General features: G+C 59.6%; 48 protein-coding genes and 2 pseudogenes (2 of these 50 running past the window's edge). 17 read left to right on the forward strand and 33 right to left on the reverse strand.

Going from position 1 to position 57,671, the window contains the following annotated elements; all coding sequences use genetic code 11:
- Both AO240_RS16955 and AO240_RS16960 read left to right on the forward strand, forming a co-directional pair.
- Positions 1-835, forward strand: the 3' portion of a protein-coding gene (locus AO240_RS16955) for a D-isomer specific 2-hydroxyacid dehydrogenase family protein (RefSeq protein ID WP_099237622.1). Its footprint begins 113 nt before the window's first position; the window shows 835 of its 948 coding nt (coding positions 114-948); the start codon falls outside the window, past its left edge; its stop codon occupies positions 833-835.
- Positions 836-1,163: 328 nt separating this feature from the next.
- Positions 1,164-2,108, forward strand: a complete 945-nt coding sequence (locus AO240_RS16960; protein WP_099237961.1) for an aliphatic sulfonate ABC transporter substrate-binding protein — start codon at positions 1,164-1,166, stop codon at positions 2,106-2,108.
- A gap of 953 nt (positions 2,109-3,061) precedes the next feature.
- Here the strand turns inward: AO240_RS16960 and AO240_RS16965 are convergent.
- The 3 genes from AO240_RS16965 to AO240_RS16975 all read right to left on the reverse strand — a co-directional run bounded on the left by AO240_RS16965 (position 3,062) and on the right by AO240_RS16975 (position 5,808).
- Positions 3,062-4,249 (reverse strand): sugar transporter, encoded by a 1,188-nt coding sequence (locus AO240_RS16965; RefSeq protein ID WP_099237624.1) that lies wholly within the window; start codon positions 4,247-4,249, stop codon positions 3,062-3,064.
- Between the two features lie 111 nt (positions 4,250-4,360).
- Positions 4,361-4,723 (reverse strand): type 1 fimbrial protein, encoded by a 363-nt coding sequence (locus AO240_RS16970; RefSeq protein WP_099237626.1) that lies wholly within the window; start codon positions 4,721-4,723, stop codon positions 4,361-4,363.
- An 86-nt stretch (positions 4,724-4,809) separates the two neighbouring features.
- Positions 4,810-5,808 carry a bile acid:sodium symporter family protein gene (locus tag AO240_RS16975; RefSeq protein WP_099237628.1) on the reverse strand — a complete coding sequence of 333 codons (999 nt, stop codon included), beginning with the start codon at positions 5,806-5,808 and terminating at the stop codon, positions 4,810-4,812.
- A gap of 85 nt (positions 5,809-5,893) precedes the next feature.
- On the opposite strand from AO240_RS16975, the gene AO240_RS16980 reads away from it, so the two are divergent.
- The gene (locus AO240_RS16980) at positions 5,894-6,682 is read left to right on the forward strand and encodes a helix-turn-helix domain-containing protein (RefSeq protein WP_099237630.1); all 789 of its coding nucleotides are present in this window, start codon (positions 5,894-5,896) and stop codon (positions 6,680-6,682) included.
- A 226-nt stretch (positions 6,683-6,908) separates the two neighbouring features.
- On the opposite strand, the gene AO240_RS16985 is transcribed toward AO240_RS16980, so the two are convergent.
- Positions 6,909-7,922 (reverse strand): ABC transporter substrate-binding protein, encoded by a 1,014-nt coding sequence (locus AO240_RS16985; protein ID WP_099237632.1) that lies wholly within the window; start codon positions 7,920-7,922, stop codon positions 6,909-6,911.
- A 166-nt stretch (positions 7,923-8,088) separates the two neighbouring features.
- On the opposite strand from AO240_RS16985, the gene AO240_RS16990 reads away from it, so the two are divergent.
- Entirely contained in the window at positions 8,089-8,517 is a 429-nt protein-coding gene (locus AO240_RS16990; protein ID WP_099237963.1) for a hypothetical protein, read from the forward strand.
- A gap of 55 nt (positions 8,518-8,572) precedes the next feature.
- On the opposite strand, the gene AO240_RS16995 is transcribed toward AO240_RS16990, so the two are convergent.
- The 3 genes from AO240_RS16995 to AO240_RS17005 are packed head-to-tail and all read right to left on the reverse strand — an operon-like array spanning position 8,573 to position 10,699.
- Complete coding sequence (locus tag AO240_RS16995; RefSeq protein WP_099237634.1) at positions 8,573-9,541, reverse strand: trans-acting enoyl reductase family protein; 969 nt, start codon at positions 9,539-9,541, stop codon at positions 8,573-8,575.
- Positions 9,538-9,939, reverse strand: coding sequence for a VOC family protein (locus AO240_RS17000; protein WP_099237636.1), 402 nt, complete (start codon positions 9,937-9,939; stop codon positions 9,538-9,540). Before AO240_RS17000 ends, AO240_RS16995 begins: the two co-directional genes overlap by 4 nt.
- Before the next feature lie 16 nt (positions 9,940-9,955).
- A complete protein-coding gene (locus AO240_RS17005; RefSeq protein ID WP_099237638.1) occupies positions 9,956-10,699 on the reverse strand; it encodes an SDR family NAD(P)-dependent oxidoreductase in 744 nt (247 codons plus the stop codon).
- 138 nt (positions 10,700-10,837) lie between these two features.
- Between AO240_RS17005 and AO240_RS17010 the strand changes: the two genes are divergently transcribed.
- Complete coding sequence (locus tag AO240_RS17010; protein ID WP_177445836.1) at positions 10,838-11,728, forward strand: AraC family transcriptional regulator; 891 nt, start codon at positions 10,838-10,840, stop codon at positions 11,726-11,728.
- 95 nt (positions 11,729-11,823) lie between these two features.
- On the opposite strand, the gene AO240_RS17015 is transcribed toward AO240_RS17010, so the two are convergent.
- From AO240_RS17015 to AO240_RS17040, 6 genes are read right to left on the reverse strand one after another with little or no spacing between them, the layout of a single operon-like run.
- Positions 11,824-13,566, reverse strand: a complete 1,743-nt coding sequence (locus AO240_RS17015; protein WP_099237640.1) for an ABC transporter substrate-binding protein — start codon at positions 13,564-13,566, stop codon at positions 11,824-11,826.
- A 33-nt stretch (positions 13,567-13,599) separates the two neighbouring features.
- A complete protein-coding gene (locus AO240_RS17020; RefSeq protein ID WP_099237642.1) occupies positions 13,600-13,872 on the reverse strand; it encodes a DUF2160 domain-containing protein in 273 nt (90 codons plus the stop codon).
- Between the two features lie 10 nt (positions 13,873-13,882).
- Positions 13,883-14,683 carry a carbohydrate ABC transporter permease gene (locus tag AO240_RS17025; RefSeq protein ID WP_099237644.1) on the reverse strand — a complete coding sequence of 267 codons (801 nt, stop codon included), beginning with the start codon at positions 14,681-14,683 and terminating at the stop codon, positions 13,883-13,885.
- Between the two features lie 10 nt (positions 14,684-14,693).
- Positions 14,694-15,560, reverse strand: a complete 867-nt coding sequence (locus AO240_RS17030; RefSeq protein WP_099237646.1) for a carbohydrate ABC transporter permease — start codon at positions 15,558-15,560, stop codon at positions 14,694-14,696.
- Complete coding sequence (locus tag AO240_RS17035) at positions 15,557-16,654, reverse strand: ABC transporter ATP-binding protein (RefSeq protein WP_099237648.1); 1,098 nt, start codon at positions 16,652-16,654, stop codon at positions 15,557-15,559. The genes AO240_RS17030 and AO240_RS17035 overlap by 4 nt, the downstream gene beginning before the upstream one ends.
- Positions 16,654-17,748, reverse strand: a complete 1,095-nt coding sequence (locus AO240_RS17040; RefSeq protein ID WP_099237650.1) for an ABC transporter ATP-binding protein — start codon at positions 17,746-17,748, stop codon at positions 16,654-16,656. The genes AO240_RS17035 and AO240_RS17040 overlap by 1 nt, the downstream gene beginning before the upstream one ends.
- Positions 17,749-18,095: 347 nt before the next feature.
- Between AO240_RS17040 and AO240_RS17045 the strand changes: the two genes are divergently transcribed.
- The gene (locus AO240_RS17045; RefSeq protein ID WP_099237652.1) at positions 18,096-19,931 is read left to right on the forward strand and encodes a sigma-54-dependent Fis family transcriptional regulator; all 1,836 of its coding nucleotides are present in this window, start codon (positions 18,096-18,098) and stop codon (positions 19,929-19,931) included.
- 1 nt (position 19,932) lies between these two features.
- Here the strand turns inward: AO240_RS17045 and AO240_RS17050 are convergent, their stop codons facing one another.
- The 4 genes from AO240_RS17050 to AO240_RS17065 form a co-directional block, all read right to left on the reverse strand.
- Positions 19,933-20,877 carry a FecR family protein gene (locus AO240_RS17050; protein ID WP_099237654.1) on the reverse strand — a complete coding sequence of 315 codons (945 nt, stop codon included), beginning with the start codon at positions 20,875-20,877 and terminating at the stop codon, positions 19,933-19,935.
- Positions 20,877-21,416: a sigma-70 family RNA polymerase sigma factor gene (locus tag AO240_RS17055; protein ID WP_099237656.1), complete on the reverse strand. Its 540-nt coding sequence runs from the start codon at positions 21,414-21,416 to the stop codon at positions 20,877-20,879. Before AO240_RS17055 ends, AO240_RS17050 begins: the two co-directional genes overlap by 1 nt.
- 173 nt (positions 21,417-21,589) lie before the next feature.
- Positions 21,590-21,856, reverse strand: coding sequence for a hypothetical protein (locus AO240_RS17060; protein WP_099237657.1), 267 nt, complete (start codon positions 21,854-21,856; stop codon positions 21,590-21,592).
- 129 nt (positions 21,857-21,985) lie between these two features.
- Positions 21,986-22,726 (reverse strand): hypothetical protein, encoded by a 741-nt coding sequence (locus tag AO240_RS17065; RefSeq protein WP_099237659.1) that lies wholly within the window; start codon positions 22,724-22,726, stop codon positions 21,986-21,988.
- A gap of 325 nt (positions 22,727-23,051) precedes the next feature.
- Here AO240_RS17065 and AO240_RS17070 point away from each other — a divergent pair, with 325 nt between their 5' ends.
- The 5 genes from AO240_RS17070 to AO240_RS17090 all read left to right on the forward strand — a co-directional run bounded on the left by AO240_RS17070 (position 23,052) and on the right by AO240_RS17090 (position 30,706).
- Positions 23,052-23,504 (forward strand): (2Fe-2S)-binding protein, encoded by a 453-nt coding sequence (locus AO240_RS17070; protein ID WP_058413457.1) that lies wholly within the window; start codon positions 23,052-23,054, stop codon positions 23,502-23,504.
- Positions 23,504-25,744, forward strand: coding sequence for a molybdopterin cofactor-binding domain-containing protein (locus AO240_RS17075; protein WP_099237661.1), 2,241 nt, complete (start codon positions 23,504-23,506; stop codon positions 25,742-25,744). The genes AO240_RS17070 and AO240_RS17075 overlap by 1 nt, the downstream gene beginning before the upstream one ends.
- A 16-nt stretch (positions 25,745-25,760) precedes the next feature.
- Positions 25,761-27,107 (forward strand): cytochrome c, encoded by a 1,347-nt coding sequence (locus AO240_RS17080; RefSeq protein ID WP_099237663.1) that lies wholly within the window; start codon positions 25,761-25,763, stop codon positions 27,105-27,107.
- Positions 27,108-27,764: 657 nt separating this feature from the next.
- Positions 27,765-28,010: a hypothetical protein gene (locus AO240_RS17085; protein WP_099237665.1), complete on the forward strand. Its 246-nt coding sequence runs from the start codon at positions 27,765-27,767 to the stop codon at positions 28,008-28,010.
- Complete coding sequence (locus tag AO240_RS17090) at positions 28,007-30,706, forward strand: glycoside hydrolase family 3 C-terminal domain-containing protein (RefSeq protein WP_177445831.1); 2,700 nt, start codon at positions 28,007-28,009, stop codon at positions 30,704-30,706. The genes AO240_RS17085 and AO240_RS17090 overlap by 4 nt, the downstream gene beginning before the upstream one ends.
- Before the next feature lie 16 nt (positions 30,707-30,722).
- Here AO240_RS17090 and AO240_RS17095 read toward each other — a convergent pair whose 3' ends face one another.
- Together AO240_RS17095 and AO240_RS17100 are read right to left on the reverse strand one after the other, a co-directional pair.
- Positions 30,723-31,373 carry a TetR/AcrR family transcriptional regulator gene (locus AO240_RS17095; RefSeq protein WP_099237667.1) on the reverse strand — a complete coding sequence of 217 codons (651 nt, stop codon included), beginning with the start codon at positions 31,371-31,373 and terminating at the stop codon, positions 30,723-30,725.
- A 22-nt stretch (positions 31,374-31,395) separates the two neighbouring features.
- Positions 31,396-32,757 (reverse strand): MATE family efflux transporter, encoded by a 1,362-nt coding sequence (locus AO240_RS17100; protein WP_099237669.1) that lies wholly within the window; start codon positions 32,755-32,757, stop codon positions 31,396-31,398.
- Between the two features lie 189 nt (positions 32,758-32,946).
- On the opposite strand from AO240_RS17100, the gene AO240_RS17105 reads away from it, so the two are divergent.
- The 3 genes from AO240_RS17105 to AO240_RS17115 all read left to right on the forward strand — a co-directional run bounded on the left by AO240_RS17105 (position 32,947) and on the right by AO240_RS17115 (position 34,834).
- Complete coding sequence (locus AO240_RS17105) at positions 32,947-33,411, forward strand: thiol-disulfide oxidoreductase DCC family protein (RefSeq protein WP_099237671.1); 465 nt, start codon at positions 32,947-32,949, stop codon at positions 33,409-33,411.
- A gap of 103 nt (positions 33,412-33,514) precedes the next feature.
- Positions 33,515-34,075 carry a GTP cyclohydrolase I FolE gene (gene folE / locus AO240_RS17110; protein WP_058413464.1) on the forward strand — a complete coding sequence of 187 codons (561 nt, stop codon included), beginning with the start codon at positions 33,515-33,517 and terminating at the stop codon, positions 34,073-34,075.
- 48 nt (positions 34,076-34,123) lie between these two features.
- Positions 34,124-34,834, forward strand: coding sequence for an SDR family NAD(P)-dependent oxidoreductase (locus AO240_RS17115; protein ID WP_099237673.1), 711 nt, complete (start codon positions 34,124-34,126; stop codon positions 34,832-34,834).
- Positions 34,835-34,871: 37 nt separating this feature from the next.
- On the opposite strand, the gene AO240_RS29345 is transcribed toward AO240_RS17115, so the two are convergent.
- The 4 genes and pseudogenes from AO240_RS29345 to AO240_RS17130 form a co-directional block, all read right to left on the reverse strand.
- Entirely contained in the window at positions 34,872-35,930 is a 1,059-nt protein-coding gene (locus AO240_RS29345; protein WP_371918641.1) for a methyl-accepting chemotaxis protein, read from the reverse strand.
- A gap of 72 nt (positions 35,931-36,002) precedes the next feature.
- Positions 36,003-36,512: pseudogene (locus AO240_RS29350) on the reverse strand (MCP four helix bundle domain-containing protein); the annotation flags it as partial.
- A gap of 253 nt (positions 36,513-36,765) precedes the next feature.
- A complete protein-coding gene (locus tag AO240_RS17125) occupies positions 36,766-38,250 on the reverse strand; it encodes a chemotaxis protein CheW (protein WP_099237676.1) in 1,485 nt (494 codons plus the stop codon).
- Positions 38,247-40,013 (reverse strand): PAS domain-containing protein, encoded by a 1,767-nt coding sequence (locus tag AO240_RS17130; RefSeq protein ID WP_099237678.1) that lies wholly within the window; start codon positions 40,011-40,013, stop codon positions 38,247-38,249. The genes AO240_RS17125 and AO240_RS17130 overlap by 4 nt, the downstream gene beginning before the upstream one ends.
- 397 nt (positions 40,014-40,410) lie before the next feature.
- Between AO240_RS17130 and AO240_RS17135 the strand changes: the two genes are divergently transcribed.
- Complete coding sequence (locus AO240_RS17135) at positions 40,411-42,195, forward strand: GGDEF domain-containing phosphodiesterase (protein WP_099237680.1); 1,785 nt, start codon at positions 40,411-40,413, stop codon at positions 42,193-42,195.
- A gap of 65 nt (positions 42,196-42,260) precedes the next feature.
- Here the strand turns inward: AO240_RS17135 and AO240_RS17140 are convergent, their stop codons facing one another.
- The 9 genes and pseudogenes from AO240_RS17140 to AO240_RS17180 form a co-directional block, all read right to left on the reverse strand.
- Entirely contained in the window at positions 42,261-44,567 is a 2,307-nt protein-coding gene (locus AO240_RS17140) for a lipase family protein (protein WP_099237682.1), read from the reverse strand.
- Positions 44,564-45,358, reverse strand: a complete 795-nt coding sequence (locus tag AO240_RS17145) for a hypothetical protein (RefSeq protein WP_099237684.1) — start codon at positions 45,356-45,358, stop codon at positions 44,564-44,566. The genes AO240_RS17140 and AO240_RS17145 overlap by 4 nt, the downstream gene beginning before the upstream one ends.
- Positions 45,355-46,203, reverse strand: coding sequence for a DUF4123 domain-containing protein (locus AO240_RS17150; protein WP_099237686.1), 849 nt, complete (start codon positions 46,201-46,203; stop codon positions 45,355-45,357). Before AO240_RS17150 ends, AO240_RS17145 begins: the two co-directional genes overlap by 4 nt.
- Positions 46,200-48,227, reverse strand: a complete 2,028-nt coding sequence (locus tag AO240_RS17155; RefSeq protein ID WP_099237688.1) for a type VI secretion system tip protein VgrG — start codon at positions 48,225-48,227, stop codon at positions 46,200-46,202. Before AO240_RS17155 ends, AO240_RS17150 begins: the two co-directional genes overlap by 4 nt.
- 239 nt (positions 48,228-48,466) lie before the next feature.
- Positions 48,467-50,737 (reverse strand): catalase/peroxidase HPI, encoded by a 2,271-nt coding sequence (katG, locus tag AO240_RS17160; protein WP_099237690.1) that lies wholly within the window; start codon positions 50,735-50,737, stop codon positions 48,467-48,469.
- A gap of 564 nt (positions 50,738-51,301) precedes the next feature.
- Entirely contained in the window at positions 51,302-52,441 is a 1,140-nt protein-coding gene (locus tag AO240_RS17165; RefSeq protein ID WP_058414935.1) for a glutathione-independent formaldehyde dehydrogenase, read from the reverse strand.
- A 192-nt stretch (positions 52,442-52,633) separates the two neighbouring features.
- On the reverse strand, positions 52,634-53,335 hold the full coding sequence (locus tag AO240_RS17170) for a glycosyltransferase family 2 protein (protein WP_099237692.1): 702 nt from the start codon (positions 53,333-53,335) through the stop codon (positions 52,634-52,636).
- Between the two features lie 157 nt (positions 53,336-53,492).
- Positions 53,493-54,338 (reverse strand): DNA/RNA non-specific endonuclease, encoded by an 846-nt coding sequence (locus AO240_RS17175; RefSeq protein WP_099237694.1) that lies wholly within the window; start codon positions 54,336-54,338, stop codon positions 53,493-53,495.
- A 146-nt stretch (positions 54,339-54,484) separates the two neighbouring features.
- A pseudogene (locus AO240_RS17180) lies at positions 54,485-54,718 on the reverse strand (M20 family peptidase); the annotation flags it as partial.
- A 500-nt stretch (positions 54,719-55,218) separates the two neighbouring features.
- Here AO240_RS17180 and AO240_RS17185 point away from each other — a divergent pair.
- Together AO240_RS17185 and AO240_RS28400 are read left to right on the forward strand one after the other, a co-directional pair.
- Positions 55,219-56,847 carry a methyl-accepting chemotaxis protein gene (locus tag AO240_RS17185; protein WP_099237696.1) on the forward strand — a complete coding sequence of 543 codons (1,629 nt, stop codon included), beginning with the start codon at positions 55,219-55,221 and terminating at the stop codon, positions 56,845-56,847.
- A gap of 97 nt (positions 56,848-56,944) precedes the next feature.
- Entirely contained in the window at positions 56,945-57,220 is a 276-nt protein-coding gene (locus AO240_RS28400) for a hypothetical protein (protein WP_143505391.1), read from the forward strand.
- A 7-nt stretch (positions 57,221-57,227) separates the two neighbouring features.
- On the opposite strand, the gene AO240_RS29000 is transcribed toward AO240_RS28400, so the two are convergent.
- A protein-coding gene (locus AO240_RS29000) for a hypothetical protein (protein WP_256585975.1) crosses the window boundary here: on the reverse strand, positions 57,228-57,671 show its 3' portion. The gene runs 57 nt beyond the window's last position; 444 of the gene's 501 nt are visible here — the last part of the coding sequence; the start codon falls outside the window, past its right edge; it ends in the stop codon at positions 57,228-57,230.

A 57,671-nucleotide genomic window follows, 5' to 3' on the forward strand; every position in this document is an offset into this window, starting at 1 on the left:
ACCGAGCGACCTGCCGCCGCAGGCGAATATTCTGCTGCTGCGCCCGATCAATGTGCGTGGCTACAACGCACCGCACACGCCACCGCCCGGCTGGCCGTATGGCGCGCAGTGGGTGCACCTGGTGTCGTCGGGCATCGACTTTTACCCGCAATGGCTGTTCAACGGCCCGCCGGTCACCACCTCGCGGGGCAGCGCCGCCGACAACTTGGCCGAGTTCGCGCTGGCGGCGATCTTCGCCGCAGCCAAGCACCTGCCGGACATCTGGGTGAATAACACCGAGTGGAATTTCACTGCGCTCAGGCCGCTCAAGGGCACCACGCTGGGGATTCTCGGCTTTGGCGCAATTGGCCAACGCCTGGCGCAAAAGGCCCAGGCGCTGGGCATCAATGTGGTCGCGCTGCGCCACAGCCAAACGCCGTTTGAGGTGGCCGGCGTGGAGGCCGCGCGGGACATCCACGACCTGTTCGCCCGCGCCGACCACCTGGTACTTGCGGCGCCGCTGACCGAGGCCACGCGGCATATCGTCAACCGTGACGTGCTCGGCAGCGCCAAGCCGGGGCTGCACCTGATTAACATCGCGCGCGGTGGTTTGCTTGATCAGGCGGCGCTGCTGGAAGCGCTGGACAGCGGCCAGCTCGGCCTGGCGTCGCTCGACGTGACCGAGCCGGAACCGTTGCCGGACGGGCACCCGTTGTACAACCATCCACGCGTGCGGTTGTCACCGCACACCTCGGCGATTTCCACCAACAGCCGGCAAGAGATTGCCGATACGTTTGTGGCGAATCTGCAGCGCTATGTAAGCGGCTCGGAACTGCAAAACATTGCCAACCGATAACTGTGGAGAGCGGGCTATTGTGGCAAGCCCGCTTGTGTGGTGAACCCGCTTGTGTGGCGAGCGGATTTGTGTGGCGAGCGGGCTTGCTCGCGTTGGGCTGCGAAGCGGCCCCTGTAATGAAGAATGCACTCCTTCAGGGACTCCTCAGGGCCTGGTTTTGGGGCCGCTTCGCAGCCCAACGCGAGCAAGCCCGCTCGCCACAATAGCGCGCTCGCCAGCGTAATCCCCGATGCCAAAAAAGCGCCTTAAGCTCAGATCGAAAGAGTATTTATTGAATGGTTTTTAGAACCTTAAGATTGGACTTATTTCGTTGAAGATCGAGCGCGCCATGTCTATTCGTCGTCCCCTCGCCATGCTCATCGGGCTACTGGCCTTTTCCGTTGCCGTGAGTGCCGAGGCCCAGCAAACCGTGCGTATCGGTTACCAGAAATCCTCAACCCTGATCACTCTGTTAAAAACCCAAGGCACCCTGGAAAAAGCCCTCAAGGCCGACAACATCGACGTGAGCTGGCACGAGTTCCCCAGTGGCCTGCCGCTGCTCGAAGCGCTGAACGTGGGCAATGTGGATATCAGCGCCGACGTGGCCGACACCGTGCCGATCTTCGCGCAGGCGGCGCAAGCCAAACTGACTTATTTCGCCCAAGAGGCGCCCTCGCCTTCAGCCCAAGCCATTGTGGTGCGCAAGGACTCGCCGATTCAGCAATTGGCGGATTTGAAAGGCAAGAAAATCGCCGTGACCAAGGCCGCCGGCACCCACTACTTGCTGATTGCTGCGCTGGCCAAAGCCGGCCTGGCGTTCTCGGACATCGAGCCCGCCTACTTGTCGCCGGCTGACGGTCGCGCGGCGTTCGAGAACAACAAGGTCGACGCCTGGGTCACCTGGGAACCCTTCCTCACCAGCGTGCAGCGGCAACTGCCGACACGCACACTCGCCGATGGCCTTGGGCTGGCCAGTTACAAACGCTATTACCTGACCGGCACGCCTTACGCCAAGGCGCATCCCGACGTGTTGAAGCGCGTGTATGAGCAACTGGAAAAGGCGGGCCAGTGGGTCAAAACCCACCCGCAGGACGCGGCAAAAGTGCTCGGCCCGCTGTGGGGCAACCTGGACGTGGCCACGGTTGAGGCCGCCAACGCGCACCGCAGCTACCAAGTGCAGCCGGTGACAATTGATCAGTTGGGCGAACAGCAGAAGATTGCCGATGCGTTCTTCAAGGCAGGGCTATTGCCCAAGGCGGTGGACGCCAAGGATGTAGACACCTGGAAGCCTTGATGCCTGCCAGCTTCAAACTGTGGGAGGGGGCTTGCTCCCGATGGCGGTGTGTCAGATAAGTATTTTTCAACTGATACACCGCAATCGGGAGCAAGCCCCCTCCCACAGTTTTGATGTGCAGGCGTTGCCGATGCGTTCTTCAAGGCCGGGCTGTTGCCCAAGGCGGTGGACGCCAAGGATGTAGACACCTGGAAGCCCTGAAGGCTGCGAACATCAAACTGTGGGAGGGGGCTTGCTCCCGATTGCGGTGTGTCAGTCAGCTTATGCATCGACTGAAACTCAGCCATCGGGAGCAAGCCCCCTCCCACAGTTTTGATGTGAAGGCATTGCCGATGCGTTCTTCAGGCTGGGCTATTTTGCCCAAGGCGGTGAACGCCAAGGATGTAGACATATGGAAGCCTTGATGCCTGCCAGCTTCAAACTGTGGGAGGGGGCTTGCTCCCGATGGCGGTGTGTCAGTCAGCTTATGTATCGACTGAAACTCAGCCATCGGGAGCAAGCGCCCTCCCACAGTTTTGATGTGAAGGCATTGCCGATGCGCTCTTTGAGGCAGGGTTATTGCCCAAGGCGGTGGACGCCAAGGATGTAGACACCTGGAAGCCCTGAAGGCTGCCAGGCTCAAACTGTGGGAGGGCGCTTGCTCCCTATGGCGGTGTGTCAGTCAGCTTATGCATCGACTGAAACTCAGCCATCGGGAGCAAGCCCCCTCCCACAGTTTTGATGTGCAGGCGTCGCCGATGCGTTCTTCCAAGCAGGGCTATTGCCCAAGGCGGTGGACGCCAAGGATGTACACACCTGGAAGCCCTGAAGGCTGCCAGCCTCAAACTGTGGGAGGGGGCTTGCTCCCGATGGCGGTGTGTCAGTCAGCTTATGTATCGACTGAAACTCAGCTATCGGGAGCAAGCCCCCTCCCACAATTGACCGCGTTCGGCGTGTGATTTTGATCTGAGCCTCTACGGGTGCGCCGCCACGCCTGTCCCATATTTGCGAATCGCCAGGCAGTAGCCAATCAACGCGACCGCCGCCAGCAACCCGCCCGCTGCGCCGATCCAGGCGAAGCCGAAGTGGCTGCCGACCCAACTGCCCATCAGGGCGCCGCCGCCGATGCCGATGTTGTAGATGCCGGAGAACATGGCCATGGCCACGTCGGTGGCGTCGGGGGCCAGCACCAGCACTTTGGACTGCATGGCCAGGCCGAAGCCCATGATCGCCATGCCCCAGAACACGCTAAGGCCGACCAGGTACGACTCGGCGCCGCTCAAGGGCAGCATCAGTGCCAGGCAGGCGGCGAGCAGGGCCACTGCGCTGATCACGAAGATGTGCGGGTTGAAGCGGTGCACCAGGCTGAACAGCAGCGAGCCGATAATGCCTGCGCCGCCGAACACCAGCAGAAACAGGGTGACCGTGCCGCCGCTCATGCCGGCGACGCCTTCGACGAAGGGTTCGATGTAGCTGTAGGCGGTGAATTGTGCGGTGACCACCAACGCGGTGAGCACGTAAAGCGCCACCAGCGCCGGGCGTTTGAACAGCAGCGGCAGGCTGCGCAGCGAGCCGGAGTTCTGGCTTGGCAGCGGCGGCAAGGTGCGCGCCAGCCAGAACACCAGCGCTGCGGCGAAGGCGCCAATCACCAGGAAGGTGGTGCGCCAGCCCATGGCTTCACCGAGCAGGCGGCCAAGCGGAATGCCCAAGACCATCGCCAGCGAGGTGCCGGTGGCCAACAAACCCAGCGCCTGCACCTGTTTGCCCTCCGGCGCCAAGCGCACGGCGAGCGAGGCGGTGATCGACCAGAACAATGCATGGGACAGCGCAATGCCAATGCGGCTGAGCATCAAAATGCCAAAGCTGGTGGCCACGCTGGAGAGAATATGGCTGGCGATAAACATGCAAAACAGCACGATCAGCAGCTTGCGCCGCTCCACGTTACGCGTCAGCAGCATCACCGGCAGCGAGGTCAACGAGACGATCCACGCATAGATGGTGAGCATCAGCCCGACGCTGGCGATGGGCATGTCAAAGCTGGCGCCGATGGCGCTGAGCAGGCCGACGGGCACAAATTCGGTGGTATTGAACACAAACGCGGCCAGCGCGAGGGCGATGACCGGTTGCCAGTTGGCTTGGGGCGTTGCAGCTGAAATGCTCATTGGCGGGCGAGGTACTCTGACGATGATCCGATGGCCACGCAGAACAACGCCGCCGCCGAGCATTCTATAGGTTTCTCGGCCCGCTGTTGACCCGCATCGTCGCCGCGCCGCTTAGGGCGAGGTCAGGGTGATGACGTAGTTTCCCGACTGAATCGGCTTGCCGGCGCCGTCCACCAACAGATACCGCTGATCGTAATAACGCCCGCCGCCGCTGTCTGCCACCAGCAACGCGTGGGCCGCATTGACGCTGGCCAGCGGCGCCAGGTTGCGCACATCAAGGCGGCTGCCACGGCTGAATTCGGCACACCCGGTCAGTTCCATCACCGCGCCACTGCGCGCATTTGTCGCACACCCGGGCTCGATGATAGCGCCGCGAAACTCAAGCGTGCCGCCACCCACTGTCTGCGCCGCAGCGCAGGCGCCCGCCCAAAGGCAAAACAGGCCTGCCAATACCGAAATACCTTTAACGTTCATGCCGCCACTCCTTATTGGGCTCTCAATAAGTAAGTCGTCTGGCGGCAGATTAACTTGAGGCGATTCGTGCAAAGGGTTGAGCTAGATCAAGGATCAACCTGCCCCATCAGCTCGGGAATGCTTTCGGGCCGCTTGGCATAACGCTGCGCCAACGCCGCGCAGACCATCAACTGAATCTGGTGAAACAGCATCAACGGCAGGATCAGCACGCCCATGCTCGCCCCGGCAAACAACACCTGAGCCATGGGTACGCCGGTGGCCAGGCTTTTTTTCGAGCCGCAGAACAAAATGGTGATGCGGTCGTCCTGACTGAAACCGAAAGCCTTGCCCAACAGCGCAGACGCCACCAGCACCAACGCCAGCAATACACAGCACGCTACGACCAGCCCGCCCAGCTCCCACAGCGGAATCTGGTGCCAGATGCCCTCGTTGACCGCTTCGCTGAACGCGCCGTAAACCACCAGCAAAATCGAGCCCTGGTCGACGAACTTGAGCCAGGATTTATTGCGCCCCACCCACTCGCCGATCCAGCGCCGGGCGATTTGCCCGGCCACAAAAGGCAGCAGCAACTGCACGCTGATTTTCAGGATCGCGTCGACAGTCGACCCGCCGTCACCGTGCACATTGAGCAGCAAGGTCACCAGCAATGGCGTGAGGAAAATCCCGAACAAGCTCGAAGCCGCTGCGCTGCAGATCGCCGCCGGAATATTGCCACGCGCCAGCGAGGTGAAGGCAATCGCCGACTGCACCGTGGCGGGCAACGCACACAGGTAGAGCATGCCCATGTACAGGTCGTTGCCGATCAGCGGCGACAGCAGCGGTTTGAGCGCCAGCCCAAGCAACGGGAACAGCACAAAGGTCAGGCTGAACACCAACAGGTGCAGGCGCCAGTGGCCGGCACCGGCGACGATGGCCTGGCGCGACAGTCTGGCGCCGTGCAAAAAAAACAGCAGCGCGATGGCCAGGTTAGTCACCCAACCGAAGGCCACGGCGGTTTGGCCGCTGGCGGGCAGCAACGAAGCGAGAATCACCGTGGCGATCAGGGTCAGGGTGAAGTTGTCAGGCAGAAAACGCGGGCGGGTCATAAACAAATCTTCCAGGGGTTGCCAAGAGCATCGTCGCGACTCTAACGTAACCGCAAGTTACCGACTAACGCCAATGAGCCAGTAAATGCCGCCTAAAGGACATGAAAAAGCCGTGCGCCGCAGCGTGCCCGGGCTTTCCAGCCTGCCACGGCCGGTGTATGGGCGCACCGAATCGCTGCCCAACCGCGCGCTGACGCGCAAGCACAGCCACCCGTGGGTGCAATTGTCTTACGCGATTTCCGGGGTGTTGGAGATCCAGACCCGCGCCGGCCGCTTCGTCGCCCCGCCGCAGCGTGCGGTGTGGATTCCGGCGGGCATGCCGCACCGCGTGTTTAGCTCGCCGCACACGGAAATGCGCAGCCTTTACCTGGATTGCAGCGTCACCGCCTGGGCGGCCGAGCGCTGCCAGGTGCTGGAGGTGAGCAGTTTGTTGCGCGAGTTGATCCGCCGTTTCAGCGAACTGCCGGTGGAATATGCCGAGGACGGCCCGGATGGGCGCTTGGCTCAGGTGGTACTGGACCAACTCGCCGCCGCGCCGCAGGTGGATTTGATGCTGCCGTTGCCGCATGACCCGCGGCTGCGGCAGGTCTATCGCAGTCTGAGCCTGCGCCCGGAGCAGCAGACCACGTTGGCGGAGTGGAGCGCCAGGCTGGCAGTCAGCGAGAAAACCCTCAGCCGGTTGTTTTTGAGTGACACCGGGCTGACCTTTCGCGCCTGGCGCCAACGCCTGCGACTGCTCAGCGCCCTGCCCGCCCTGGAGCAAGGCGAGCGTGTCACGGATGTGGCGTTGGCCTGCGGTTACGAGTCGACATCAGCGTTTATCAACGCATTTCGCCAGCAGTTCGACGCCACCCCCGGCGAGTTTTTCCGCTGACCTGATAGCCACATTGAGCCGAGTTCCATCATGAGAATGCCATCAACTGTGGGAGCGGGCTTGCTCGCGATAGCGGTTATTTAGCCAGCGCATTCAGTGACTGATACTCAGCCATCGGCAGCAAGCCACCTCCCACATTAAACCGAGTTCCAAACTGAGAATGCGCTCACTGTGGGAACAAGCCCCTCCCACATTTCTGAGTGTGTTTTCAGAGCAGCATCGGGGTTCAGCTACCATTGCCGCCGTGGGCTTCTTCGAAGAAGTAGTCCTTCCAGCTCGCGGCCTTGTTTTTCAGCACGCCCAATTCGTGGAGTTTCTCGGCATAGATATAGGTGCGCTGCGGCACGATGGTGAAGTCGATTTCCGGGTCCGCGACGATTTTCTCCACCAGGTCCAACGGCAATTTGGACGCTTCTACACGGATATACGCCTTGGCGGCCGCAGGTTTGTCGGCCTTGATGATCGTCTCGGCCTCGGCCAGCGCGGCATAAAACGCCTTGTAGGTCTTGGGGTTTTCGTCGTGGAATTTTTGCGTGGTGTAGAGCACGTTGAACGTGGCCTGCCCGCCGAGGATGTCGTAGGAACTGAGCACCTTGTGCACCTTGGGGTTCAACAGTTCCTGATACTGGAATGGCGGGCTGGAGAAGTGCGAATTGATCTCCGAGCCACCGGCAATCAGCGCCGCCGTCGCGTCGGGGTGGGCCAGGCTGATGGAGATGTCGTCGAACTTTTTATAGTTGGCGTCGCCGAACTGCTTGGCGGTTTCGATCTGCAAGGTGCGCGACTGAAAGCCCACGCCGGCGGCAGGCACGGCAATGCGGTCTTTCTCGGTGAAGTCCTTGAGGGTCTTCACGTCCGGGTTATTGGTCAGCAAGTAGTTGGGCATCGAGCCCAGCGACGCGATAGCCTTGACGTTCTGTTTGCCCTTGGTGCGGTCCCACACGGTCAACATCGGCGGCACACCGGCCGAAACCACGTCGAGGGCGCCGGCCAGCAGCGATTCATTCATCGCAGTGGCGCCCGAAATGCTGTTCCATTCCACTTCGATGTCCAGGCCTTGCGCTTTGCCGTGTTTCTCGATCAGGTGTTGGTCGCGCACAATGTCGAGAATCAGGTAGCCGATCCCGAATTGCTGGGCGATGCTGATCTTGCCTTCGGCGTGCGCGCCGGCGCTGAACACCGCGCTAGCAGCGGCCAGCGACGCGGCCAGTAGGGTCAAAGAAGAACGCTTGAAGGTCATGAGGGTCTGCCGCGTGTTCGAGAAGGTGCTGGAGCCTAGCGGCGATTTTTAAGACTGGAAAAGAATATATAGATCTATTGTTATGCAAATCATCACCCCAAACGGGCGCTCGGCTGGTATTGTGCCGCGCGTTGAAATATTGCCGCCGACTGCGAGGAAATGGACGTTGAACACTGACGAAAAAATGACTGGGGACCTGTTCGAGGTCGATAAGCGCCTGTCACTCAAACCCGTGGTGGACTTCAATACCTACCTGCGCAGCGCGTTCGGTGATGGCGCGTGCACCTGCGTACGCTGCGCCGCCAGTAATGCCGATGAAACCGCCTACGCGTTCCAGCACACCTTCCACTTCGACGCCAAACCGGTGCACCGCCGTTTCGCCACCACGGCGGGCAGCGATGTGTTGATGGCCTTGAAAAAAGCCTGGTTGTCGTACACCAAGGCTGAACTGCCGCTCAGCGGCGCGCTGGCGCTCGACACCGTCAAAGAGTTTGTCGAGCCGCCACTGCACCGGCGTTTGGCGCCGTTGTTGCTGGCCAGTGAGGTGGTCAAGGACGTTGACGGCGAGTTGCAGCTTCAGCCACTGGCCGCCTGAGCCGAATAAAATGCTCGGCCCGCGCCAGGAAGCTCTTGCAGCTTTTGCTGTTGGGCTAGTAATCGATGATCCGCGTGCCGGCAATGGTCTGCGCAAACCCCACACCGAACAGTTTGGCCGGGGTTTCAAAACCCGCCCGGCGTTCGCCGCCTAGCACCCGCCGCGCCGCTGCCACGGCAGCCAGCGGGGTGTAGCTGTAGCCGTTGACGGTTTCGATCACCGAGCGCGCAACCGTGCCGTCGCTGCCGGTGACTTCGGCCACGGCGCGGGCGCGATGGGCGTCACGCTGGGCCTGGCTGGGGCCGTCGGGCAGCAGTGACAAGTCGCCCTCGGGGAAGGCTTCGCCGGTGATGTGCACGTACATGGCGATATTCGGCACGCCGCTGGAGTGCCAGGCCGTCACCAGATCACCGAAGGACAGCGGCGCACACAGCACCGGGCCGTCGCCGAAATCCAGCGAGTGCAAAGGCGCGTCCGGGGTGGCGACCAGTTCGCCGTCGATGCGCGCCATGACGCCCGCGCCGATGATCTCGCCGACACTCATCGCCGAACCGCGCGACATCGCGCCAGGCACCTGCAAGGCAATTTTCAGCGCGTGCGGCTGTTGCACGCGGCGGGCGACGTGCATCGCCAGGCAGTCGGTGGGCACCACGTCCCAGCCGACGCCCGGCAGCAGCATCACGCCCTTCTCGCTGGCCGTGGCGCCGAGCTGTTCGGCCAGGCGGTACACGTTGATTTCAGCAGTGATGTCCAGGTAGTCGGTGCCGCTGGCAATGCAGGCGCGCATCAACGGTTCGGCGGTGTGAGCGAATGGGCCGGCGAAGTTGAGTAACACATCGATACCTTGCAACTGGCTGGCGTCGGCGGCAAACACGCGGTAAGGCACGTTCAACCTGGCGGCAAGAGCGGCCAGGCGCGCTGCGTTGCGCCCGGCAATCACCACCTCCAGGCCGAGCTGTTTGGCATGTTCAGCCGCCATGCGCCCGGTGTAGCCGGTAGCGCCGTAGATCATCAGTGTTTTCATGCGCTGTGCTGCCAGTTCTTGTACACAAATTCAAGGCTGTAGCCGTCGGGGTCGAGGACGTTGGCCGCGTAGTAGTTGGGGTCGTAATGCATACGCGCGCCCGGTGCACCGTTGTCGGTGGCGCCGTTTTCCAGCGCGGCGGCGTAGGCGGCGTCGACTTCGTCGCGGTTGTGGGCGACAAAGCCTACGTGCAGCGCCCGCCCCTCGACCACGCCTTCGCGCAGCCAGAAGAACATGCGCCCATTGGCGCCAAAGCCTTTCAGGTCGGGATGGCCGGGTGGGCCGTCCTTGCCGTCGTAGTCGAACCGCGCGGTGATGCCCAATGGCGCCAGTGCGGCTGCGTAGAAGCGAATGGAACGCTCGATGTTGCTGACCGAGATAAACAGATGATCCAGCATGCTGTGGCCTCGCGATTCAGATGTTGTAGCCGCCGGCGACTTCAATGGTTTGGGCGTTGATCCAGCGACCTTGTTCCGACAGCAGCAGCGCGATTACCCGCGCTACGTCTTGCGGTTCGCCTACACGGCCGAGGGCGGTTTGCCCGGCCAGCAGCGCTTCAAACTCGTCGTTCAAGCCGCCGCCCAGTTCAGTGCGAATGGCACCCGGCGACACCGCATTGGCGCGGATACGCCGTTCACCGAATTCCTTGGCCATGTAGCGCGTGAGTACATCCAGGCCACCCTTGAACGCGGCGTAAGGCGCGACGCCCGCGGTTGCCACACGCGTTGTGGCGCTGGTGAGGTTGACGATGCCGGCGTGTTCTTCCAGCAGCGGCAGCAGGATTTGAGTGAGGAAAAACGGGCCTTTGAGGTGCACGTTGAACAGGCCGTCGAACTGCGCTTCGGTCACTGTTTCAAGTGGGTTGAACAGCCCGTAGCCGGCGTTGTTGACCAGCCCGCTCAGGGTGTTCACACCCCAAGTCGCCTGCAGCGTGAGCAGCACCGTCTCACGAAACGCCGCGAAGGTGCTGACATTCGCCACGTCCAACGCCACGGCGACGGCTTTGCCGCCGGCTGACTCGATGCGCTGCACCACGGCCTGCGCGGCCTCAGGGTGGTGATTGTAGGTGAGGATCACGCCATGGCCCTGGCGAGCACACAACTGCGCGGTACTGGCGCCGATGCCTCGACTGCCTCCGGTAATCACGATAACGCTCATGGCCTGCTCCACTGTCGAAAAGTTGAGTGACCAGAGTAACCAGCGCCCTCCCCGCCGACGCAGCCGTTCCTGGCGCAATCCTGCCTGTTTGTGCTTTTTGCTTGCGCGCCGTTGTCGTGAAGGAACAGCATGGCCGCCATGAATAATCAATTGATCGAACTGCGTACCTTGGCCGCCAAGGCCGAAAACCGCCGCACCGAGACCGGCATCCCTCGCGTGGCGATGGTTCAGGGCGCGATCCCGGAACACAGGCTGGCAGCCGTGTATGAGCCGATGATCAACCTGATCCTGCAAGGCAGCAAGTGCATGACCGTGGGTGACCGCAGCCTGCATTACGACCCGGCGACGTATTTTGTGATGTCTATCGAGCTGCCTGCCGTGGGCGTGGTGAACCCGGCGAGTACGGGTGAGCCGTACCTGGCCGTGAGCCTGACGCTGGACCCGACGGTGCTGACCAGCTTGCTCAGTGACCTGCCGGCGCCGGGCGGGCATTGCGCGCAGGAGGCCGGGTTTTCAGTCGCTGCCGTCACGCCCGCGCTGATGGATGCGTGGGTGCGCATGCTGCGCCTGATCGGCGACCCAATGGCGATTGCCGCCCTGGCGCCTGCCTATGAACGCGAAATTCTTTACCACGTGCTGCAAGGCCCACACGGCTGGATGCTGCGCGACATCGCTGCGCCGGACACCGCCATGGCGCGGGTCAGCCGAGCCATCCAGTGGATTCGTCGGGATTTTGCCGAGTCGATTCGGGTGGACGCACTGGCGCAGGAAGCGGCGATGAGTGTGTCGGCGTTTCATCGGCATTTTAAGGCCGTGACCAATTTGAGCCCGCTGCAGTACCAGAAACGCGTGCGGTTGCTCAAGGCGCGCACGTTGATGCTGGCCAGTGCAAGCAGCGTGACCAGTGCGGCGTTTGAGGTGGGGTATGAAAGCGCGACCCAGTTCAGCCGCGATTATGCGCGGGTGTTCGGGCTGCCGCCCGCGCGGGACACGGCGCGGATTTTGAAGGCAAACAAAGGCCCGCTCTGAAGTGGCAAGCGGGCCTCCTGTCCTGTGAAAAGCGGACTGGCTATGGCGAGCGGACTTCTGTGGCTAGCCCGCTCGCCACAGAGGCGCTCCAAGCGTTATTTGCGCGCCGCCTCCCACGACTTGAGCAGGTCGTTGTAGCTCACGGTTTCGCCTTTGGGTTTCTCGTTCGCCAGTTTCGGCTTCGGCGCACCCGGTTGGTCGAACCAGTATTGCGCGTCACGCTCGGGGTTCATTTTCGGGCCGCACACCGGCTGCACTTTGGAGCGTTCCAGGCGCGTCATGATCGCGTCCTGTTCCTTGGCCAGGTTATCCAGCGCCTGTTGCGGGGTTTTCTCGCCGCTGGCGGCCGCCGCGATGTTGCTCCACCACAGTTGCGCCAAACGCGGGTAATCCGGCACGTTGGTGCCGGTCGGGGTCCACTCCACACGCGCCGGGCTGCGGTAGAACTCCACCAGGCCACCGAGTTTCGGCGCCAGGTCGGTCATCGCCTGGGAGTTGATGTCGGACTCACGAATCGGCGTCAGGCCGACGATGGTTTTCTTCAGCGAAACGGTTTTCGAGGTCACGAACTGCGCGTAAAGCCAGGCCGCGAGTTTTTGTTTCTCGGGCGTCGACTTGAGGAACGTCCAGGAACCCACGTCCTGGTAGCCCTTCTTCATGCCCTTTTCCCAATACGGCCCGACCGGCGACGGCGCCATGCGCCATTTCGGCGTGCCGTCGGCATTCACCACCGGCAGGCCCGGTTTGGTCATGTCGGCGGTAAACGCGGTGTACCAGAATATCTGCTGGGCAATCGCGCCTTGCGACGGCACCGGGCCGGATTCGGAGAAGGTCATGCCCGCCGCTTCCGGTGGCGCGTAGGCTTTCATCCAGTCCACGTATTTTTGCGTCGCGAACACCGCCGCCGGGCCGTTGGTGTCGCCACCACGGGTGACGCTGGAGCCCACCGGGTGGCAGTCCTCCACGCGAATACCCCATTCGTCCACCGGCAAACCGTTGGGCAAACCTTTGTCGCCGCCACCGGCCATCGAGAACCAGGCATCGGTGAAGCGCCAGCCCAGCGACGGGTCTTTTTTGCCGTAGTCCATGTGCCCGTAAATACGCTTGCCGTCGATTTCCTTGACGTCTTCGCTGAAGAATTTGGCGATGTCTTCATAGGCCGACCAGTTCACCGGCACGCCGAGTTCATAACCGTATTTTTCCTTGAACTTGGCTTTCAGCTCCGGGCGCTCAAACCAGTCGGCGCGGAACCAGTAGAGGTTGGCGAACTGCTGGTCGGGCAATTGGTAAATCTTGCCGTCGGGTGCGGTGGTGAAGGAAATACCGATAAAGTCTTTGATGTCCAACGTCGGCGAGGTGAAGTCCTTGCCTTCATTGGCCATCAGGTCGGTGATGGATTCGGTTTTGCCGTAGCGAAAGTGCGTGCCGATCAAGTCGGAATCGTTAACCCAGCCGTCATAGATGTTCTTGTCGGACTGCATCTGAGTCTGCAACTTCTCTACCACGTCGCCTTCCTGCAACAGGTCGTGGGTCAGTTGGATACCGGTGATTTCGCTGAAGGCCTTGGCCAGCACTTTGGATTCGTACTCGTGGGTGGTGAGGGTTTCCGACACCACGTTGATCTTCATCCCACGAAACGGTTCTGCCGCTTTGATAAACCACTTCAACTCTTCGAGCTGCTGGGCGGCGGTGAGCGTGGACGGCTTGAACTCACTGCCGATCCATTTTTTCGCCGCGTCCTCATACGCATCGGCCCACGCCGTGGCGCTCATACCGCTGAGGGCGAGTACGGCGGCCAACGAAATGCTATGTCGCAGCTTATTGTTTTTATCCAACATAGAGACCTCCTGGTTGTTTATTCAAGTGGAGCACTAGCCCCAACGCATCACACACAACAGCCACACCAGGGACAGCGCAGTCGCCACCCAGATGTTCCAGCCGGTTGCGCCAATCACCAGTAAATGCAGGTAGGCGCTGCCGAGAAGACCGATAAACAAGCGATCACCACGCGTGGTGCTGATCGGCAACAGGCCGCGCCGGGGAATGCTCGGCGAGCGCAATTCCCAAGTGGTCATGCCCGCCAAAATTACGGCGATGCCCACGAAGAACAGCGCGGTGGGGGTGGTCCAGGCCATCCATTCCATCATCGACTCCTCAGACCCGGCCGAGGGCAAAGCCCTTGGCTACGTGGTTGCGAACAAACCAGATCACCAGCATGCCCGGCAGGATGGTCAACACCCCCGCCGCCGCCAGCACGCCCCAATCGATACCCGATGCCGAGACCGTGCGCGTCATTACCGCCGCGATCGGCTTGGCGTTGACCGAGGTCAGCGTGCGCGCGAGCAGCAACTCGACCCACGAAAACATAAAGCAGAAAAACGCCGTGACGCCGATGCCGGAGCCGATCAGCGGGATAAAAATCTTCACAAAAAACTTGGGAAAGCTGTAGCCGTCGATGTAGGCGGTTTCGTCGATTTCCTTTGGCACGCCAGACATGAAACCTTCAAGAATCCACACCGCCAACGGCACGTTGAACAAGCAATGCGCCAGGGCCACGGCGATGTGCGTGTCGAACAGGCCGATGGACGAATACAGCTGAAAGAACGGCAGCAAAAACACCGCCGGTGGCGCCATGCGGTTGGTCAGCAGCCAGAAGAACAGGTGTTTATCGCCCAAAAACCGGTAGCGCGAGAAGGCATACGCCGCCGGCAGCGCCACGCTCAGGGAAATCAGCGTGTTCAGGCTCACGTAGTACAGCGAGTTGAGGTAGCCGGTGTACCAACTCGGGTCGGTGAAGATCACCTTGTAATTGGCCAGGGTAAAATCCCGCGGAAACAGCGTCAGCCCGCCGAGGATTTCGGTGTTGCTCTTGAACGACATGTTCAGCAGCCAGTAGATCGGCACCAGCAGGAACAGGATGTAGATCAGCAGCGGAATAACCTTGCGCTTGCTCATGTTGGCGGCCTTAGCGGTTGGCGTCGGAATGGGTCATGGCGGTGTAGAACAGCCAGGACACCAACAGGATGATCAGGAAGTACACCAGCGAAAACGCCGCTGCCGGGCCGAGGTCGAATTGGCCTACGGCCATCTGGGTCAGTGTCTGACTGAGGAAGGTAGTTGCGTTACCCGGCCCGCCGCCGGTGAGCACAAAGGGCTCGGTGTAAATCATGAAGCTGTCCATGAAGCGCAACATCACCGCGATCAGCAGCACGCTTTTCATCTTCGGCAACTGGATATGCCGGAACACCGCCCACGCCGAGGCACGATCAATGCGCGCGGCCTGGTAGTACACGTCCGGAATCGCGCGCAGCCCCGAGTAACACAGCAGCGCCACCAGCGACGTCCAGTGCCACACGTCCATGACCAGCACGGTGACCCACGCGTCCGCCGTGTTAGCCGCGTAGTTGTAACTGATGCCCATCGCGTTAAGGGTAGAACCGAGCAAACCGATGTCGGCACGCCCGAAAATCTGCCAGATCGTGCCCACCACGTTCCACGGAATCAGCAGCGGAATCGCGAGGATGATCAGCACCAGCGATGACCAGCGGCCCTTGGTCGGCATGGTCAGGGCGATGCCGATGCCCAACGGAATTTCGATCAGCAGCACGCAGGCCGAGTAGATGAATTGGCGCAGCAACGAGTCGTGCAAACGCGGGTCGAGCAGCACCTGCTTGTACCAGTCGGCGCCGACAAAGTAGCGGCTGGACTGATCGAAAATGTCCTGCACCGAGTAATTCACCACGGTCATCATCGGGATCACCGCACTGAACGCCACCAGCAAAAACACCGGCAATACCAGCCACCACGCCTTGTTGTTCTGCACCTTGTTCATGGCAGCACCTCCAGCAGGTAATCGTCGGCGTACACCATCAGCCACTGCGCGGGGAAGCTGATTGAGGCCTGGCCTTCGGGCACCGGTTTGTCTTCGGCCAAGCGCACTTTGACCGGCGCGCCATCGAGGTTGAGGGTCATGATTTTGTAGGTGCCAAGGTCTTCCACATGGATAACATCGGCTTGCAGCGCGTCGGGGTTGTACTCGTCCCACACGTGGATGAATTCCGGACGAATGCCGACCTGCAATTTTTTGTAATCGAGGTCGCGCAGACGTTGTTGCAACGCCTCGGACAATGGCAGCAGCGTGCCGGCAAAACGCACGCCGCCCGCTTCGGCCTGCACCTCAATCAGGTTCATCCCCGGGCTGCCGATGAAATAGCCGACAAAGGTGTGGCTGGGCCGCTCGAACAGTTCGCGCGGCGTACCAAATTGCACAATTTGCCCGCCGTACATCACCGCGATTTTGTCGGCGAAGGTCGAAGCCTCGAGCTGATCGTGGGTCACGTAAACCATGGTGATGTTGAACTGCTCGTGGATCTGCTTGAGCTTGCGCCGCAGCTTCCACTTGAGGTGCGGGTCGATCACCGTCAGCGGCTCGTCGAACAGGATCGCCGACACGTCGTCGCGCACCAGGCCACGGCCCATGGAGACTTTTTGTTTTTCATCGGCGCTGAGGTTGCGCGCCTTTTTGCCCAGCAGGTTTTGCAGGTCGAGCACTTCGGCGATTTCCTGCACCTTGCGCTGAATTTGCGCCTCGGGCATGCCCTGGTTGCGCAGCGGAAACGCCAGGTTATCGAACACCGTCATGGTGTCGTACACCACCGGGAACTGAAACACTTGGGCGATGTTGCGTTTTTCCGGGGTCAGGTGGTTGACCACGGTGTGGTCGAACAGCACTTGGCCTTCCGAGGGGCTGAGCAGGCCGGAGATGATATTCAGCAAGGTCGACTTGCCACAGCCCGACGGCCCGAGCAAGGCGTAGGCACCGCCCTGCTCCCACACGTGGTTCATTTCACGAATCGCGTAGTCTTCAGGCCCGCTCGGCGCAGGGCTGTAGCTGTGCGCGAGGTTCTGCAAATGGATCTCGGCCATCAGGCAACCCTCGCGACACGGCGCCCGGGCGCCTGGACCAAGCGGCCCTGGCCATCGAACACAAAGAGTTTATGGGTAGGGATATACACGCGGATCGGCGCGTCGACGTCGTATTCGTGCACTCCCGGCAGGTGCAGCACCAGCAGGAAATGCTCGCTGCGCACGTGCAGGAAGGTTTCCGAGCCGCTGATTTCGGCGACTTCCACCGTCACCGCCAGCTCCAGGTCGTCGTCGTTGCTCGGCACCAGGCTGATGTGGCTGGGGCGCACACCAAAGCGAAACTCGCCTTCACCGATGGGGCGCAAGTCGACGTTCAGCAGGAAGTGCACAAAATTTGCAAAACTCACTTCGTTGCCGCTGATACGCCCTGGCATCAGGTTGATCGGCGGTTCGGAAAACAGCTCGGCGGCCAGCACGCTGTGCGGCTGGTGATAGACCTCGGCGGCCTTGCCGCTCTGGATCACCCGGCCTTCGTGAAGAATGGTGGTGGTGCCACCGAGGGCCAAGGCTTCGTTGGGTTCGGTGGTGGCGTAAATAGCGATGGTGTGGCGCGCCTTGAACAGCTCGCGCATTTCCTGACGCAGTTCTTCGCGCAGTTTGTAGTCGAGGTTCACCAGCGGCTCGTCGAACAGGATCAGCTCGGCGTCTTTGACCAACGCGCGGGCCATCGCCGTACGCTGCTGTTGGCCGCCGGACAGCTCCAGCGGGTGGCGCTTCAAGAACTTCTCGATGCGCAGCATTTTCGCGGTTTCGAGCACTTTGCTCTGGATCAGCTCATTCGACACACCGGCCTGGCGCAAGGGCGAGGCGATGTTTTCGAACACGGTCATGGTCGGGTAATTGATGAACTGCTGATAGACCATCGACACGTTGCGCAGGCGCACCGGCTTATGCGTGACGTCTACGCCGTTCATCAGAATGCGCCCGCTGTCGGGCTTGTCGAGGCCGGCCATCAGGCGCATCAAACTGGTTTTGCCGGACAAGGTGCGGCCGAGCAAAACGTTGAAGGAACCGGCTTCGAAACGCAGGTTGGCGTCGTCGATCCAGGTTTGGCCTTCGACAACGCGGGAGACATGTTCCAGGGTCAATGACATGACACGCCCTTTTTATTATTGGAATGAATCTGCCCAATCGTAAGAGCGAGTTTCGTGCCAAAAATGCAAGCGCTTGATGCATAAGGAAATGGCTTGATCGTGATGTTCAGGCGTGAACAATTTGCCTGAACAACTGAACAAACGCGGGTTGACAATGAACAGTTCTGAACAACAATTGATCGGCGACACAGATCCAAATGTGAGAGGGGCTTGCTCCCGATAGCCGAGGTTCAATCAGCACTGCTGTTGCTGATGTACCGCTATCGGGAGCAAGCCCCGTCCCAGCGTTTTAACCTGTTTTTTCAGCCAGATTGTGCACGCCCAATAACAATAAAAAGAAGGTCACCATGGCCGAACCCTTGGCTCACGACACGCTTATCCAGGATTCCTGGCGCCGTTGCCGCGCCTTTGGCCTGAACCATCAGAGCGCCCCCAGCTTTGACCAACTGCCCGCCGAGGGCATCCGCCAACTGCTCGAAAGCCAGCATTCGCTGGTGCAAACCACCCATCAGGAAGTGTTGCCCTACTACGAAAACATCCTGAGCAATTCAAACTGCCTGATCATGCTCGCCGACAACCAGGGGCAAGTGCTGACGTCGTGGGGCACCCAGCGGTTTATCGAGCCTGCGCTGGCGCGCGGTTTTAACCCCGGCGCCAGTTGGCAAGAGCGTGCAAGCGGCACCAATGCCATCGGCACCGCGCTGGCGTGTGCGCAGGCGGTGCACATCGAGCACGACGAGCATTTCCTCAAAGCCAACCGCTTCATGACCGGCTCGGCGGCGCCGATTTTCGATGCCCAGCGCGAGATCATTGCGGTGCTGGACGTGTCCAGCGACAGCTATTTGCCGCCCTCCCACACCTTGGGCATGGTCAGGATGATGAGCCAGACCGTGGAAAACCGGCTGATCCTCAACCTGTTTCGCGGCGAGCATTTTCAACTGACCTTTAACACTGGCCTGAACAACCTCGACAGCCAGTGGGCGGGCCTGCTGATTTTTGATGACAGCGGCCAAGTGCTGTCGGCCAACCGTCGCGCCGATAATTTGCTCGGCATCAGTGTGTCGCGGGTGCTGATCGACAGCGTGTTCAAGGTGTCGCTGTTGGAATTATTGAATCAGCCGGAAGGCCTGCCGTTTTCATTGCAGGCGGCGGGGCGCAACCGGTTTCAATGTGTGCTCAAACGTCCAAGGCTGACGCCCGTGCAGGCGCGCGTGTTCAGCAAACCACCACCGCCAAAGCCAACCTCGATTGGCCTCAACACTTTGCATTTTGGCGACGTGCGTGTGGAAAAAGCCGTGCGCCAGGCCGAGCGCCTGTTGGAAAAAGACATTCCGCTGTTGATACACGGCGAAACCGGGGTCGGCAAAGAGGTCTTCGTCAAAGCCCTGCACCACGCCAGTTCGCGCAGCGGCCAAGCGTTTATCGCGGTGAACTGTGCGGCGATTCCGGCGGAGTTGGTCGAATCGGAGTTGTTTGGCTACGAAAAAGGCGCCTTCACCGGCGCCAATCAGAAAGGCAGCATCGGCCTGATCCGCAAGGCCGACAAAGGCACGTTGTTTCTGGATGAAATCGGCGATATGCCGCTGCCGACCCAGGCCCGCCTGTTGCGCGTGTTGCAGGAGCGCTGCGTGCAGCCGGTGGGCAGCAGCGAGCTGTTCGCGGTGGACTTGCGGATTATCTCTGCGACCAACCGCGCGCTACGCGAATGGGTGCAGGCCGGGCGCTTTCGTGAGGACTTGTACTACCGCATCGGCGGCCTGACGCTGGAGCTGCCACCGCTGCGCGAGCGTACCGACAAGCAGGCGCTGTTCCAGCAGTTGTGGCAGCAGCACCGCGAACCGACCCAGTGGGCCGGGCTGAGCAGCGAGGTGCTGGCGTTGTTTGAGCAGCATCCGTGGCCGGGGAACTTGCGACAGGTCAGCAGTGTGTTGCAGGTGGCGCTGGCCATGGCCGAGGAACAGCCTGTGCGCCCGGAGCATCTGCCGGATGATTTTTTTGTGGACTTGCACGTCGCCACGCCACGCTCTGCGCCTGCAGGTGCCTATGCCTATGCGGATGCGGATGGCAGCAGCGACCTGGCGCAGCGCTTGAGGGCGGCTGGCGGCAACATTTCGCACTTGGCGCGCGAGCTGGGGGTCAGCCGCAATACCTTATACAAACGCCTGCGCCAGCCCCCACGTTGAGCTAGCGCGGCTTGACCACCACCAGTAAATCGGTGAAGTACTCGACTTGAATCGGCAGGTTATCGGCGAGCGCCGAGAGCGCTGCCGCCGTGTCGTCGAGCTTGAACACACCGGACACCCGCAGGTTTTGCAAGGCCTGCGCATCGAAACGCAGCAGCCCGTGGCGGTAGCTGGCCAGGGTTTGCAGCACCTCGCTCAATGGCTGGTCGTTGACCTTGAGCAGGCCGCGCGTCCACGCGTCCGGGTCGGCGTTGCCAATCGCTTGCGGCGCTTGGGCGCGGCCATGCTTGAGGACAGAACGCTGGCCTGCCACGACATTGACGCCCTGCGTCGCCTGGCCTTTAACCGCCACACTGGATTCGATTACCGTGACCACGGTGCTGCCGTCCGCCGCGCGCTTGACCAGATAACGCGTGCCCAGCGCGGTGGCGGTGCCTTGATCGGTGCGCACCACGAAGGGCCGTTGCGCGTCCTTGGCCACGTCGACCCACAACTCGCCTTGCAGCAGTTCGATCACACGTTGGTGGCCGTCGAACTTCACGTCGACGGCCGAGTTGCTGTTGAGCTGCAACTGACTGCCGTCTTCGAGGGCGATTTGCCGGCGTTCACCGACGCCGGTGCGCTGGTCGGCCATCCACACCGGCAGCTGTTGCACACCCAACCAGCCACACAGCACGACGCCCAGCACACCGCCAAGCACACCGAGTACCTGAGCACCCCGAGCGCGCGGCGCGGCGAACGCGCGATTCAACGCGATGCGCGCCGGTTGCGCGGGCAAGGTCTCGAAGTCGCCCCACAGGCAACGCATGCGTTCGATCGCCACGGCGTGGCGCGGGTCGGCGTGGTACCACGTGGTGTAGGCCTGGCGGTCGGCATCAGTGACGTCTTCGTCTTGCAGTTGCGTCAGCCAATTCGCCGCTTGCTGGATGATGTGTTCCGAGTTCATCACAGCGGGTCCGCCGCATGCAGGCTGTGGTAGCAGTGCACCAGCGCCGTGGAGATGTAGTTTTTGACGGTGCTGGCCGACACGTCCAGGCGCATGGCGATTTCGCTGTAGGTCAGCCCATCAAGCCGACTCAACAAGAACGCTTCACGGGTTTTTGCGGGCAGGCCGGCGAGCATCTCGGCGATGCGCTCCAAGGCTTGCAGCGCCACATGAATCGCCGCCGGGTCGGGCATGCCGGCGTCTTCGCACTGGATAACCAGGGCTTGCATGTAGGCTTTTTCGATGCGCCGCCGCCGCGCCCCATCAATCAGCAAACGCCCGGCGGTGGTGGCGAGAAAGGCGCGGGGCTCCTTGATATGTTGCGGCTCGGCCAGCATCAAGACGCGGATAAACGCGTCATGCGCGAGGTCGGCAGCGTGCTGCGAACAACCGAGTTTTTTGCGCAGCCAGCCGTACAACCAGCCGTGGTGCTCGCTGTACATTGCCGTAAGGATCTGCTGACGGGCGCCATCGCCCAGCGCGGCCGGAATGTCATGCATGCGCAAAAAATTCTCAAATGGGAAGAATTACCAATTGCGCAAACAATGCCAGTAAAATGATGCCGGAGCAAGGGGGCCAGGATGGCTTGCGCCCTTACCACTGCCCGCTCCCACAAAAAGCGCGCATCTGATCCAACTGCCCTAAAACCACCTCAACGCCAGCTCCAGGCGCCTCAAGTCACGCCTGCCAGCGAGCGCATCACATCGTCGGCCTCCGTGCCCTGCGCAAACCTGAACCCGGCCATCTCTTCGCAGGCCAAAACGGCGGCGAGGCTGTCGCATAACTGCGCCTGCGTCGGCTTGTTACTCAGTAGCTTGTGTGCAGGCAGCAGCACTTCGGCAGGCGCACCTTGGGCACTCGCTACGTCGAGTACGGCGAAGAGGATGAAGCGCAGACGAACCTCGCGGTCAGTCGGCCAATGCGTTTTTTGCTTACCCAAGGCAGGCACTCATCTTCAAGAAACGTCCGAGGCTATTGCCGACCGACAGGTGTTTCAAGCGACGACCTGCAAGATAGGCCACTTCCTACGTGAGAACAGGAAACGCCGCACTGCTTGAGCTGTGCAGCGTCATTGCACCGGCAAAAAGTTCATCAACAACAAGCTCTGCGCGTAGTTAAGACCGATACGTCGGTAGCGCTCGTCGAGCATCTGCGTGAGCAGGTCCAGGCGCGCGACGATCTTGCCGAACTCGACGGCAAAACTGAGGTTGCTGCCCTCCTCCGACAGCTCATTGGAAAACAACAGCAACACGCCGTTGGCATCCTGGCGCTGGCTGAGCAGCCAGGTGGCTTTCTCGATATTGCGCGCAGCGTTGCTGACAAATTGCGGGTTGATTGAGTCGGTCACATAAAACCGGGTACGCCCGCCGTGCGCGGTCACCAGCATGCTGCCGATGGCATAGATAAACGCGCCGACCCGATCGCCGCGAAAATCGGCGCTCAGTGAATAACTCAATGCCGCCAAGTCGCGCCGGTCCCCAAGCGCCGGCAGCGGTTGGCGGTTCTCGATGGCCTGGCGGATCTGCCGCGCGGCCGTCACCGCATCCGGGTAGCCCGCCTGGCGCCATTGGTTGGGGTTGCGCAGGTAGAGCTTGTTCATCAGCAGATACAGGCTTTGCAGGTTGTCCCGCATGCTCAAGGTGGCCATGCGATCAACGCTGGTCTGGAAAAACTCATCGGGCTTGCCTTGGCTGAATTGCGTGGCGATGTCGCGGCCTTGTTGTTGGCTGCAACCGCTGGCACAGAGTAGCCACAGCGCCGCAAACACCAGCGGCCATCGGTTGATAAGAGTGATTAAGGTTCGATCCATCGGCACCGGGTCTGGCTGCTGTGCGCGCCCGAAATGGGCGCGGTCGTGACAGGGATAGATCAAGAGAATCAAAAAAAGTGCGGCGCGCAGGCCCGGATCAGCAAAGGCCTACGCGCTGGCAACCTGCGCAGTAGTGCATTCCTGTTGAATGCTTGCCTGATCCTCCGAATTATCGGCGCCCGCATAGATAGGCGCTGCCACGTAGTCTAGAGTTCTATGATAAGTGGCCAGTTGCAATCACCCAGGCCCGCCAATGGCGATCGACGCCAGCTAACACCCCCCATTCTAAAAAAAGCCACACCAACCGATGATCAGCAGGTGAGTCATGGAGCTAAGAATCAACCAACAGGCCTATCAGGTCGACGCCGACGCCGACACCCCGTTGTTATGGGTGATCCGCGACAACCTGGGGCTGACCGGCACCAAATACGGCTGCGGCCTGGCCCAATGTGGCGCCTGCTCGGTGCTGGTGGACGGTAACGTGGTGCGCTCCTGCGTGACGCCGGTGGCCGGCGTGGTGGGTCGCGAGATCACCACCATTGAAGCGGTTGAGGCCGATGAGGTGGGCAAGCGCGTGGTCGCGGCCTGGGTCGAGCACCAAGTGGCGCAATGCGGTTATTGCCAATCCGGGCAAGTGATGGCGGCCACCGCGCTGCTCAAGCACACCCCGGCGCCGAGTGATGCGCAGATCGAAGCGGCGATGGTCAACCTGTGCCGCTGCGGCACCTATAACGCCATTCGCACGGCCGTGCATGACTTGGCGAAAGGAAGCGCCTGATGAATATTCGCAACGACTCCACCGACACTTTGCCCTTCAGCGAGCCGGTGAATGTGTCCCGTCGACGCTTTCTGGCGAGTACCGCCGTGGGCGCGCTGGTGATCGGCTTCGGCCTGCCACTCGGCTCATCGAGGGTGCAGGCCGCCACGGCTGGCGCCGCAGAGCGCGGCACTCAGGTGCCGGCGTTTCTTGAGATTCGCCCGGACGGCAGTGTGCGTCTGCTCAGCCCGTTCATGGAAGGCGGCCAAGGCACGCACACGGCGATGGCGCAGATTGTCGGTGAAGAACTCGACGCCGACCCCGCCACCTTCGTGGTCGAGGCCGCGCCACCCGGCGAAGCTTACGTGGTGATGGAAAATGGTATGCGCATCACCGGCGGCAGCATGTCGGTACGCATGAGCTACCCGACCATGCGCCGCCTGGGCGCGCTGGCGCGGGCGATGCTGTTGCAGGCCGGCGCCGAGCAATTGGGCGTGCCGGTGGCGCAGTTGAGCACAACGCCGGGCCGCGTGGTGCACGCCGCTTCGGGCCGTTCGCTGGGCTACGGCGAGTTGGCCGGTCGCGCCCTCGACATGCCCGTGCCAGACCCTTCGACCATCACGCTGCGTGACCCGAGCCAGTTCCGCTGGATCGGCAAGCCGGTCAAGCGTCTGGATGCCTACGATAAATCCACCGGCAAGGCGCAATACAGCATCGACCTGATCGTCGACGGCATGCTCCACGCCGCCGTCCAGCATGCGCCACGCCTGGGCATGACGGTCGGCAGTTTGCGCAACCAGGCGCAGGTTGAGGGCATGAAAGGCGTGCATTCGGTGCACCTGTTACCGGGCGCCGTGGCGGTGGTTGCCGAGCGTTGGTGGCACGCCAAACGTGCGGTCGAAGCGATTCAGGTTGAATGGCTGGAAGCGGCTGGCGACTCAAGCGTGCGTGCCATGCCGGCAGATTTTTCCAGCGACCGGCACCGCGATTTTCTTGCCGCCCAGCAAGGCCCGGTGCGTGAGGATGAGCACGCTGGCGATGTGGAAGCCGCGTTGGCAGGCGCCAAAACCAAGGTCGAAGCCACCTACCACAACCAGTACCTCAACCATGCCCAGCTGGAGCCGCCTTCTGCGCTGGCACGCTTCAACCCGGACGGTTCGCTGGACATATGGCTGCCCAACCAGGCGCCCGACATGTTCCGTGCCGACATCGCCAAACGCGCCGGGCTGAGCATCGAACAAGTCACTTTGCATTCGCCGTTGCTCGGCGGCTTTTTCGGCCGGCATTTTCTGTATGACTCGGCCAGCCCGTACCCGCAGGCCATCGCGTTGGCCAAGGCCGTGGGCCGCCCGATCAAGCTGATCTGGAGCCGTGAAGAAGAGTTCCTGCGCGACACACTGCGCCCGGTCGCCGTGGTCAAGTTTCGCGCCGCGCTGGACGCACAAGGCCTGCCGGTCGCAATCGAAGCGGTCAGCGCCACCGAAGGCCCCACCGAAGGCATCGCCGGCAAACAGGGCGAAAAAATCGACCCAACCGCCCTTGAAGGCTTGACGGGCAAGGCTTACGCCATCGCCAACAAACGCATTGCACAGATCTACGTCAAAGGCCCGGCCATGCTCGGCTACTGGCGTTCGGTGGGCAACTCGCTGAACGACTTTTTCTACGAAGCGTTCCTTGATGAACTGGCCGACAAAGGTGGCCACGACCCGTACGAACTGCGCCTGCACCTGCTGCGCGATAACCCGCGCCTGACCACCTTGCTGAACGCCGTGGGCGAGCTGTCTGGTGGCTGGAAGCGTGGCCCTTATACCGCCGAAGACGGCAGCCGACGCGCACGCGGTGTGGCGATGGCTTCGCCGTTTGGTTCGCACGCGGCAGTGATCGCCGAAGTCTCGATTGAGAGTGGGCAAGTCAAGGTGCATCACATATGGGAGGCCATCGACCCGGGCAGCATCGTCAGCCCGGCGATTGTTGAAGCGCAGGTGAATGGCGCGGTGGCCTTGGGGTTATCGCAAACGTTGCTTGAGGAAGCGGTGTACGTGGACGGCAAACCACGCGCGCGCAACTACGACCTTTACCCGATCCTGCCGCTGTCGCGTATGGCGCAGGTGCACGTAAAGATTATCGAAAGTGGCGAAAAAATGGGCGGTGTCGGCGAGCCTCCGTTGCCCGCAGTGGCGCCAGCCGTGGCCAACGCAGTGGCGCAACTGACCGGCCAACGCATCCGCAGTTTGCCATTAAGCCGATACACCTTTAGCTAACCGACAGGGATTGCCCATGAACAACCGCCGATTCGCAAGAACCGCAGGCTGGCTGGCGCTGCCCTGCGTGGTCGCCGCAGGCCTGCTGGCCTGGTACGTCACCCGCGAGCCTGCCTCGCCATTTGAACAACAACCCGCCGCCAGTTTCGACCCGGCGCTGATAAGCCGCGGCGAGTACGTCGCCCGCCTAAGCGACTGCGTGGCCTGCCACAGTTTGCCAGGCAAGGCGCCGTTCGCTGGCGGCCTGGAAATGGCCACGCCGTTGGGCGCGATTCACGCCACCAACATCACGCCCGACCGCAGCCACGGCATCGGCGCCTACAGCCTAGGCGACTTCGACCGCGCCGTGCGCCACGGCGTCGCACCGGGTGGGCGCAGGCTTTACCCGGCCATGCCCTACCCTTCGTATGCCAAGCTCAGCGACGACGACATGCGTGCGCTTTACGCCTTCTTCATGAAGGGCGTGGAACCGGCCGAGCAAGCGAATATCCCCAGCGGTATTCCCTGGCCGCTCAACCTGCGCTGGCCGATCGCGCTGTGGAACGGCGTGTTCGCGCCCACCGCAGCCTACGTCGCCAAACCCGAGCAGGATGCGCTGTGGAACCGTGGCGCGTATATCGTCCAGGGCCCCGGCCATTGCGGCAGTTGCCACACCCCGCGCGGCCTGGCCTTTAACGAAAAGGCGCTGGACGAGTCGGGTAAGCCCTACCTTGCCGGCGGTTTGCTCGACGGCTGGTACGCACCGAGCCTGCGCCAAGACCCCAACACCGGGCTGGGGCGCTGGAGCGAGGCGCAGATCGTGCAATTTCTCAAGACCGGGCGCAACCAGCATGCGGTGGTCTACGGCTCGATGACTGAAGCGTTCAACAACTCCACGCAGTTCATGGCCGACGACGACTTGGCGGCCATCGCCCGTTACCTGAAGTCACTGCCTGGCGACCCGCAGCGTGACGGTGCACCGTGGCAGTACCAGGCGGTGGCCGCAGACGCGCGCCCGGAGGTGCCGGGCGCCCACACCTACGCCACCCGCTGCGCGTCGTGCCATGGCCTGGACGGCAAGGGCCAGCCTGAATGGATGCCGCCACTGGCCGGTGCCACTTCGGCACTCGCCAAGGAAAGCGCTTCGGCGATCAACATCACCCTCAACGGCTCACAACGGGTGGTGGCGGCTGGCGTGCCGGATGCCTATCGCATGCCGGCGTTTCGTGAGCAGTTGTCCGATCAGGAGATTGCGCAGGTGCTGACTTACATGCGCAGTACGTGGGGCAACCACGGCGGTGCGGTGGATGCAAAAGCGGTGGGCAAGCTGCGTGAGGGGACTGACCCGGCCAGCAGCAGCCCGATTATTTTGCAGATGCGCTGAGGGCGCGCCCCGGATCAAAAGCGCTTTTGTGGGAGCGGGCTTGCTCGCGATTGCGGTGTGTCAGATAAGTATTTTTCAACTGATACTCCGCAATCGCGAGCAAGCCCGCTCCCACATAAAGATAAAGCGAATCTGCGGCGTATGCGTGTTACCGCGACACGTTTCGGGTCATTAAGTGCCTCTAATTAAAACTTCGGCACTGTGTATGAGCAGTTTCATAAAGAGTTTAACGACACCATTACGCACGGCAACTTACGGCCTCATTTTCGTCATAATAGAATTTATTAAGCACTAAAAACAGTTAGGGCTTTTCCAGACTGAAAAGCTTAACAGATCACTAAACCTAACTACAATTAGGTTTATTAAAAAGCAATTAATCGTTAACAAAAGCCGACATAGAAACCATAAAAAGTCAAAATTTCGTACCTATAAGCAATAAATAACCAATAAAACACCTGAACCCCTTAGTTCAGCCTGCTAAAAAATTACATTCAGCAAGCAAAACCACAGTGCCAGTATTTAATATCCCCGCGTTAAAGAATATTTTATCCCCGCCTGAACTTTTAACTGTGTTCCAGAGACTCATTGCTCGACCGATCGACAGTCTGCGCACTGTTGATCCTTTTTCCGTGCCCACCCCTTAGTCGAGATGCATCGATGAACAGACCCTTATTGTCTTTTTTAAGCGCCGCACTGCTGTGCGCGCCTGGTTGCTATGCCCTGGCGGCAGATTCAACAACGAGCGCCACTGCCGAACAACAGGTTCGGCAACAGGTCGAGGCCCAACGCGATCAACTGAGCGGTGCTGCCAATATTGGCCACGCCAAGCAAACGGGCGCGTCTGCTGTGATTGATGCACCGGTCGACACCGACGACGCACCTGCTCAGGGGCAACGACCATGAGCTTGCCATCCTTCAAGCACACCGTGGGGCTAAGCCTGTTGGCTTTCGGCATTGCCCAGGCCAACCTTGCACTCGCTGCCGTAACCCCGGCCACGGGGAATGCCGTCGAAGCGCGGGTGAGTTCTATCCTCGACAACATGAACCTGTCGGAAAAGATCAATTTCACGCGGGTTAACGACGGCCACATGATTCCACCGCTGCTCAAGTGGGGCATCAAGGGCACGGTGGCGTATGACTCGTCGATGGGCGTGCACGTCAACAACGCGACGTTTGGTGCGCAGTACCCTTCGCAGTCCGCGCTGGCTGCTACCTGGAGCATCAACCGGGCCAAGGAATTCGGCCTGGCCATCGCCTATGAGACGCGCATCTCGGGTGGGCAACAGATGCTCTCGCCTGGGGTTAACCTGTACCGCACGCCGTACAACGGCCGTTCGGCCGAGTACGTGAGTGGCGAAGACCCGTTCCTCGGCGCGGTGCTCGCACCGGCGATTGTCAACGGCATTCAGGCGCAGGGTATTCAGGCGAGCGGCAAGCATTACCTGGCCAACGAACAGGAAGCCAACCGCCAGGCGGTTAACGTTATCGTCGACGAACGCACCTTGCGCGAGCTGTACCTGCCGGGCTTTGAGTCGATGGTGAAAAACGCCAACGTGGCGTCGATCATGTGCGGCTTCAACAAGGTCAATGGCGACTACGCCTGTGAAAACCACCACCTGATTACTGATGTGCTCAAGGGTGAATGGAACTACCAGGGCAGCGTGATCAGCGACTTCAACGCGATTCACAACGCCTTCAAAGGCGCGTGGGCCGGCACCGACATCGACATGCCGTCGGGCCTGCAATTTACCGAAGCCAATCTGCTGCCTTACGTGTGGAGCGGGCAACTGACGCAGAACGTGATCGACGACAAGGTCAAGCGCAACCTGCGCGCCATCGTCAGCTACGACTTCCAGGAACACCTCAACACCGCCAAAACGCTCGACCATCCAGAATATGGCCAACGCGCGTCATTGAATGCGGCCCGTGAAGGCATCGTGCTGCTGCGCAACGAAAACACCAGCGGCGGCAAGCCGCTGTTGCCGCTGGCGCGCACGGCCAAGATCGCGGTGATTGGCAATTGGGCACACGACGCACCGGCCTCGCCGTTCGGCACCGCCAACTCGCCACCCAACAGCTACGTGACTGAGCTGAGCGGCTTGCAGCAACTGGCCGCGAGCAGCGCCAACGTTACGTACCTGCCAGAGCTGAGCCTCAACCCACAAAGCTCGGCGTGGTTACAACCTGCCACCGGTAGCAATGAAATCAGCAACGCCGGGGTGAAAGCCGAGTACTACACCAACACCAGCTTTTCCGGCTCGCCTGCGATAACACGCGTGGAACCTGGCGTAAACCTGGATTGGACCACTGGCACCAACATCACCCAAGCGGGCACGACGGCTGTTGCAGGCTTCAGCCCGAACCCGGGTGCGTTTTCTGCACGGTTTACCGCCGTCGTGAAACCGACGCTCTCCGGCCCGCAAGTGTTCAAGGTGCGCGCAGACGGCCCGTACAAACTGTGGGTCAACGATGAACTGGTGCTGCAAAGCGACGGCGTGCCGTACTCCGCAGACGTGGTCAACGCCCTCACCACCTCCGGCAAGACGGCCTCGCTGAAAGCCGGCAAGTCTTACAGCGTAAAGCTTGAATACCAACGTGTGCAGGGCAACTTTATTCCGGCACTCGGCGGCGTCACCGGCGTGCAGATGAGCTGGGCCGGTCTGCGCCCTGCGCCGGACCTGTCGAAATACGATGCGGTGGTGGTGGCTGTCGGCACCAACTACGAGAATGAAGGCGAAGGTTCCGACCATGGCTACGCGCTGCCCGATCAACAAGCAGAGCTGATCAAGCAAGTTGCCAAGGCCAACCCCAATACGGTGGTAGTGATGCACGGCGGCGGCGTGGCGGACATGCAGCCGTGGGCGAAAAAAGTCGGCGCAACCTTGCAAGCCTGGTTCCCGGGCCAGCAAGGCGGGCAGGCGCTGGCCGAAATTCTGTATGGCAAGGTCAACCCGTCGGGCAAGCTGCCGGTGACCATCGACAAGCAGATTGAAGACAACCCAAGCTATGCCTCGTACCCGGACCCGGCCGCCTACCGTGGCGCCAACCCGCTGACCGAAATGACCTACAGCGAAGGCCTGTACCTGGGTTATCGCGGCTATGACAAGAAGCACGCGCAGCCGCTTTACCCGTTCGGCTTTGGCCTCTCCTACACCACGTTCGGCTACAGCGACTTGAAGTTGTCGAACAACGTGATGGCCCCGGGTTCGACGGTTGATGTGAGTTTCACCCTGACCAACACGGGCGATAAAGCCGGGTTTGAGGTGGCGCAGCTTTATGTGCAACCGGTGAAACCTGCGGTCGACCGCCCACAAAAAGAACTCAAGGGCTTTACCAAGGTGTACTTGCAGCCTGGCGAGAGCAAGACGGTGAGCATCCCGATCGACTCGCGCTCGCTGGCCTACTACGTCGACAAAACCGACAGCTGGGACGTGGATGCCGGCACGTTCAAGATTCTGGTAGGGGCTGACTCGCAGAACCTGACGCTGAATCGCACCTTGACCACTTTGTTCCCCGAACACCTGACCACCCGCGACAGCAACCCGCTGCCGTTGCCACTGCGCAAAGCGGTGCAGGTCAGCGCTTCACAGACCTACTAAGGTCGCGCATACAGGCTCAGGGATGAGCTTGCATGTCCCTTCCCAACCGCCGCACATAGCCATCAAAGACGGCCATCACATCGACGCCTTCCGGGCACCTCAGCCACTGAATCTGCAAGCCGTCCATCATCGAAAAGATCTCTTGTGCGACTGCCTTGACGTCTACATCCTGGCGAATCTCACCGGCTTCGATCAACGCGGTCAAATGCCCACGCGCGTGTTGGTGCGTCAGGTGAAAACGCTCCTTGTACCAGGACCACGCCGGGTGTGTGTGCGACAAGCTCTCGGTGTTCATCACCAGTGACGCCTGGCACTCGGCAGCATCCTGAATGCTGAAGCGCATGCTTTGGCGCAAAAACTTCAGGAAACCCTCCAGCGTCAACTCGATGGTCAATTCGTGAAAGCGTGAAACCACCCGTTCATCCCTGCGCTCCAACAACGCCTTGAGCAGCGCTTCCTTGTTGGCAAAGTGGTGCAACAAACCCACCGTGGTAATCCCGGCAAGTGCCGCCACGTCACGCATCGAAGAACTCGAATAACCATCGCGCGCAAAAATCAAGGTTGCGGCATCCAGCAATGCGGTTCTGCGCATTTCGCCCTTGGGCGCGCGGCGGCGCTTGGGCTGTAGCTCTTCGTCTGATTCGATCCCTGACTCGTCAACTGACATAAATATCCGATAACCGCTGCATTCAACTTTCCCCAGCGCGTGTCGGCTGGGCCCGTCTTGCAAAAAACCTGCGCGCTGCGAGCGATGCGGTAAACGTCGACATCACTGCGATCAGCGCATTGCCGGTCAACATGCCCGGCATCGCCCCGCTGCTGCCGAACAGGTGCGTGGCGCCATACACGAACGGCAGCGTGCCGACGGTTGCGCGCAGCCAGGCGAAGGCCGCCACCAGCCAAGCGCGCCGCATGGTCACGAACACCGCAATCGCTACGAAGTCCAGGCCGATGATCACCCACAGGCCGGCGCCAATCCGGCAGAACGCGAGGAACAGCTCACGCCCCTCGCCTTGCAGGCCGTAGAAGTCGGCAATCATAGCGCATGATGCAAGCAGCACCGCCCAGATCACCATGCCGTAAGCCACCACCAGGCGCCGCGTGAAGGTAATCGCGGCGTTGACCCGCTGGTCCAGCCGGGCACCGATATTCTGGCCAAGCACCGGCGCCAATGCACTCGGCAGGGCAAAAAAAGCGCAGAAGCAAAACTGCATCACGCGGTCCAGCACGGCCATCGCCGCCAGCGCCGATGTGCCGTACACCGACACGCTCGACACCAGGTACGCCAAGCCCACCGGCGTGGCCAGATTCGCCACCATCGCGGGCAGCGCCACACGAAAGATCCGTCGCCCGTGCACGCGCAGGCGTTTCAGGCTGACCGATGCCGCCATGCCGATATGCCGTCGCACCCAGCACAGCCCCAGCCCCGCCGACACCAGCGCCGAGAGCGCGTACGCGATACCGGCGCCGTCCAGCCCCAGGCCCAACCCGAAAATAAGCAACGGGTCTGCGACTGCCAACGTAGCCGCGCCGGACAGCACCAACCACAGCGCGCGCTGGCTGTGGCCGGCGGCCCTGAGCATTTGCGCGGCCATCTGCATGGCCGACTGCAACACGCTGAACGGCAAGGTCAGCCAGATAAAGCGGCGTGCCGCGTCGTACACCTCGGCCTGTGCGCCCAGCCAATGGGTAATCGGCGCCAGCAGCGCGAGTTGCACGGCGGCGCACAGCGCACACACGAGCACCACCCACAGCATCAGGCTGGCCGTGAGTTGTGACTGGGCTTTGCTGGCGCGATGCCCAATACGCTCGGACAGCACCGAAGCCGCCGCGATAATCAGCCCGTTGGCCAGCGCGCCATTCAGAAAAATCAACACCTTGGCGATGCCGACAGCAGCCAGCAACTGCGGTGCGTGCAGCATCGAAACGTAGACCAGGGTGAGGATGTCGACCAGGAACACCGCGAACAGGCTCAAGGCGCTGGTACTCGCCATCACCACCACGTGGCGCGAAACACTGCCTTCGGTAAACCGCGCGCGACTGCTTGCCATTGTTGTCCCCATAGACAGCCGTATGTTGCTCGGATAAAGGTGGCAAGGCATATCGGGCGGCAATTCTAACCAAGCGCAACGCATTGGTCAGCGTTTGATGTTCACGCTGACGGTTTGCAAAAAAATCAGCCATTGTCAGCCTGTTTGTTTAGGCCTATCTTGTACAAAACCTATACAAGACAACCAATCATGTACAAGAAAGAGCAATGGCCGCTGACGCTTTACTTTGACGGTGAATGCCCTCTCTGCGCGCGCGAAGTGCAGTTGTTGCGCCGACGCGCCCTGGACACGCGCCTGGTGTTGGTCGACATCAGCCACGAAGCATTCGACGCGAGGGCATTCGGCTTCACGCTTGAGCAGATGCAGGACTCACTGCACGCGCGGTTCGCCGATGGGCACTGGGTAACCGGCCTGGACGCGACCTTGTGGAGCTGGCGCGCAGCCGGTTTGGGGCGGTGGGCCGCGCCCCTCGCCTGGCGACCGATCAGGCCGTTGCTGACCCTCGTTTATCGGCTGTTCTGCCGCGTACGCCCGCATTTGAACTGGCTGCCTCACCCGGATGGCAGCCGCCGTTGTCGCGATGATGCCTGCGCAGTGCCGCAGCCAAAAAGTGCGCCGGGGCAGCCGACCAACGTGAACACCAAACCACCTTAGAACGCCCGGCGCCGATACCCAATCAAACCAAACGTAACCGGCGCGCGCCCACTGACAAGGGTGGGGCGTCAGATCAAGTGCAGCATGCTTTCGAGGAACCCACGTGAACCCATCATTAGCCGAGCATTACCGTGAAATTCTAGTCGGCGTCGGCGAGAACCCCGAGCGCGAAGGGCTGCTGGACACGCCCAAACGTGCAGCCAAAGCCATGCAGTACCTGTGCAACGGCTACACGATGAACCTTGAAGAGGTGATCAATGGGGCGCTGTTCGAATCGTCAAACGATGAAATGGTCATCGTGCGCGACATAGAACTGTATTCATTGTGCGAACACCACCTGCTGCCCTTCATCGGCAAAGCGCACGTGGCGTATATTCCCACCGGCAAAGTAGTGGGCTTGTCGAAGGTTGCGCGCATTGTCGACATGTTCGCGCGGCGCTTGCAGATACAGGAAAACCTGACCCGGCAAATCGCCGATGCCCTGCAGCACATCACCGGGGCCGCAGGCGTGGCGGTGGTGATTGAAGCCAAGCACATGTGCATGATGATGCGCGGCGTGCAAAAGCAAAACTCAGCGATGATCACCTCGGTGATGCTGGGCGCGTTCCGCGATTCAGCGACCACGCGACACGAATTTTTGCAGCTGATTGAACGGCGCCCTTAACCGGGCGGCACCTGCTGTTTTGCATCACTGACGCGCCGGAGAAACCCGATGAGCGAGACCTTCACGATGAACTCCCTTGGCGATGGCTACCGTGCGTTGGTGATCGGCGCAAGCGGCGCACTCGGTTCGGCGTTTTGCGAGCTGCTCAAGCAGGACCCACAGTGCGTGGGTGTGCGTGAATTGGGCCGGCAAACCGTGCCTGAGTTGGACCTTGCAAACCCCGAGAGCATCGCCAAAGCGGCTGCAGCACTCGCCGGCGAGGCGCCTTACGGGTTGATCGTGCACGCCGCAGGCTTGCTGCACCGTGGTGCAATCAAGCCGGAAAAAACCTACGCTTCGATTGACGAAGAAGCGCTGAAGGCGGTGTTTCAGGTCAATACGTTCGGCCCGGCGCAGGTGTTGCGTCAGTTTCTGCCACTGCTCGCCCCCGCAGGCGCCATGGCGATGCTCTCGGCCAAGGTGGGCAGTATCGGCGATAACCGATTGGGCGGCTGGTACGCCTACCGCGCCTCGAAGGCGGCGCTGAACATGCTGATTAAAACCGCCGCCATCGAACTCCAACGCACACGCCCACAGAGCCGCTTGCTGAGCCTGCACCCTGGCACGGTTATTTCGGACCTGTCCAAGCCGTTCAGCGGTGCGGCCGCTGCCAGGCCCGCGAGTGTGGCGGCGCGTGAGCTGCTGAGTTTGATTGACCGCCTGGAGCCCGCCGACACTGGCAATTTTTTTGCCTATGACGGCGAGCGCCTGCCCTGGTAAACCACACCTGCCAACGCGGCAGCGCCACGGTCACGCCCTAAGCACCTTTGAAAAAGGCCACCTTCTGCGCCAACCGATCAGCCAACTGAGCCAGCTCATGGCTCGCGGTTGCGACCTCTTTGGAGCCAGTTGCCGACTTCACGGTTGAGCCGTGAATGCGCGTTATGTTGTGCGCAACGTCTTCAGCCACGGCTTTTTGCTGGATAGCCGCACTGGCGATTTGCGCGTTCATGTGGTTGATCGCGCCGACCTCCTGGCTGATCTTGGACAACGCGCCTTGCGCCTTGCGTGTTTGCGCCACGGTGCTGCTGGCCAGCTCGCAACTGTCACGCATGGTTTGTGCAGCCGTTTCGGTGCCACTTTGCAGCGTGCTGATCATGTCGCGAATTTCCTGTGTTGACTGCTGCGTACGGTTGGCCAGCGAGCGGACTTCATCGGCCACCACCGCAAACCCTCTGCCGTGTTCACCGGCACGCGCGGCTTCAATGGCGGCGTTCAACGCCAGCAGGTTGGTTTGCGACGCGATTGAGTTGATCACCTCGATCACCGACTCAATCCGCTCACTGTGCGCAGACACCTGCTCCACCGTGCTGGTGGTGTCGACCAGGGTGCTGGCGAGTTGTTCGATGGCCTGTGTGGTCTCTTCGACCAGGCGGTTACCGACCTCAACTTCAGCGTCAGCCAGGCGCGTGGCGTCCGCTGCTTGCGAGGCATAGCCTGCGACCTCAGTCACCGTTGCGGCCATTTGCGTGATGGCCGCTGCCACCTGCTCGGCCTCGTGGGTTTGCAGGCTGATGTGGTCATTGTTGGTCGATGACACGCCGAGCATCTTCGACGACGACTGGCTGACCTCATGGGCCGCAGCCCGCACCTCAGTGATGGTGTCCGCCAAGCGGCTGAGCGCGGTTTTCAACACGCCCATCACACTGTTCGGGTAAGCGGTCACAATGCTCTGGTGCAGGTCGCCCGCCGCCAGGCGCTGGATAGCCTGGGCGACGTCGGTCGGCTCGGCGCCCAAGGTTGATTTGACGAAGCGAATGATCGACACCGCCAAAATAATGCTCAACAGCAGCGCGATGCCGGTCGCCAGCAGCATCAACCCGCGAAACTGGCTGGCGGTGGTTTGCACCTCACCGAGCTGCGCCTTGATCGACGCCTCTTCATAGTCGATCAGTGCGTTGACACGCTTCAACCACTCGCTGTAGTCGCCGGACGTTTGTCGCAGCAACATCGCCTGCGCACCCGCAATATCACCGGCGCGGCGCAGCGTAATCACCGCCTGCGTGGACGCCAGCGTCTGCTTTTCAATCTCTTTGATGGCGCGCAGCATCTGCTGTTCTTCAGGCGTCACGCCAGCTTTTGTGAACAACTGGTCCAAAGGCACTGCCGAATCGGCGTAGGCCCGCTCCAGGCTGGTGACTTCATTCAGGTGCACGTCCAATTGCGCGTCAGTGTTAACCAGCACCGCATCACGAATGGCGATGGCGCGGTTGTGAACACTGCCGCGAAAGTTGATCGCGTAGCGTTGCACCTTCGCTGCGTTGTCGCTGACATTTTCCAGGGTGTTGTCGATAAACCCAACCCGTTGAATACCCACAGCAGTGATCAGGATGAGTAACGAGACGATAGCGGCAAAGCCAAGACCGATACGCGAGGCCAGGGAGACTGATTTTTTCATGAGGTGCGCTCGCAGATGAACCGTTAAGGGCTGGGCCGTGAGATATCACTAAGCCATCAGCTGATTTAAAATCTACGTCAGGGCAGCGCGCGCGACTAATTAAGATAGATAGCCGAGGCCATAGCTCAGCACTATGGGCTCAGAACTGTGAGCTCAGCACTATGGGCTCAGAACTGTGAGCTCAGAACTATGAGCTCAGCACTAAGAGCTGCCCTTTCAAAATCAACCTGCCGCCCGAACCTGAAACGTATGCTTAACCGACGCCGCGTTGGGCACCCAGACTGGGGCTGGCCATCTCTAACGCCTTGACCACATTGCGCAGATTGATCAACGTCATCCAACGGTTCTGATCACCTTTGCCGATGCTGACCAGGCTGCGCACGCGGTCATTCACCGAGCCGCTGCCGTTGATGCTGCGCTCCCAACCAGCCGGATGCTCAGAGGCCGGGTGAGTAAAGGTTTCTATCGAGTCGGTACGGTTGACCACCAGCCCAAAGCTGTTGAACTCGCCTTTGACCAGCAACACCCGTTCCAGGGCAATGTCGGCAGGCGTGGTGCCTTCGACCAAACTGCTCAGGCACACCAACGGAATCTGCTCGCCACGCAAATTGAAGCTGCCTAACAGGTGGGTTTCAACTTGCGCAAAACGCACAAAATGCTCCGGCATATCCAGAATTTCCAAAACCTGATCAAGCGGCACCACGAACTGTTGCGCCGCCTGGAACACCAGGCAGGTCTGGTTCATCTGCCCTGTGCGCGATACCGCCGCGCCCTGCCCCGGAGGGCTGGTTTGGTAGATCTTGGCGAAACTGAGCGTCTCGGGCCGTTCCAGTAATGCGCGATGCTCAAGCAACAATGCCTGCTCGCCGTTCTCCACGCCGACCACACCGGCAAACAGCGCCGGTTCGCGTAAGCCGTAAGTGGGCAACGGCAGGATTTCGCTGGCGCGCTTGCGCACAATCGCAATCATCCGGTCATACATAAGGCCGATGCGATAGCCTTCGCGCGAGGTCAATACCAGCAGTTGGTCCTGAGGGCCGGCCGCCGACGAGCGATCAATGCCGAGTACCCGGTTGAGGCTTAACGCAGGTACATCAACACCACGCCGATTGGCGACGCCCAGGCAGTAATCGCCGCCCAATTTGCTGGGCAGCATGTCTGGCTGGTCGACCAGTTCGGTGATGGCTTTGGCGTCGACGGCGAAGCGTTTTGCATCGCACTCAAACACCAGCAAGTGGTGCAACTCATGCGACTGATCCTGCACGCGTGCCACGCGGTCATTATCGGCAGACCGCGCGGTCAGCACCTGCGGCAAGCAGGCCAGCGCCGCCAGGTCGAGCAGGTAAATCATCCGCTCACCGTCGAGCAACGCGAGTTCCGGCAGCAGCGCCACCGACGTGCCCTCCCCGCCAAGCCGGCAGCGGTCGCGCGCCTCTATCTTCATCACATCGCTGACCCCGCTGACAGCAATGCCCAGGCGTTGGCCTTGATGATTGACGATGGCGACCATGTGGGTTGGCTCGCACTGCTCGGGCGCATAATCACCCAGCAGTGAGCGCAGTTCGATCAGTGGCAGCGCCTTGCCGCGCAGGCTGAACATCCCAAGCAACGCAGCGTTTTGCAGCGGATGCGGCTGCAACCGGGTGGGCCAATTGATGACCTGCTCGAGTGCCTGCGCGTCCACCGCAATTTCCAACCCGGCGAGCTTGAGTACTCCAAACGCCCGGGAGTCACTCATGGCCTGTCAACCTCGCCCGCCGTGTTCAGGCCTTTGCCCAACCCGGTGGCTAACTTGATGCGGTTGAGTTCGCCGATCAGTTCAGACACTTGCTCAGCCAAATGCTGTTGCTCGTGAGTTGCCGCACCGATGGTGGCCATCGCCCCATTGGTGCGCTCGACGCCGGCCACAATGCGCTCGAACGCGCTGCCGGCACTGCGCGAAATCTCGCTGCCGGAATTGATACGGCGCACTGTTTCCTGAATCAACTTGTTGATTTGCGTGGTGGCTTGCGAAGACTTTTCAGCGAGTTTGCGCACCTCATCGGCGACCACCGAGAAGCCTAGCCCATGCTCACCCGCACGCGCCGCCTCGATGGCTGCGTTGAACGCCAGCATGTTGGTCTGAGCTGCGATCGTGCTGATCACCGCGATGATCTCTTGAATGTCTTCTGCGGATTTACCGATGGTATCCATCGCCGATGACGCCTCGTTGAGCGTCTGCGAACCGCGCTGGGCTTCATCCTGGGTGATGCGTGCCTGATCGTTGGCATCACCGGTGGTTTTGACCACCTCGGTAATCGCCGCCATCAGGCGCGTGACCGATTCGTCCATGGCCCGCGTCTTGGCTTCGATGGCTTCCTCAAGCTCAACCTGAGCGGTGATGTCGGTGGCAAACTTGACCACCTTGTACGGTTGCCCCGCGGCATCGAATACCGGGTTGTAGGTCGCCTGAATCCAAATATTCTGACCGTACTTACTGAGGCGCTTGAAGCGCCCATTGAAGAATTTGCCGCCGCTCAGCGCACTCCAGAACTCACGATAAGCGGTGGTCTTGACGTATTCAGACTCGCAAAAAAGAGCGTGGTGCTGGTTTTTCAATTCTTCCAGGCGGTAACCCAACAGCCCCAGAAAGTTTTCGTTGGCCGAGAGAATGTTGCCGCTCAGGTCGAACTCGATCACGCCTTGCGCACGGTTGATGGCGTTGACCTTGCCTTCGTGCTCCATGGTGCGCAGTTTGGTGTCGGTGACATCGGTGGCGAACTTCACAATCTTGTAGGTATTACCCTGGGCATCAAGAATCGGGTTGTAGGACGCTTGAATCCACACATCGCGGCCGTCCTTGTGCAGACGCTTGTACTCGTTGGAGTCGTATTCGCCCTTGGCGAGCTTCTCCCAAAACTCGCGGTAAGCGTGCGAGCTTGCGTGTTCGGGGTCACAAAACATCCGGTGGTGTTGGCCGACGACCTCTTCAAGGGTGTACCCCATCGCCGCCAAAAACTTGTTATTGGCGCTCAGCACATAGCCGTCAGGCGTGAACTCGATCAACGCCTGCGAACGCTCGATCGCGGCGATCTTGCTTTCCCACTCAGCGTTGCGGTTACGCACTTCGGTCACATCACTGGCGAATTTGACGATTTTGATCGGTTTGCCGTTGTTGTCCATGACCGGGTTATACGTCGCTTGCAACCATACTTGCCGCCCGTCCTTGGCTTGGCGCTGGTACTGCCCGGCGTCAAATTTGCCGGTGCCCAGCTTCTCCCAGAACATCAGGTATTCCTTGCTGGTCGCGTAGTCCGGCATGCAAAAAAGGCGATGATGACGGCCGCGAATTTCGTCGAGCTCGTAACCCATGCACTCAAGAAAATTTTGATTGGCATACAGGACATTGCCCTGCAAATCGAATTCGATGACCGCTTGGGAACGGTCGATGGCGCTCAGCAGGGAGTTCAGGTCAGCGCCGGCTTGGGCCAGGTCGGCAGCAGGGTTAAGTCGGTCGTTCATGGGTAGATCCGCAAGGTAGATTAAGTGGGCGGGACTCCTTCCCTGAAAGTGATGGCGTCGTCCAAGGCCAGGTCTTGGGCGAACTCAACGCCCCCCGGCTAACCGAAGCGCGCAATTAGCGTTTCAGCTTAAGCATCGGCGGGTGATGCTATGAACTTTAGGAAAACCTGTACAATTTTTTATTTATGTACAGGAAAGGAACTTTTTGACGATGAGGGATGGCGCTTTGCCGCTATACGAAAGGCTCGATACGCTCGTAGCCTGACGGCACACGCCGGGCGGGCAGGCACCGGCGATTTGCACGCCTCAGGCTATCCGGGGAATAGAAAAAATAACATCATAGTAGTGGCCCTGTCTGATACCGTGTAATGAGAACCACACCACTGCGAGAACTATCATGGGCGAAGGCGCTCCCATTCCGGCGAATGAAGCTGAACGACTAAAACAGGTCGAAAAATACTGTCACGTTGACGCCGGCGATGATGAAGTCTTCGACAAAATCGTCCAGATGGCCTCTGCTTACTACGGCACCCCCATCGCTTTGATCTCCATCGTTGATCGACACCAGCAATGGTTCCGCGCGCGCGTGGGCATTAAAGAAACCCAGACGCCCAGAGCCGTTTCGTTTTGCGCCTACTCGACGTTGGATAACACCAAACTGGAAGTATTGGACGCGACACGTGACCCGCGCTTTAAAAACAACCCGCTGGTGACCGGCCCGCCGTATATTCGTTATTACGCGGGCGCGCCACTGATTACCGAAGAAGGTTTTACGCTGGGCAGCCTGTGCATCATTGACACGGTTGCGCGCCCGGCCATGACTGCGCGTGACATGGCGATGCTCAACAGCTTCGCCGAACTGGTGATGATGCGCATCCGTGGTGTGCGCTCCCGAACCTTCGTGGATCAACCCACAGGGCTGTTTAATCGGCTGCGGCTTGAGGAAGACATACGTCAAACCCTACAGATTAATGACGTATGCCAGATCTATGCGGTTGACGTTATAACCCCCAAGCTGCTCAACGACATCGTGAAAGCGCTGGGTTACAGTTTCGCGGAAGAGCTGATTTTGGCGATAAAATCTCGCTTGCAAACGCTCTTACCCAGCCAGTGCGTGTTGTATAAAATCAGCTCAACGCGGTTTGGTTTTATTCTTAAGGATAATCAGACCGCCCGGCATATCTGCGACAGTATTCTGAGCAACTTCAAACAGCCAGTCGAATGCCACGGCATCCCTATTCCGCTGCAAGTGGGTATTGGTGTTCTACCGGTTCTAACCTCGCAAGACCCGCAGCAAGATTGGGTACGCCTGGTGGTCAGCGCGGCGGATGAAGCCCGCGATCGTCAGTTGGGCTGGTCGCTGTATGAGCCGCAGTTCGATGCCGCGCAACAACGCGCCTTGATGTTGTTGAGTTCATTGCCGGAGGCGGTCAGTTCGGACAAACAGTTCAGCCTCGTGTATCAGCCAAAAATCAACCTGCCCTCAGGCAGTTGTCAGTCGGTAGAGGCGTTAATACGCTGGACTCACCCGTTACTTGGCAATATCAGCCCTGCTGAATTCATACCGCTGGCTGAAAAAACCGCCTTGATACCTTCTGTTGGCTTGTGGGTGCTCAATGCAACAGTCCAACAAGCGATCGCCTGGAAAGCCCGCGGCCTGCGCCTGCGCATCGCCATGAATATTGCCGTCAGCGACCTGGAAAGTACCGAATTCGTCGACACGCTGCTTAATCAAATCGACACGCACGGCCTCGATCCGGCAAGCTTTGAACTTGAGTTCACTGAACGCATGCTCATGACCAACCCTGACGAGATCATCCGCCAACTCAAGCGTGTTCGCGAGGTTGGCGTAGAAGTGGCCGTGGATGACTTCGGCACCGGCTACAGCAACTGGGCCTATTTGAAAGAGCTCCCCGCCAACACCGTCAAACTTGACCAATCGCTGATCAGTGGTCTGGGCACTAACACCAATGACAAGCAACTGGTTAAAACCCTGATTGGGCTGGCAAAGGGGCTGGGCTACCAAGTGGTTGCCGAGGGCGTAGAAAGTCAGAAAATTCTTAACCTGTTGACGCAGTGGGGCTGCTCAGAGGCGCAGGGTTACTTGATAGCCAAACCGATGAGTGCCGCGGCGTTGGAAGCGTGGATAGAACAGGGAAGTTACGGCGGGCAGGTCAAGTAGGGCCGGCCCGGCGTAACGGCTAGGTTGATGCGCGTACTCGCGCAGTTGTTAAGGTTTTGCTGAAGCTAGGTAAACGAATCAATATCCAGCGTGTACGGCGCGCCAGGCATGAAGGCTCCGGTAATAGCGGCTATCGCCCGCTCATTTTCTTCGGCCGACGGAGGGGCCATTGCCAGTTGTTCTTCGCTGCTGTTCTGTGGGTGCGCGTTCCAGCGAGGCAAGTCGTTCTCTATCAGTTCGCGGGTGCCGGCGAACACACCATACACGTGGGCTTCGGTGACTCGCTCACGCCGTAAGGAACACAGGCGCGTGCGTGTTGCCAGTATGTTGTCTGCTTCCTTCTGAAGCGCATCGATAATCCCGGCGCTACCACTTCTGTAGCGTTCAGGCCTTGCAGCATGCCGCATCTCAAGGTCGAGTATTTGCCGCTTGGCATTCTTCAATGACTCATCCACTTGGTAGAACTCATCGTCAGTCACCAGCGAACGATTGGACAGGTGCGCTTGCTGCCAGCGACGCAGGCTGGCCCAGCAGTTTGGAATGTAGCTATGCACCATTTTGTGGTCGGCATTATCAATCACTTGCCGCAGGAATGAACCGCGATCCGGCAAGCCGTCTATAGCCTTTAATGCGACAGCGCAGCCGTGGTCATTGATGGTGCTGCAACCCGGCTTCCACAGCAGCGAGGACTTGAGGCGGGCGCTAAAGTAGACCGGCATGAAGTGCCGCAGCGTACCGTGGTGAGTGAAGGGTTCACCGGTCATATTGATCATGCCCAGTGCAAACCACGACAAACCCAGCGCCGTGTTCACTACCGTCACGACGCCTTGCCCGGCGTACTGGCGCTGGGTGGACGTGTTCATCCAGGTCGATGGAACGCTGGGGACCGGATCGTTTTGATTGACGATGCGGTGGTGAGTCAGGGGCTTGGCTGCTTCTACGAAGGTGCTGTCACCGGCGCGTGGGGCGCCGTAGGTGTAGAGCACGATGTCCGCTGCATAGCGTTTATCACGTCGCAGCATTTCAGACACTATCAGCGCAATTGCACCGCCCAGACTGTGCCCGGTAATGACCAGTTTTTGTCCGCTGTAAAACTTGTCCAGATAACGCGCCACAAAACGGTAGGCTACTTGGGCTGCACCGTAAAATCCGTTATGCACCTTGCCCGCCCCTTGCTCAAAGGGCACTTGATTGGCGTCCATGTCGCGCAGGGCATCATCCACACTGGCGGTGCCGCGTATCGAGATCAGAATCAGCGCGTCGTGGTGAGTGATGAAGGCTTGAGTGTCAGTACCTTCGTCATCTTTGCTGTCATCAAGACAGTGGATGTTTGCCGGGTTTTCCTGTTTTTCACCCAAGTTGGGGTTATTCACTTCCCAGTACAGTTCGGGATCAAAGGGTACGACCTCCAGCCGCTTGGAGTACGGTACTTCCTCATATAAAGGGTAATAGGTTTTCCCGCCAGCCTGCGCCGCATCCACCTGCCAAAGCTCTTCAAACTTTGCGAGCGCGTCAGCGAACCAATTACCGATACTCGGCTGCAATGGAAAACTCACGGTGTCGGTTTCTACCGGATGAGCGCTGGGGTGTTGCGCAAAGTCGCTGTAACTCAGTGTCGACATCAGCGCCAGTTGGTAGAGGTTAAGCGCACAAAAATCATTGCTCGGCGAAAGCATGGGCCTCAAGGCGCGCAATGGGCGAACCTCCAGCACAGTGTGCCGGTCCGGCATGAGGGCAACGCCTCTTGGCGGGCGTGAAGACAGCGTAAACCCTGGCCCTGACATGGCCAAATCGTACTGCGTGGCACCAGTGCTACTGCCGCCCTGTTTGAACTTGAAGTTTCTTACCTCGGATTCCTGCCTGAACAACGAAAATACATAAGGATTGGGTGGAAACTGACGTTCCACTATGGGTGGCAGGTGCGCCCAGTGGTCAACCAGTTCACGCACTTCAACCTGGTAAAAGGTATTCGCGTTGCTCTGGGCCGGATTGGTATGTGTGCGGGCGCCAGATTTATTGAGAAAACGGGTTTTCTCGGCGCGTACTTGGAGTTCAGTGATGGGCAATGGGTAGTGCTTACGTTCTTTTAAACGCACATAGGTCTTTTCCAGTCCTTCGTAGGGCTGATTAAGTTTCAACGCCACAGGGCCACTATAGTGGTTAGCAACTACGCCGGCGCCGTTGGCATCCAGTTTGCCGCTGTAAACCACATCCTCGTAGTCCGTCACCACATAAGCTAAACCGGCATAGGGTTTGCCATCGCCGAGTTCATCCACTAATTGGAAACTGGTCGAGTGCCCGCGTACTGGGCAGGCATGAATACGGCCGCTGAAGAACGCTTTGTCACTGTCTTCCAGGCGCATAAGACTCATGGGGTCACCTCTTTGTTTTCGTTACAGCCTGGATAAATAGTGCAACGGCGGCCATCGGGCATTTTGAAGGTGCTGAAATCAGTGTGATTACCAAAGCAAAAAGCGTCCTGATCTTCAAAACTGTCGCCCATGCAACGCTTCCAGCCTCCAGGTACATGGACCCAGGTATCACCCATGTAAGGTTCTTCTTCATCAGCCAGCTTGATATTTAGTTTCACGGTTTTACCCGGTAGCTGATCGAGGGTGTACGCAGCAGACGGACGACCTTTGGTGACATTGCCTTGGGCGTCGGTACTTTTGCAGTAGAGAATTTTAGTTATGTAACGCTTGGGACCAATCGTGCGGAAAAACCACTGACACTGTCCGGAAAACTGGCTTTCGCCAGCAGCGTTGAAGGAGCCTTTGTCGCGAGGATCAAGATGATTCCTTACGGCGATAAACCCGGAGTCACCGCCGGATTCTCCGATGTCTTTCCCGTAGGCCGCGTTGATCTCAAGCTCTATGCTGCGAATAACCAACTCACAGCCCTTGCGGGTGCGGCGTATTTCAATCTGCGAATCAGGCTTGTATTCACGCCACCATTCGCGGTTGAACTGCTTTCTCAAGTTGTCACGCCTGCCGAGGTCGCAGGACTGGCCGGGAACGGGCACGTAGCTCACGGAGGCGACATAGGCAAAACCCGGAGGCAAGTCGGCGGTGAACGTGAAAGTGTTGGACTGTTCGCTGGCAGAGCAGCCCACGCTCAGGGCCAGGCAACTGCCCAGGACTAAATGGCAAATGACGCGCTTCATAAAGGCCCATCCCCCTGCCAATACAGCGCTTCCTGATAAACCCGGTCAACATGCGCCTGCGGTGTTTCGTTGGGCCGGGGAAGCCAGGTCTTGGGCGCGGTGTAGTCCGGCGCGAGTACGCTATGCGTGAGCAAAAAGTGAAGGGTGGGAGGTTCCTGCCAGCCCCATGTATGCGCCAAGTTGAGCTGGCCGCGCAGCCAGCTATCGATGTCTTGCTGCTGGGCCAGGTCGAGCAGACGGCCGATGTGTTTGCGGGCCAGGTAACGCCGCGCATTGTCGAACTGCAGGCTCTTGACGATAGCTTCGGGCGTAGGGGTATGGCACCAGGCGGGGTCTGCCGGCAGCGGATGAATACCGGGGTTTGGGTTATCGGTGACCGCCCACTGCCCGGTCTGCCAGTAACACACGCTGGTGATGAGGCCCAGGTAGTCCGAGCGCTGCTCGGGTTGTAAACAGGCCAGTGCGCGCCCCAGCACTCGGTTGTCGTGAAAGCGATAAAGCGCCTGGTTCGGCCGCTGCCCCGTCACTAAGCGGTTTTGCCAATGGGTGGTTAACGCATCAAGGTCAGCGCTTGCCGCACTGGCAAGCCAGCCCCAGTGACGCTCAGGTGTTTCGAGGAGTGCCTGAAGGGCCGGATGGTCTGTCGCACCCAAGAGAAAGAGGTAAGGTGCGATGTTCGCCAATGACTCGGCAGGTGTGCCGATGTACAGATTGCGGTACTGGTCGATGCCACGTTCGCAAGCCAACGCAGTGCGTTCTTCAAGCTGGCCTTGAGTGTCGAGTACCAGATAGAGGTGGCGCCCCTGCTGGCGCTGCTCCTGCAACCATTGCTCAAGCACACTCATGCGGACTCTCCAATGTTGCACAGGCCAGCAACACAGGCCTCGCAGAGCGGGCAGTGGTCCGCCGCTTGCTGTTTAACGGCAGCCAGAATGGACGGCGGGTTAGCGATAAACGCTTGTGGTGCGCTGGCAAACGCCTGTGCGGCTTGAAGCGCAGGAACGCCTGCCACCGGCGCGCCGCCCTGAACAATAGGCACGCTGCTGAAAATGCCGCCCGTGGTGATGAGCAGGTGTTGCCCGCCGGCGCTGAGCGTCAGGCTCACGCCTGCGTTTATCACCACGTTGGCAGCGGTGAGATGCGCTTGTGTGCCGGCCTGAATCACCAGCGTACCGCCTGCCATTGTGCTGCTGTTGCCGGTAACGCTGAGCCGTTCATTACCACCGATAGCGGTGTTACGCAGACCTTGGGTGGTGTGCAGTTCATCGCCCTGGATCACGCTGGAGCTGTTGCTGCCCACCTGTTCAAAGCGGTCATTACCGACCTTGATGTCGCTGTCGTTGAGGATCACTTGTTCGATGTCGCGTTGAGCACGCAGGTAGATTTTTTCCTGCCCTGCCCGGTCTTCAATCGACAGTTCGTTGTAACCACCACTGCGCGGCGAACTATGGCTGCGCAGCACGCTTTTGGTTTTGTTCGCCGGTAACGGGTATGCCACCGGCATGACCTTGTTGGGCACACAACCGGTGATCAGCGGATGGTCGGGATCGCCTTCCAAATAGGTCACCACCACTTCCATACCCACGCGCGGAATGGTCACGGCGCCGAAGCTGTCGCCCGCCCAACTCGACGAAACCCGCAGCCAGCAACTGCTCTTGTCGCTGCCTAATTCGGCGCGGTCCCAATGGAACTCGACCTTGACCCTGCCGTACTCATCGCAGAAGATTTCTTCCCCCGCGGGTCCGGTGACACGGGCGGTCTGGCTGACCATCGGCGATTTGCGCGTGACCAAGGGTGGCCGGTACACCGCATCCCACGGAATCGCAGTGAAAGTATTGCGGTAACCCTGAGTGAAACCTGCTTCGGGTTTAACCTCAGTGGTCGCTGCCTCCTCCAGTGATTGAGGTTGCTTGCCTGAGTGCGTCACGCTGAGCAACAGCCACAACGCGTTGCACGACTGGCGCGGGTGTTCGGTCAGGTCAAAGAAGTGGCCACTGCGCAAGGTGGGTTGATCGCTTTGACCCTCGGCCAACTGGTAGTCGCTACGGTGTCGCTCCAGCGCCTGTTGGGCGAGCTGCTTGCCGAGCTTTTCATGCTCGATCAGCGCCGGGTAACGGTAGTCTTCGAGTGCAGGGCTAAACTCGACGGCAGCTCGGCTTTGTCGCAACAGGCTTGGGCGATTTAAATCATAGCCGCGACGCGTGACCTTGCTGGTTCGGCTGCTGAAACGCGTGGAGAACTGGCTGACAACCGGGTAATCCGCCACCAGGTCAGCGTCTTGCTGATAGGGTGTTGCCCCCAGCAAGGGGAAGCCGGCCTGATTGTCGGTGAACAGCAACTGATGGCCATTTTGGCTGTGCTGGTGGTGCCACGAAATCCCTTCCTCACTGCACAACCTGCTGATGAAATCGAAGTCACTTTCAGCGTATTGCGTGCAGTACTCTCGCTCTACAGCGCTGCGCACATGGAAGGTGTACACATCGGCCTGTATGCCGTGGCCGTTGAGCACCTGGGCAACAATCTGCGGCACCGTCATCTGTTGGAAGATGCGGTGGTTATGGCTGAACTGCAAATAGTGCAGCGCCGGCACCAACGTCAGTTGATAGCGGGTCAGACGTTTTCCGGCCTCGCCTGCGAGCACTTCTTCGATACGCCCGTGAATACCTTCGCCATTGGGGCCGAACTGCAGGAAGGCGGGTTGGCTGAGCAGGCTCTCAAGATTGAAGTCCGGCGCCTCGCTGACGAGCTCAATCTTAATCGCGTACAAGGTGCTGATCGCTTCAGTGCCGTGAAAGGCCAGTACCTTGAAATCGTTGTTAACAGACGGGATTAACAACACGAAGTGCGCAGCGTTGGCTGACGCGAACATACGCTTATCCTTAACGCTGAAAAGTCCAATAAAACGCGATGCCCAAGCCAGTCACCGGACACGCTGAATTTTCGAGGCAAGCTAACAAAGCGATAAAAAAAATGATGTAGGACGGGTCCCAAACTTAGTGCGACTCTCGAGTTTTTTAAAAAGACGACTGCGCCACGCGTGCTTCACGTAAAAAAAAACGCCTCTCAGAGAGAGGCGTTCAAGGGGGTGCTTAAGGGCTGATGAAAACCTCAGGCAAGGTCAAAACGATCCAGGTTCATCACTTTGGTCCAGGCCGCCACGAAGTCTTTCACAAAGGTCTCCTGCGCATCGGCGCTGGCATACACTTCAGCCAGTGCCCTCAACTGAGCGTGCGAGCCGAATACCAAGTCGACGCGCGAGCCTGTCCACTTGACCTCACCGGTTTTGCGGTCACGTGCCTCGAAGGTATCGTTGGCGCCCGAGACAGCTTTCCACTCGACAGCCATGTCCAACAGGTGCTTGAAGAAGTCATTGCTGAGGGTTTGCGCGCGATGGGTGAACACACCCAGCTTGCTCTGCCCGACATTGGTATCCAGAACCCGCAGGCCGCCCAACAGCACGGTCATCTCGGGTGCGGTCAGGGTCAGCAATTGCGCCTTGTCGACCAGCAACGATTCAGCCGACACGCGGTAATTGCCCTTCTGGTAGTTACGGAAGCCATCGGCGATCGGCTCAAGGAAACCGAACGACTCAACATCCGTCTGCTCCTGGGACGCATCTGCTCGGCCCGCGGTAAACGGCACAGTGACCTGCTGACCGGCATTTTTAGCCGCCAGCTCCACACCCGCGTTACCCGCCAGCACGATCAGGTCGGCCAGTGAAATCTTTTTACCGCCAGACTGCGCCGCGTTGAACTCGCGCTGTATGCCTTCCAGCGTCTGCAGAACACTTGCCAGTTGCTGCGGCTGGTTGACTGCCCAGTCTTTCTGCGGGGCCAGACGCAGGCGGCCGCCATTGGCACCGCCGCGCTTATCCGAGCCCCGGAAGGTCGACGCTGCGGCCCACGCGGTTGAGACCAACTGCGAGACCGTAAGGCCTGAGGCAAGTACTTTGCCCTTGAGTGCGGCCACATCGTGTTCGTCGACCAACGGATGATCAACCGCCGGAATCGGGTCCTGCCACAGCAGTTCTTCAGCCGGCAGTTCCGGGCCGAGGTAACGCGCAAGCGGGCCCATGTCGCGGTGAGTCAGCTTGAACCAGGCACGGGCGAACGCGTCGGCCAGTTGCTCGGGGTTGGCCAGAAAACGTCGGGAGATCTGTTCATACGCAGGGTCAAAGCGCAGTGCCAGGTCGGATGTGAGCATGCTTGGCGCGTGCCGCTTGGCCGCGTCGTGGGCATCTGGAATCTGGCCAGCGCCGGCACCGTTTTTCGGTATCCACTGATGTGCGCCGGCCGGGCTCTTGGTCAGTTCCCATTCGAAACCAAACAGGTTTTCGAGGTACTCGTTGCTCCATTTGGTCGGCGTCGATGTCCAGGTCACTTCCAGGCCGCTGGTAATAGTGTCCCCGCCTTTGCCGCTGCCGAAGGCGTTTTTCCAGCCAAGCCCCTGCTCTTCAAGACCGGCGGCTTCCGGCTCCGGGCCAACGTTGTCAGCCGGCCCTGCGCCGTGAGTTTTGCCGAAGGCGTGACCGCCGGCGATCAGTGCCACGGTTTCTTCATCATTCATGGCCATGCGGCCGAAGGTTTCACGAATATCTTTCGCCGAGGCCACTGGGTCTGGAACACCTTCAGGGCCTTCGGGGTTTACGTAGATCAAGCCCATCTGCACGGCAGCCAGCGGGTTCTCCAGCGTGCGCTCGCCGTTCGCGGTGCGACTGTGTTCTTCGCCGTGGTTTTCCGGCTCGGCGACCAACGTGCCCTCACCCGGCTGCTGCATTTTCTTCTGCGCGCCGTAGCGTTCTTCACCGCCCAGCCACGTGGTCTCCGAACCCCAGTAAACGTCTTCTTCCGGTTCCCAGACATCCGGGCGGCCGCCAGAAAAGCCAAAGGTCTTGAAGCCCATGGACTCCAGCGCAACGTTACCGGTGAGTACGATCAAATCGGCCCAGGAGATCTTGCGACCGTACTTTTGTTTGACCGGCCAGATCAGGCGGCGAGCCTTGTCCAGGCTGACGTTATCCGGCCAGCTGTTGAGCGGCGCAAAGCGCTGCTGACCGGCACCCGCACCGCCACGCCCATCGGCGGTACGGTAAGTACCTGCGCTGTGCCACGCCATCCGAATGAACAACGGGCCGTAGTGACCAAAGTCCGCCGGCCACCAGTCCTGGGACTGGGTCATGACATCGCGCAGGTCCTGCTTGACGGCTTCGAAGTCGAGCGTCTTGAATTCCTTCGCGTAGTCGAAGCCTTCGCCCATCGGGTCACTGAGCGAGGAATGCTGATGCAGGATTTTCAGGTTCAGTTGCTTGGGCCACCAATCGCGATTGGTAGTGCCGCCGCCGGCAGCATGGTTGAAGGGGCACTTCGATTCAGTTGACATGCTCGATACACCTTTTCGTCATATTCATCAGGCCATCCAATCCGCAACAGCACTCGCTACATTGATGGGTAACCTTAAAAACACCACGCTCGATGTCGGCGTACTGCCCCTCAATGTTCGCCACGCACAAGGCTGATCAATTAACTGTTATGCGCGCCCGCAGAGTGCTGAGAAAACCGGGTAAATTCTTATGTCCCAATCAACGTTGAACACAGCGCTCTACGTTGACAGTTACCAAGAATAGCCTGCTTCGCAAAAAATCCTAATAGTAAAAATGTGGTTGCCTGATAGGCAGATTCTGTCTGCGCGGCGGCTGGGCGCGAGGCATCAATGGCGAGTGCACACAGGTTATTAGGGTAACGGAGGGCTTGCCAGATCAAATCAACAGAGGGCGACCCGAAAGCCGACCCATCTGCCAAACCGAACGCGATAAATAAAATGTGGGAGCTGGCTTGCCTGCGATGGCACCAACTCGGTATGTCTGATGGTCCGAGGTGTTCGCATCGCGAGCAAGCCCGCTCCCACAGGCGTGCGCGTTTGATCAAACTACAGCGCTTGTTCTACTTACGCAGCAGGCTTGAGTACAACCTTGGTCCAGCCATCGTCACGTGCGTCGAAGTGCTTGTACGCATCAGGCCCCTCGGAGAGTTTAAGGCGGTGCGAAATGATCTGCGCAGGGTTGGCGCGCCCGTGATGGATGAGCTCAGCCAAGCGGCGGTTGTAGACTTTTACGTTCGCTTGCCCGGTTCGAATCTGCTGCCCCTTGAACCAGAACGCGCCGAAATCGAAGGCCATTTTACCTTCCTTCGCCAGCTCATTTTTTGCGCCTGGGTCTTGCGGTACGAACACGCCAACGACACCGATCCCGCCGGTGGCTTTGGTGGAGGCAACCAGGTTGTTCATAGTCAGGTGATTGGCTTCGTGGCCGTGGCGATCACAGCATTGATAACCCACACATTCACAGCCGCGATCAGTGCCTTTGCCGTGCGTCAGATTCAATATCTGGTCCACCGCTTCTTTCTCGAGCGAGTTGATCGGCGTGGCGCCCATTTGAGCAGCCAACTTCAAACGGTCGGGATGATTGTCGACCACAAATACCTGCGAGGCACCTTTGATCATCGCCGAGTGGGCGGCCATCAAGCCAACCGGGCCGGCGCCGTAAATGGCGATACTTTCACCCGGCAGCAGGCCCGCCAGCTCGGTGGCGTGCCAACCCGTCGGGAAGATGTCCGAGAGCATGACATAGTCGTCTTCACGCTCTTGCGCATCCTCGGGCAATACCAGGCAATTGAAGTCGGCATAAGGCACGCGCAGCAGTTCTGCCTGCCCGCCCTGATACGACCCCATGTCGGCAAAGCCATACGCCGCACCGGCACTGCCCGGGTTTGCGGTGAGGCAAAAGCCGGTAAGGCCCTTCTCGCAGTTTTCGCAAAAGCCGCAGCCGATGTTGAACGGCAGGCACACACGGTCACCGACTTTAACCCGGTCGACGCCTGCGCCGACTTCAATCACTTCACCCAGGTTCTCGTGCCCGAACACTCGGCCGGTCTCGAACGAAGTACGCCCTTCATACATGTGCAGGTCTGAACCGCAGATATTAGTCGCGGTGACTCGCACCAGAACGTCGGTGGGTTTTTCGATTTTGGCGTCGGGAACATTTTGCACACTGACGTCACGAGGGCCGTTGTAAACGATGGCTTTCATAAGTTCTCCCAGAACCAGGACGAAAAGGAAATTTTTGTCAGTACCTGTTTTATCTGTCCGGGAGAGCACGGCGTATGTTCAACAAATCCACTTCAAGCCTGACGAGCGGTTGGGATTTTACTCACCTGAAAAAGTTTGAATTATTCGCCGCTTTGTCCCTAGCGGTTTTAAATCGCCGGGAGATCAAGCGCGTTAAATCGAGCTGTCTGAACTGGCGCGGGGCTCGCTTTCAAGGTGGCCAGGGCCAGGCATAAGCGCGGCCAAATACTCGCCAAAACCGCCTCGACATTTGTAGTCGCGGCGCGCACTGGTGATCACCGGGTTGGTGGCGGTCCAGACAATGCGCGCACCAATTCTTTCCAGGTCAGCCACCAGGCGCACGTCCTCGTGTGCAACCAAATGCTGAAAGCCCCCGGCGTTTCGGTAGGCGGCAGCACTCAGGCCGAGGTTGGCGCCATGGATGTGGCGATGGTTCTCGGTAAACTGGTACAGCGCCATGTAGGTTGAGCGCACGGCGTCGCCATGCTCGCTCCAACTGTCTACCTCGACGGTTCCACAGACCGCATCCGCGCCGAACTCGATCTGGCGCACCAGCCAATCCGGCGGCACCTGCGTGTCCGCATCGGTGAACGCCAGCCAAACGGCGCCCGCTTCGAGTAACTGCTCTGCGCCGACAGCCCTGGCCTTGCCGACATTGCGAAAACACACGTCGAGCATCGCCACGGTCTTTGCCGAGACCAGCGCCGCGGTCGCGTCGGTGCAGTCATCCAGTACAACCAGCACTTCAACGTGCCGGCCTTGCAGGGCCGGATGTTGAATGGCGCGCAGTACGGAAGCGAGACACTCACTGATGTGTTTTTCTTCGTTATGGGCAGGTATCACGATTCCTATCATTGCCGTTCCTTCTACGTGGCGACGTGTCTTGAGCTATCGACATTGCGCTTACGCAGAAGGTTTAAAGTATCTGGAGACGTGCATCCGAACGGTCGGACAGACAGCCGTGTAATGCTCGATTGCGTTGTATTACACGCGCACAACACGGCTTTAAACGTTACTGACAGCCCAGCCGGCTGGGTAACTGCCCCTGTTTTGACTTCAGTGCAGCCTGCACCGCTTGCGGCAAGTTGCTCCAGAACGTGAGCCCCGAGCGCTCTTCGATTTGATTCACGGTCACCTGATAATTACAGAAGTTCGCGTTCTTCGCCGTCTCCTGCTCCATCACAAACGATGCATACAGACCTTGTTCCGGCGAGCTTCCGGCAACGATGATTTTCCAGTAACCACTGGGGATCGTGTGAACCTTGTTGGTACCCGGCAGCGTACCCACAAAATGCTCATACAACGGCCCGGTGACGACGTACACCTGGTCAATGCCTGCCGCTTTGCTGAGCGTGCGTTCCTGATCTTCAAGATGCGCCCAAGGCCCTTGGTTAAGGTCGGACTTTTGCGGGGTGATGTTCGACAGGTAGTTAAGGGTTTGCCAGTCCGCAACACCCGCCATCGACGCGAGGTTGGCCTGATGGCCACGATCAACTTTGAGCGCGACGTTGGCGCCGTTGTAATCCACCGGGTCCAGCGTTTCACCGGCGGGTATGTCCGGGTCGGTCGCCCAGTCGCGCGAGCGACCGCTGGCCGGCGTGGTTTTGGTAATTTTGTACGCCACCCAGTTCGCAAACTTGGTGGAGCCGTTGTTGTTCAGCGTGTACGCCTGGCGGTTCAACGTCAGCGGGCTGCCGCCGGTAGGGCAGCCCACCGAACAGTTATCCAACTGCAACGCCGCGTGTGGCGTGGCCTGAGTCGCAACGGCGGCTTCGCGTGTTCGATCCGGTGTGGTACAGGCGGCAACCAGCGGGATCAACAGATAGGCCAGATGTTTAAACTTCATACGTCCTTGCATGGTGTAGCTCCTTGGTGTGAATCAATGACAGCCATCAATGGCATGTCGGCTGCGGCGATTGCAGCGTGGGCCGACATAAACATTTAAACACGCAAATGTTACACGCGCTAAGTCGCGCGTAACGTTTACGTGTCGATTGAACGGCGTCAGTTGCGAGCCATGAACATCGCGGCCCGCTTCGTTGCGATGGGCAGCGAGCTGACTTCCAGCGTTTCATTCTCGCTGTGCGCCCCGCTCCCGCATGCGCCAAGCCCGTCAAGGCTGGCGCGGACATATTGGCTGACGTAAGACACATCCGCGCCACCCCGATCAGCAGACGGCGCCGACTCCAGCGCCGGGCCGTCCAGGTCACGGCTCACTCGGCTGTAAGCCTCCAGCAGAGCGATTTGTTCGGCATTACGGCTGTCGATGTAAGAGACAATATCCTGTTCCTGCAGCGCCGAACCCGCCAGCGCGCCGGTCGAAACAAGAGACAACAGGAGCAGCGAAATACTTTTTTCATGCGATGGGCAGCCTGTAGGGTTAGCCGATTAATTAACCAGCGGTCGACGGGTGTCGGAAGGCTACGAGCGGTTTGCAACAGCAATCCACTGTAGGGCCTCGTGCCACTCACTATTATTAATACTTGATTAATTTTCAACCCGTACTGCGGCAGCTCTATTGCCTCGATGGATAACTAAGCCGACTAACTTATACGCGTTCATTTAATAGCGTTAACCACCTTTTTGAAAAAGCCTGATACCTGCCTAATCGTTAAACAGGTGTGAACATGTTTCAGAAATAGACACGCTCTATAACGCCCATAACTAAAGTATTCAGGCGGTGGGTCGATAGTATTTTCACGGATGAATGTCCGCTCCCCTACGCTCTGGTACTTGATATGCTCCTACGAAAGCTCAACCTTGCGCCCCGCTCAGCTCTGTGCTTTGGCTTCTTCTGCCTGATAATCGTTGCAATGGGGTTACTTGCCTTGCGGCAAGCCGGGCTATTAAAAACAGCGGAAAAATACGTTGAAACCAACGTAGTGCCCAGCGTCAAGTTGTTGGGTCAACTGGACCGGGAATTCGTGAGCATCCGGGGCAGTAACGCACGCGTGCGTAACCCGATAGAGCCTCAAGAGCGCAAAACCAAAGCACTCAGCGACATCCAGCAATCCCGGCAAATGATCGATCAATACCAGCAGTCGTTGAAGACGCTGATTGTCACTGCGCGCGGTCAAGAAGCATTTGAGCGTCTGCGTGAGGCGCAAACCGAGTATTCCAAAGCTCAGGATCTGTACCTTGCCTCGGTGGCAGCGCAGCAGTTGGAAACCGCAGTTTCCATTTCAAATGGCCAAATGAAAAATGCAGCGGATCAGGTTGAAGTTGCACTGAAAGACCTCATCGGCATAAACGAAGACAAGGCCAAAAAAGCCGGACAGGATGCCGATGACATTTATGAACAAACCGTGATGATAGTCGGGGTTTTTCTGCTGGTTTCGGTGACCGCCTCGTTAATATTGGCGTGGCTCTATACCCGCAGCCTGACAGTGCCCATTAACGAATCATTAGCTATCGCACAACGTATCGCCGCGAATGACTTGAGCAACGACGTTAAAGTTGAAGGCACCGACGAGGCGGCCCAACTGGTTAAAGCAATCGCAACGATGCAGTCAAACTTGCGTGATGCGCTGGCGCTGATTGGTGATTCATCGACCCAACTGGCCGCCACCTCCGAAGAAATGCACGCGGTGACTGAGGGTGCGTCGCGCACTATTCAGCGTCAAAACCATGAAATTGAAATGGCGGCCACCGCCGTCAATGAAATGAGTGCTGCCGTGGAAGAAGTCGCAGGCAATGCCGCGTCCACCTCCGACCTCACCTCGCTGTCCAGCACCGCCGCTATCGCGGGTCGCAATCAAGTGAACGAAACGGTGGCGGCGATCAACGTCATGGTCGCCAATGTTCAGTCCACCTCCGTGGAAGTGCAAGCCTTGGCGAGCATGGCGACTGACATCAGCAAGGTGCTGGATGTGATCCGGGGTATCGCCGAGCAGACCAATTTGCTCGCGTTGAACGCGGCGATTGAAGCGGCACGCGCAGGCGAAGCCGGCCGTGGTTTTGCGGTGGTCGCCGATGAAGTCAGAGCCCTGGCGCATCGCACGCAAAAATCCACGCAAGAAATTGAGCAAATGGTCGATTCGATTCAGGCCGGCACCGGCAATGCGGTGTCATCAATGAGTCAGACCAGTATTCAAGCCGCGCAAACACTGGAAATGGCCAACGGCGCGGGCAAGGTCCTGTCCGAAATCACCGACTCCTTGAGCCAGATCAACGAACGAAATCTGATGATCGCAACCGCCGCAGAGGAACAGGCGCAGGTGGCGCGGGAGGTCGACCGCAACCTCGTGAGTATTCGCGACTTGTCCAGCGAGGCAGCAGAAGGCTCGAATCAAACGGCGATTGCCACCGATGAGCTGACGAAGCTGGCAACCGCCCTCAGCCAGTTGACCCAGCAGTTCAAACTCTAAGCCATCATTGCATCGGCGCTGCTCACGGCCACACCCGTAGCCACTGCACGCTGATGCAAAGTCTCTACGCGCCCTCAAAGGGCTCGGCCTGGAATTCGTGGCGTGGCGCAGAAACGAAAAAAGACGCCGAAGCGTCTATTTCTTTGATGTGCAGAACCCAGCGAGACTCATCCAAACCCTTCCAGAGCACCCCCTGATCCAGCTGTACGAGGACGCGCTCGCGGCGGGTTTGCCTGTGCTGGCTGAAATCTTCGGCATCCGCGAAGAAAATCTGCATCCTGCGGGCTTAGCCGTTGATTCGCGTAAGGCAGTGACTTCGCCAGAAGTGGAAGTCTTTTTCAGCGTTTCCTTAACGGGCGCAGACGCGGCCTAACGTGCAATCAGGGTCTGGCTTGGCGAAGCACCAGCTCCGACAGACGGGTTTTAACCCGGAAGCAGAATTCACGAATTTGAAATTGATAAGCCGGCAGCACCATATAGTTTATATCGGCACTTATTGAATCTTTAATTTGCATGTATTTAGCAGTCTTGCTGGCAATGGCCTGGTATTGCGCTTCGTATTTGTCGTAAGACGCTCTGTTGTAAACCTTTAAAACATCCAGCTCCTTACGGCATTGCTCAGCGCTGTATTGGTTTGACTGTGTCTCTGATTCCGGCTCGGCGGTCTCAGGCGAGACAGCGGCTGGGCCTTCAGCACTGGCGTTCGCAGAGGCAGCCTCATAGCGCACAGGCGGCTTTGCGGGTGTTGGCTGTGCGGGTTGAGGGGGTGCTTGCTGGACGACGGCAGGAGCGGGAGTCACTTTAGGCTTTTCTGGCGTTTTAGT

The organism is Pseudomonas sp. ICMP 460 (assembly GCF_002723595.1).
In the GTDB taxonomy this organism is placed as follows: Bacteria; Pseudomonadota; Gammaproteobacteria; order Pseudomonadales; family Pseudomonadaceae; genus Aquipseudomonas; species Aquipseudomonas kitaguniensis.

Excerpts from the sequence above, each read along its gene's own strand:
- AO240_RS17145 (WP_099237684.1), bottom strand. The coding sequence starts at position 45,358 with ATGAAGCGCGTCATTTGCCATTTAGTCCTGGGCAGTTGCCTGGCCCTG.
- AO240_RS16975 (WP_099237628.1), bottom strand. The coding sequence starts at position 5,808 with ATGACCCGCCCGCGTTTTCTGCCTGACAACTTCACCCTGACCCTGATC.
- AO240_RS16995 (WP_099237634.1), bottom strand. The coding sequence starts at position 9,541 with ATGAAAACACTGATGATCTACGGCGCTACCGGCTACACCGGGCGCATG.
- AO240_RS17005 (WP_099237638.1), bottom strand. The coding sequence starts at position 10,699 with ATGAGCGTTATCGTGATTACCGGAGGCAGTCGAGGCATCGGCGCCAGT.
- AO240_RS17040 (WP_099237650.1), bottom strand. The coding sequence starts at position 17,748 with ATGTCATTGACCCTGGAACATGTCTCCCGCGTTGTCGAAGGCCAAACC.
- AO240_RS16960 (WP_099237961.1), top strand. The coding sequence starts at position 1,164 with ATGTCTATTCGTCGTCCCCTCGCCATGCTCATCGGGCTACTGGCCTTT.
- AO240_RS17030 (WP_099237646.1), bottom strand. The coding sequence starts at position 15,560 with ATGAACAAGGTGCAGAACAACAAGGCGTGGTGGCTGGTATTGCCGGTG.
- katG (WP_099237690.1), bottom strand. The coding sequence starts at position 50,737 with ATGTCAACTGAATCGAAGTGCCCCTTCAACCATGCTGCCGGCGGCGGC.
- AO240_RS17020 (WP_099237642.1), bottom strand. The coding sequence starts at position 13,872 with ATGGAATGGATGGCCTGGACCACCCCCACCGCGCTGTTCTTCGTGGGC.
- AO240_RS17135 (WP_099237680.1), top strand. The coding sequence starts at position 40,411 with ATGGGCGAAGGCGCTCCCATTCCGGCGAATGAAGCTGAACGACTAAAA.
- AO240_RS17125 (WP_099237676.1), bottom strand. The coding sequence starts at position 38,250 with ATGAGTGACTCCCGGGCGTTTGGAGTACTCAAGCTCGCCGGGTTGGAA.
- AO240_RS17045 (WP_099237652.1), top strand. The coding sequence starts at position 18,096 with ATGGCCGAACCCTTGGCTCACGACACGCTTATCCAGGATTCCTGGCGC.
- AO240_RS17070 (WP_058413457.1), top strand. The coding sequence starts at position 23,052 with ATGGAGCTAAGAATCAACCAACAGGCCTATCAGGTCGACGCCGACGCC.
- AO240_RS17155 (WP_099237688.1), bottom strand. The coding sequence starts at position 48,227 with ATGTTCGCGTCAGCCAACGCTGCGCACTTCGTGTTGTTAATCCCGTCT.
- AO240_RS17065 (WP_099237659.1), bottom strand. The coding sequence starts at position 22,726 with ATGGATCGAACCTTAATCACTCTTATCAACCGATGGCCGCTGGTGTTT.
- AO240_RS17015 (WP_099237640.1), bottom strand. The coding sequence starts at position 13,566 with ATGTTGGATAAAAACAATAAGCTGCGACATAGCATTTCGTTGGCCGCC.
- AO240_RS17010 (WP_177445836.1), top strand. The coding sequence starts at position 10,838 with ATGAATAATCAATTGATCGAACTGCGTACCTTGGCCGCCAAGGCCGAA.
- AO240_RS17150 (WP_099237686.1), bottom strand. The coding sequence starts at position 46,203 with ATGAGTGTGCTTGAGCAATGGTTGCAGGAGCAGCGCCAGCAGGGGCGC.
- AO240_RS17055 (WP_099237656.1), bottom strand. The coding sequence starts at position 21,416 with ATGCATGACATTCCGGCCGCGCTGGGCGATGGCGCCCGTCAGCAGATC.
- AO240_RS17000 (WP_099237636.1), bottom strand. The coding sequence starts at position 9,939 with ATGCTGGATCATCTGTTTATCTCGGTCAGCAACATCGAGCGTTCCATT.
- AO240_RS17090 (WP_177445831.1), top strand. The coding sequence starts at position 28,007 with ATGAGCTTGCCATCCTTCAAGCACACCGTGGGGCTAAGCCTGTTGGCT.
- AO240_RS16980 (WP_099237630.1), top strand. The coding sequence starts at position 5,894 with ATGCCGCCTAAAGGACATGAAAAAGCCGTGCGCCGCAGCGTGCCCGGG.
- AO240_RS17175 (WP_099237694.1), bottom strand. The coding sequence starts at position 54,338 with ATGCAAGGACGTATGAAGTTTAAACATCTGGCCTATCTGTTGATCCCG.
- AO240_RS17095 (WP_099237667.1), bottom strand. The coding sequence starts at position 31,373 with ATGTCAGTTGACGAGTCAGGGATCGAATCAGACGAAGAGCTACAGCCC.
- AO240_RS17170 (WP_099237692.1), bottom strand. The coding sequence starts at position 53,335 with ATGATAGGAATCGTGATACCTGCCCATAACGAAGAAAAACACATCAGT.
- AO240_RS17050 (WP_099237654.1), bottom strand. The coding sequence starts at position 20,877 with ATGAACTCGGAACACATCATCCAGCAAGCGGCGAATTGGCTGACGCAA.
- AO240_RS17105 (WP_099237671.1), top strand. The coding sequence starts at position 32,947 with ATGTACAAGAAAGAGCAATGGCCGCTGACGCTTTACTTTGACGGTGAA.
- AO240_RS17185 (WP_099237696.1), top strand. The coding sequence starts at position 55,219 with ATGCTCCTACGAAAGCTCAACCTTGCGCCCCGCTCAGCTCTGTGCTTT.
- AO240_RS17035 (WP_099237648.1), bottom strand. The coding sequence starts at position 16,654 with ATGGCCGAGATCCATTTGCAGAACCTCGCGCACAGCTACAGCCCTGCG.
- AO240_RS29345 (WP_371918641.1), bottom strand. The coding sequence starts at position 35,930 with ATGCTGCTGGCGACCGGCATCGCGCTGCTGTTGAGCATTATTTTGGCG.
- AO240_RS17130 (WP_099237678.1), bottom strand. The coding sequence starts at position 40,013 with ATGAACGACCGACTTAACCCTGCTGCCGACCTGGCCCAAGCCGGCGCT.
- AO240_RS17075 (WP_099237661.1), top strand. The coding sequence starts at position 23,504 with ATGAATATTCGCAACGACTCCACCGACACTTTGCCCTTCAGCGAGCCG.
- AO240_RS16985 (WP_099237632.1), bottom strand. The coding sequence starts at position 7,922 with ATGACCTTCAAGCGTTCTTCTTTGACCCTACTGGCCGCGTCGCTGGCC.
- AO240_RS17115 (WP_099237673.1), top strand. The coding sequence starts at position 34,124 with ATGAGCGAGACCTTCACGATGAACTCCCTTGGCGATGGCTACCGTGCG.
- AO240_RS17165 (WP_058414935.1), bottom strand. The coding sequence starts at position 52,441 with ATGAAAGCCATCGTTTACAACGGCCCTCGTGACGTCAGTGTGCAAAAT.
- AO240_RS17080 (WP_099237663.1), top strand. The coding sequence starts at position 25,761 with ATGAACAACCGCCGATTCGCAAGAACCGCAGGCTGGCTGGCGCTGCCC.
- AO240_RS17100 (WP_099237669.1), bottom strand. The coding sequence starts at position 32,757 with ATGGCAAGCAGTCGCGCGCGGTTTACCGAAGGCAGTGTTTCGCGCCAC.
- AO240_RS16970 (WP_099237626.1), bottom strand. The coding sequence starts at position 4,723 with ATGAACGTTAAAGGTATTTCGGTATTGGCAGGCCTGTTTTGCCTTTGG.
- AO240_RS17025 (WP_099237644.1), bottom strand. The coding sequence starts at position 14,683 with ATGAGCAAGCGCAAGGTTATTCCGCTGCTGATCTACATCCTGTTCCTG.
- AO240_RS17085 (WP_099237665.1), top strand. The coding sequence starts at position 27,765 with ATGAACAGACCCTTATTGTCTTTTTTAAGCGCCGCACTGCTGTGCGCG.
- AO240_RS17140 (WP_099237682.1), bottom strand. The coding sequence starts at position 44,567 with ATGAGTCTTATGCGCCTGGAAGACAGTGACAAAGCGTTCTTCAGCGGC.
- AO240_RS16965 (WP_099237624.1), bottom strand. The coding sequence starts at position 4,249 with ATGAGCATTTCAGCTGCAACGCCCCAAGCCAACTGGCAACCGGTCATC.